Raw genomic sequence first — 56952 nt, 5'->3', positions numbered from 1 at the left:
GCTTCTGCAGGATGGCCCCGGCCTGCAGGCTCCGGTCCACGGTGTAGCTCAGCGAGGACCCGGTGAGGGTGCGCAGCTCAATGGCAAAGTCGCCTTCCGAGAGCTGCGGGATGAACTCCCCGCCCAGGGTGCGGAACAACAGGATGGAGCCCACGAACAGCGCCACCGCGGAGGTGAGCACTACGGCTTTACGCCTCAATGCCCATTCCAGCAGCGGGCGGTAGCGGGCTTCGAGCCAGCGCATCATGCGGTCGGAAAAGTTGGGCTTCACTTCCGTCGAGCGGCTCAGGGCCAGCGCCGACATCATGGGCACGTAGGTCAGGCTCAGGATAAACGCGCCGATGATGGCAAAGGCCACGGTCTGGGCCATGGGCCGGAACATCTTGCCCTCGATGCCGACCAACGCTAGCAGGGGCAGGTACACGATGAGGATGATGATTTCGCCAAACGCCGCCGAGGAGCGGATTTTGCTGGCCGCGTGGTAGGTTTCCTCGTTCATCTGGTCGGTGCTAAGACGGTTGCCCGGCACCCGCAGCTGCCCGCCGTGCAGGCGGTGCACGATGGCTTCGACGATGATGACGGCGCCGTCCACTACCAGGCCGAAGTCGATGGCCCCGAGCGAGAGCAGGTTGCCCGACACGCCGAACAGGCGCATCATGGCGATGGCAAAGAGCATGGCCAGCGGAATGACCGAGGCCACGACCAGGCCGGCGCGCCAGTTGCCCAGAAACAGGATGAGCACGAAGAGCACAATCAGGGCGCCCTCAATCAGGTTGGTTTTCACCGTGCCAATGGCGCGGCCCACCAGCTCGGAGCGGTCCAGGTACACGTCGATGGCCACGCCCTCGGGCAGGGACTTCTCCACCGTCAGCATGCGGGTTTTCACATCCTTGATGACGTCGTTGGCGTTGGCCCCCTTGAGCATGAGCACGATGCCGCCGGTCACTTCGCCCTCTCCGTTACGAGTCATGGCGCCGTAGCGCACGGCCGAGCCCAGGCGCACGTCGGCCACGTCGCGCACGAGCACGGGCAGGCCGCCTTCAGTATTGCGCACAACGATGTTGCCCAGGTCAGCGGCGTTTTCGGCCAGGCCCTCGGTGCGAATGAAATAGGCGGTGGGCTTCTGGTCGAGGTAGGCGCCGCCGGCGTTCTGGTTGTTGCGCGACACGGCCTGGTACACCTGCTCGGTGGTGACGCCCAGCGAGCGCAGGCGGGTGGGGTCGAGCCGGATTTCGAACTGCTTGAGCTGGCCGCCGAAGCTGGCCACGTCGGCCACGCCGGGCGTGCCTAGCAGCTGGCGCCGCACGATCCAGTCCTGAATGGTGCGCAGCTCGCGGGCGTCGTACTTCTTCTCGAAGCCGGGCTTGGCGCGCACCAGGTACTGGTACACCTCGCCCAGGCCGGTGCTGACCGGGGCCATTTCCGGCCGGCCGATGCTCTCTGGTATTTGACTCTCGGCTTCGCGCAGGCGCTCGGCCACCTGCTGGCGGGCCCAGTAGATGTCCACGCCGTCCTCGAAGACGATGGTCACGACCGAGAGGCCGAAGCGGGAGAAGGAGCGCACTTCCTCGCGGTTGGGGATGGTGGCCAGGCTCTGCTCGACGGGGAACGACACGAGGCGCTCGATGTCACTGGCCGCTAGCGAGGGAGCCACCGTGTAGACGACAATCTGGTTGGTGGTGATGTCGGGTACCGCGTCAATCGGCAGCCGGCTCAGGGAATAGCCGCCCCAGGCCACCAGGGCCAGGGTCAGGATTCCGATAATGAGCTTGTTGTGAATGGAAAAATGAATCAGCCGGTCAAACATCCGTTGCTGTGGGGGTTAGGTCTAACACTTTCGAAAAAGACCCTGCGACCCGGCGGTTCCGGCTGCTAAAGCGGGAACGGCGGGGATGGAACGCACCCGGGAGCCAACGCCACGCGTTGACAAGCTCCGACGGGTCAACTCCGCTCGGGAGTTGGCCGCCCGGAGAGGGTGGTCAGCAGGAAAAAGAGGAAAGGGTTAGGCCTGGGGCGGCTGCCACACGGCCCCGAAGTCCCGGGTCGGAACGCCCACAATCAGCCGGCCGTGTTGGGGGCTGCTGCCCCACTCGGTCACCTGGGGGTACATGGCCAGGGCGCCACTGGTTAGCGTTACCACTACCCCGCCGCAGCAGTGGCACTGGCAGAGCGGCGAGCACCAGTCGCCCAGCGCGTCCGTGCTGCAGTCCGAATGCGTGGCCGCGGCCACCGTCGATTGGGCCTGGTCCTGGCACACGGTCACCTCGTCCGTGCAAGTCATGCAGGAGAGCAACGCGAAGTAGCAGGCAAAAAACAGGCTGAGCAGGCGCATGATGCGGCGAAGGTAACAATTCCCGGGGGCCGGAGCTGCTTTTACCGCTAATCGCCGGCGAAGGTTCCCTCTCCAGCCCATTAGTTGGATTGGCTAACCTTCGGGTGAAGCTCCAGGCCCGCACTCCCCGTTTGCTGAAAGACAACCAGGGCATTCTCCCAGTGCGGAGTACCGAAAGCCCGCAGCAGCGGGACCAGCGCCGGGGTCAGGGCAAAGTGCAGCCGGGGACTGGTGCAGGCCAGCGTGGGGTTGTCGGGGTTGCGCAACACCAGGCCCGTGGCCACCAGCGGCCGCAGCACCTGTTCGCGCATGAGCAGGAACGAGTGCTCGGTGGATGCTTCGCGCCAGCCGTATGCCGTGCGCATGAAGTCGCGAATGCCGCGGGCCATGCCCTTGCGTTCGTCGCTGGCTGCGGTCCACGGCGTGTCCGGGCCTACCCCGGCCAGGGCCAGCAGGGTCAGCCCGGCCAGCTTGCTGCGCAGCGGCGCGGGCAGGTCCAGGGCCGTCAGGATGCGCTGGGCGTCGGTGATGCGGGCGTGATAGATTTCCATGGCCGGGCCGGCAAGAGGCATGAACTGCTAGCGCCGGAAGCTACATCCGAGAAAGTACGTGGTGGGCGTGTCTTTGGTCAGGGCCAGGTTGATGCCCGTGTCCAGCTGCAGGTTCTCGCCCAGGCGCAGCACGGGCCCGCCGTTGAGCGTGGCGCTCCAAGCGCGGCCCCGGGTGTCCCAGGCGGTGGCAATTTCCACGAAGCCCCCCAGGGTCTTGTACAAATCGTGGCCCACCGTTAGCGTGGGCGCCAGCTCCAGGAAGTGCTCCCGGGCTTCGCTGTCGCGGTTGAAAGTGGCCTGAAACTGCGTGCCCAGGGTAAAATCGTGGGGCAGCTGCACCGAGAACGGCGTAACGATGCCGCCCTCCCAGGCGCCGTTGCCGCAGCTGCGGCCCGTGGGCAGCTTCACGAAGGGCATCAGGGCAAAGGCCGTGGGGCCCCCGTCGTTGCCCCACAGGTTGCGCTTGAGCCGCACGGTCACGTCGCCGAAGCCCGCCCGCCGGGTGCCCGTGTCGCCCTCGCCCTCCGTCTGCACGGTGTAGGACTCGACCACTACCTGCAGGTCCACGTTGTGGGTGAGCCCCATTTTCAGGTTGGCGTGGTTGAACCCCAGCTCCTGTTGCGCAACCGCCTGCCCCGCTAAGCGGGAGCGGCCCAGGCGCAGCACGTCGGTTTCCAGCTGGAAGTGGCCCGCGTCCACCGAGTAGGCGCTTTCCGTGGCGTCGGGCCGGTCGGTGCTCAGCGGCCGCATCAGGGCCCCGGGCACGGGCTTGAACAAGGTGTAAACCCGTTTGCGGGCCCGCAGCGTGTCCACGCCGGCGGGGTCCGGGGCGGGCAGCCCGGTGGGGGCTTGCGCCAGCGCGGACAGGCCACCGGTCAGCAGCAGGCCCAGGGAGAGAAGTCGAAATGCACGCATAGAACACCGGAGCTAAAAGGCAAGGAGAGGGCGTCCCGGGACCAGGGCCCCGGCGAAACCAACCAGTAGCCAGGCGTTAGCCTAGCCGAAAAAAGTCTGCACGAGCAGGTACACGTTCAGGGCGATGATGATGCCCGACACGGTCCAGGCCGTAGCGTTGACCAGCAGGCCGTTGGCAAACACGCCCATCTTGGCCCGGCTGCTGGTGAAGAGCACCAGCGGCACCACGGCAAAACTGAGCTGCAAAGACAGAATCACCTGGCTGAGCACCAGCAGCTGGCCGGTACCCTTCTCGCCGTAAATGAGCGTTACAATCAGGGCCGGTACCACGGCAATGCTGCGGGTAACCAGGCGCCGCAGCCAGGGCTTGAGCCTGATGTTGAGGAAGCCTTCCATCACAATTTGCCCGGCCAGCGTGCCGGTGAGCGTGGAGTTCTGGCCCGCCGCCAGCAGGGCCACCGCGAAGAGCATGCTGGCCGCGCCTGCCCCGAGCACCGGCGTGAGCAACTTGTGGGCGTCGTTGATGTCGGCCACGTTGTACATGCCCGTCTTGTGGAAGGTCGCGGCGGCCGTGACCAGGATGGCGGCGTTCACGAAGAAGGCCAGAAACAAGGCCACCGTCGAGTCGATGGTGGCGAACTTGATGGCCATGCGCTTGCCGGGCTCGGTCTGCTCAATCTGGCGGGTTTGCACGATGCTGGAGTGCAGATACAGGTTGTGCGGCATCACGGTGGCCCCCAGTATGCCGATGGCGATGTAAAGCATCTGCGGGTTGGTCACCACTTCGGGGCGGGGCACCAGCCCGCCGAGCATGGCCATGTAGTCCGGGTTCGAGACGATGATTTCGTACACGAAGCAGCCAAAGATGATGACGATGAGGCCCGCCACGATGCTCTCAATAACCCGAAAGCCCTTGTTCTGGAAGTAGAGCACCACCAGCACGTCGAGCACCGTGAGCACCACGCCCCAGCTCAGGGGCAGACCGAAAAGCAGGTTCAGGGCAATGGCCGAGCCAATAACCTCGGCCAGGTCGCAGGCGGCGATGGCAATTTCGCAGAGCACCCAGAGCACCATGGCTACGGGCTTGGAGTAGTGGTCGCGGCAAGCCTGGGCCAGGTCGCGGCCCGTGACGATGCCCAGCTTGGCCGCCAGGTGCTGCAGCAGCATGGCGAACAGGTTGGAAATTAAAATCACAGACAGCAGGGTGTAGCCGTAGCGCGAGCCGCCGGCCAGGTCGGTGGCCCAGTTGCCGGGGTCCATGTAGCCCACGGCCACCATCAAACCGGGCCCCCAGAAGGCAAACAGCTTGCGCCAGAACGAGGCGCTGGCCGGCGGCACCTTGATGGAAGCGTACACTTCGCGCAGCGAAGGCGCGTTGCGCGGCTTGCGCCAGCCGGGCTCGGCGGCGACCGGGGCCGGCGTTACCGGCAGCGGCGCCGGGGGCATGAGTAAAGTTTCCATAGCAGGAGGGATAGGGTGAGCCGGCAAGGTACAATATTTAGGCTGCCCTAAATATTTATTTAAGGTAGCCTAAATACTCATTTTGCTGCTCAATGGTTTGCCTACTCGCTAAGAAATGGTTTGCGTCAGGATAGCCCCTGCGAAACCGTCCAGTTGGTATTTTGCCGGAAAGCTGGTTTCCGGCAAAACAGCACGGCTTTTAAGTATGTAGTTGACGTTTGCTGCCTGCTTGTGGCCGAGTCTGTTGTCTCATCGCGTCCCGACGACAGGGCCGAACGCCAGCGAAACCAGAGCCCCTGGCATGGTACCCACTCTTTATGAGCTCATCCTCGCTGAGTTTGGCCTTGGTTAAAAGTTTGGTACAAAAGTTAAACGAGTGGGGGCTTCTGTGCGGGCTAGACGCAACCGGCAACGTGTTGCTCCCTTAATCGCCTGTCGGAACTAAGTTTTGGACCGAACGGTTCTTAATCGTAACTTGCCGGCCCAAAGTCAGTCCAGCCCGCTTTGCTCACCTCACCAGCTAATGTCACGTCCCCAGGAATTTGATACCACGGAAGCGCTGCACCAGGCCATGCGGGCGTTCTGGCGCAAGGGCTACGAGGCGACTTCCCTGACCGATTTGCTGGCCGCCACGGGCCTGAGCAAAAGCAGCCTCTACGCCACCTTTGGGGGCAAGCGCGACTTGTTCCTTGCGGCTTTTGACGCCTACCGGCAGGCCCGGGCCCGCGACGCACACCGGGTGCTGCAGCAGCAGCCCGCCCGCCGGGCCATCGAGACCTTTTTCCACTCGCTGTTTGCCGACGTCAATTCAAACGAACCCTTGCTGGGCTGCATGAGCATCAACCAAGCGGTGGAACTGGCCCCGCACGACCCCGCGGTGCGGCAACGAGTGGTCGAGGACTTGCAGCAGATGGAGGAAGTATTGACCCAAGCGATTGAACGTGGCCAGCAGGATGGCTCGGTGGCCAGCCCGCGCCCGGCCCGGGAGCTGGCCCGGCTCCTGGTGTTGGCTTTCCCCGGCTTGCAGGTCATGGCCCGGGCGGGTTATCGCCGCCAGCAGCTGGACGACGCGCAGCAGCTCCTCTTTACCTGTCTGGACAGGTAGCTCTTTTTTTTTGCCTTTTACTGGACCAAACAGTCCTGAATTTTTCACTTTACCCCACTTCTCATGCAGCTTCAACTGGTTCGCCACTCAACGCTTCGCCTGGACTACGCCGGCGTTAAATTTCTCATTGACCCCATGTTCGCCGACCAGGGCGTCTTCCCCGGGCTGCCCGGCACCCCCAACAGCCACCTGAGCAACCCCACCGTTGGCTTGCCCGGCCCGGTGCAGGACTACACGCAGGTCGACGCCGTGGTGGTCACCCACACCCACTTCGACCACTGGGACGAGGCCGCCAGTGCCCAGTTGCCCAAGCACCTGCCCGTCTTCACCCAGCACGCCCAGGACCAGGCGCTGATTCGCTCGCAGGGCTTCACCGATGTGCGCCTGATTCAGGGCGCTACTTTCAACGGCGTTTCGCTGACCCAGACGCCGGGCCAGCACGGCAGCGACGCCGTCATGGCGGTTGCGGGGGAAATGCTCGGGCAGGTTTCCGGCGTGGTGTTTACGCATCCCGAGGAGAAGACGCTCTACATCGCCGGCGACACGGTCTGGAACCAGGACGTGGCCAACAACCTGCGGCAGTACCAGCCCGAGGTGGTGGTGCTCAACGCGGGCGACAACCAAATCACCGGACTCGGCTCCATCGTCATGAATCAGGAGGATGTCTACGCAGTGCACCAGGCGCTGCCCCGGGCCACGCTCGTCTCCACCCACATGGAAGCCACCAACCACGCCACGCTCTCGCGCCAGCAGTTGCGCGCCTTCGCCGCCGAAAAGGGCATGACCAACCAGGTGTTGGTACCTGCGGACGGAGAAGCCTATTTCTTCTAATGCCGGTCGTATAGTTCGGGAATCAAATCCTGACGACTGACTGCTCTAACGGGCAACAACAAAGCGTTTCCATCGCAAGAAGGAAACGCTTTGTTGGCTTTGGTTAGGAACCCCTTAATTGTCCCGGTTAGCCTTTGTACTAAACTTTTGACCAAGGCCGAGTTTGTGGCATTGACTGTATAGGTAATCAGCCTTCCCTAGCTCCTTGGTTTCCATTGTTGAGGAAAACGGGACGCTCCACCGTGCCAAGACGGCATGCCGGACAACGAGCGTCCGCCCCACTCAGCTACCATGAGATACCAGTTCCGTTCTCTGAACAGTTGGGCAACATACAAGCTCCTTCCCTGTCCTACTAGCGCAAGCCTTGCATCTTCAGAAACAAGCCACCCGGATTTTTGGTAGCCTTGATTTTATCAGTCTTCAGCTTGTAGATAAAGGCAAACAAGGCATCCACGTGCTTGGGCGACTGCAGAATCTCCTGCACCAGCTTGGGTTCGGCAATACCTAGGGTTTCGAGGTGCTTGCGGGCCAGTTGCATCTTGGCGTCGTCGGCCTCCAGCTCGAAGGGGATAGGCAGTTGCTGAGGTACCTGGGTGTTGACGTAGAACTTGATGCTTTGGAAGGAGCGACCCTTTTTCAGGAGCTCGTACTTGATGCGCAAGTCGGTGTGCTCGTTTATCTGCGTCGTGGCCACGTCGAGCACGTACTTCTGCAAGGAGGAAATCTGGGCGTACTGCTCGGGCTCTTTACCAGCTGGGTCCTTGAGCTTGAGCATGCCCTTGAACTCATCCAGGGAGTAGGTCTTAGTCTCCCCGATGTCCTTCCACTGCGAGGCCAGCTGGTAGATGCGCTTGGCGTACTTGCTGCTCAGGCTAAAGGCAGCCTGCAGGCGGTAAGACGTGAAGTTGCTCTTCAGGTCAATGAGGAAAGGCCGCATGCGCTCGGATATCTCCAGCTCAATGGTGCCCTCGCCCTTGCGGTACAGCGCCGAGGCCAGCAGACTCACCTGCAGCAGGGTTTTGCCGGTCTCGATGTGATAGACCCGGCTGTTGAGGTTCTCAGTGGATTCGAGCAGCTGCTTGTAGTTCCAGGTGCGCCCGGTCATCTCCATCAGCTCCTGGACCCGGATTTCGTAGATGGTGCCGGCCTTGTCCTGCTTGGTGAGCTTAGAGAGGAGCGAGAAGACGATGTCCATCTCGCAGGCACTCATCTCGTAGCGGGCCGTCGTCAGCGCGTTATGCTGCCGAATTTCTATCGGGACGGTGGATTCGGGCGCGGCCATACGCAGCTACTGGGGTGATACCAAGCAAACATACGGCTTAAATCGGAAACTAATAGAGCCAAATCCTGAATCTATGAGCAGCCGGAATGCCTGTGGTGGTGCTGACTTATAAAAGCTATTAGTTAGACTTATGAAACCTATTAGTTAGCTGGTCGCGAGTTTTCGGCGAGGCTTATAAAAGCTATTAGTTAGACTTATAAAAGCTATTAGTTCGCAGCCGGTCAGAAGGGAGCTTCAGGAGCGTTGTTTCACCAGTGACTTATAAAATCTATTAGTTCGCCAGCATAGGGTGTAATGATAGCCATGGATTCCACCTCTATTAGTTAGCTTATCAAAGCTATTAATTTGGCTTATGAAACCTATTACCCCGCTTATGAAACCTATTACCCCGCTTATGAAACCTATTAGTTGGCTTATGAAACCTATTACTAAAGCCGCTTAAGATACTGAGGTACAAAAAGTTGCGAGCCCTGCAAATACCTTAAATACTTAAAATACTCACAAGCTTGTTGAAGCTAGAGTACAAAAGCTTATAAAGTGGTGGTTTAGGGCGATACCCGAACGAAAACAACAAAAAAGGGAGTCTAAACAAGCACAAAATGGGATTGCACTTTTTAAAGAATTTTTTACCTTTTTCTACTATTTAGAACATTCCTGTATACCTCAAAGGTAACCTATAAACCATGCGGAAAGCTCAATCAGGGCTCATTAATAGATTTTATAAGTCTCGTAGGAAGCTCACAACAGCTTCTTCAGCGACTCTTGGCATGACCCCGTGGGCATCGCTAGGCAAGGTAGTAGCATCTATGGCACCCCCTGCACTTATAAAACCTATTCTTTAGCCGACCCATCGGATTACAGTTCGGCTTACCCAGTACGTGAACTAATAGGTTTTATAAGCCGCAATGCAGCATGGTACTTCTGGAACAGATTACTAAGCAGTCCCGCCTGTACTTACTACTGACCCAACAGCCTGCCAGTAAAGGGTAGAAATGGTATGCGTTTGCAGCCTCCTATGTTGGTTTTACTCACTCTTCTCCGTCAGATGGAAACTCCTAGGTTCAACTTCGGCTTACCCTTTCTATCCTTTCGCTCTGTGCAACCAAGTTTACTAACTGTGTTAAAAGAAGTCTCTGCGAGCTGCGTCAGCTGTTTGATGAGTTGTTTTTGGGGCAGAACAGCTGATTCTTGTGCTTCGTAAACCTAGACAAGCAAATCCGCACCGGACGGTCGAGCAGAGTCGGCAGCTTACAATAGTTATCCTTTCGCTGCTAACCCACTGAACTCGGAAAAGCAGTAGCAGTCTATTGGGACCGGGCCTGGGCCCAACCTAACCACCTGGCGTGCTCATACACAGTTTGCCCAGACGCCGTTTAACCCACATAGAACCACTTTTCATAAGCTAGAATTAAATGAAGGTGTTCACGGCATGAATACATCAAAACGATTAGTTGCTGCCTGCGCCGCAGTCTTGTACTTTAGCTGCCTGACCGCCATCCCAATCTTTCGCTCTCCATTGCCTTCTCCTTCCGCCCGGAGAAGGCGACGAGGCAAAGTAGCCTTCTACCCGTGACCTATTCTGATTTTGCTGCCCGCTGGCTGCGCAGCGGCGGCGCCGAGCGCGCGAATTACCAAGCCTTCCTGCACGAGCTTTGCGCCCTGCTTGGCGTCGAGCCACCACAGCCCTCCGGCGAGCTAGCTTCCCAGGATGCCTATGTGTACGAGCGGGCTGTCACGTTTCAGGATGGGGCCAAAAAAAGCACCGGCCGTCTCGACCTTTACAAGCGCGGCTGCTTCGTGCTCGAAACCAAGCAGGGCACCAACTCACCCGACGACCAGCAACGGGCCGATGCCGCCGACGCGGCCGCACTTGGCCAGGCACCCCAGGAGCGTCGCCGCCGGGGGCACGCCGTCCGCGGCACCCGCAAGTGGGACCTGATGATGACCGAGGCCCGCAACCAGGCCCTGCGCTATGTGCAGGCCCTGCCCGCACAGGAGCCGCGCCCGCCCTTCGTCATCGTGGCCGACGTGGGCCACTGCTTCGACCTTTACGCCAATTTCGCCGGTACCGCCGAAGGCTTCACGCAGTTCTTGGACCTGCTCACCGGCATTCCCGGCTACAAGCCCACGCTACCCGCCGGCGGCGGCACCGAGGCCTTCCGCATCCCGCTCACCGCCCTCGAAGACGAAGTAGTGCGCCAGCGCCTGGCTCTGCTCTTCACCGACCCGCAGCAGCTCGACCCCAGCCGCCGCGCGGCCCAGGTCACCCGTCAGCTCGCTGCTCACTTGGCCGAGTTGAGCAAGCAGCTCGAAGCCGCTGGCCATGCCTCCGAGGCCGTGGCCCAGTTCCTGATGCGCTGCCTGTTTACTATGTTTGCTGAGGACGTAGAACTGATTCCCCGCGCCAGCTTCACCGGCTTGCTGCAGCAGTATGCCAGCACTCCGGAATTGCGCCAGCTGCTGCCCGACGCCTTGCAAAGCCTCTGGCATACGATGGACACCGGTGGCTTCTCCGGCGACCTGCGGGCCCGCCTGCGCCGCTTTAACGGCCAACTCTTTCACGAGGCCACCACGCTGCCCCTCACCGAGCCCCAGATTCACCTGCTTCTGCGTGCCGCTGCCGCCGACTGGACTGAAGTGGAACCCGCCATCTTCGGCACCCTGCTCGAACGCGCCCTCGACCCCAAAGAGCGGCACAGCCTCGGGGCGCACTACACCCCGCGCCGCTACGTGGAGCGCCTGGTGCTGCCCACCGTGCTGGAGCCCCTGCGCCGCGAGTGGGCCGCCGCTCAGGCCGCCAGCGCCCGCCGCCTCGACGAAACTGCCGGCCCGGCTGGGGAGCGAGCCGCCCGCCAAGACTTGCTGCGCTTCCTCACCCGCCTCACCACGGTCAAGATTCTCGACCCAGCCTGCGGCTCCGGCAACTTTCTCTACGTCACGCTGGAACACCTCAAGCGGCTGGAAGGGGAGGTAATTACGGCCATCAACCGCTTCGGCCAGTCGGGCCTGCTCGATTTGGGTGGGGCCACCACCGTCTCCCCCCGCCAGCTGCTGGGCTTGGAGCTGAACCCGCGGGCCGCCGCCATTGCCGACGTGGTGCTGCGCATCGGCTACCTGCAGTGGCACCTGCGCACCCACGGCCTCACCCAGCTGGCCGAGCCCCTACTCGATAGCTACCAGAATATCCGCCAGCAGGATGCCGTACTGAGCTACGAACCCGACTTTACCCAGGCCGGGCCTGCCGCATGGCCCCAGGCTGATTTCATCATCGGCAACCCTCCGTTTGTCGGCGATAAAGCCATGCGCCGCGCGCTGGGCGACGCCTACGTGGATACGCTGCGCAAAGTGTACAAGGGCAAAGTGGACGAGTCCGCCGACTTGGTGATGTACTGGTGGGAGCGGGCCGCTGAGACAGTGCGGCAGGGTCAGGCCGAGTCCTTCGGCTTCATCACCACCAACTCCATTACCCAAACCTTTAACCGCCGCCTCATCCAGCGCCACCTCGATGCGGCTCCGCCGCTATCGCTGACGTTCGCCATTGCCGACCACCCGTGGGTGGATAGTGCCAACGGCGCGGCCGTGCGCATCGCCATGAGCGTAGGCCGGGCCGGCACCCAGGTGGGCAAGCTGGCCACCCTGGTGCGCGAGTCGGTCACCGACGAAGACGATGCCCACACCGTGGAGCTGGTGGAAAGCGAGGGCATTATCAACGCCGACTTTACGGTGGGGGCCGACGTGGCTGGGGTCAAAGCGCTGAAGGCGAATGAAGGCGTTTCCAGCAACGGCATGATGCTGGCCGGTGCGGGCTTTATCGTGACTGAGGCGCAGGCCCACACTTTGGGCCTGGGCACGGTGGCTGGCCTTGCAACCCGCATCCGGCCCTACCGCAACGGCAAAGACCTGACCGCCCGGCCGCGTGGCGTGTACCTTATTGACTTGTTTGGCCTGAACGAAGCCGATGTCATCCGCGACTATCCGGCCGTGTACCAGCACGTCTATACCCACGTTAAGCCCGACCGCGACCAAAACAACCGCAAAAAGCTCAAGGAAATCTGGTGGCAGTTCGGCGAAACCCGCAAAGGCTTACGTGCGGCCACACAAGGTCTGACTCGCTACATTGCCACACCAGAAACGGCCAAACACCGCATATTTCAATTTCTGGATGTCGATATAGCCCCAGACCACAAGCTTGTCAATATTGCTTTTGATGATGCGTACAATTTAGGGGTCTTGTCAAGCCGAATTCACGTTGAATGGGCAATGGCTAGTGGTAGCTGGCTTGGTGTCGGCAACGACTCCGTATACACGAGCTCCCGCTGCTTTCAACCGTTTCCCTTCCCCAAAGCCACAGTAGAACAGCAAGAGCGCATCCGGGCACTGGCCGAGGCGCTGGATGCGCACCGCAAGCGCCAGCAGGCCTTGCATCCCACGCTGGCCCTCACCGACCTCTACAACGTGGTCGAGAAGCTGCGCGCCGGCCAGCCCCTTACGGCCAAGGAAGAAACCGTACACCAGCACGGCCTGGCCGCCGTGGTGCTCAGTCTCCACCAGCAGCTCGATACCGCCGTGGCCGAAGCCTACGGCTGGCCTACTGACTTGTCTGCTCCCGAACTGCTCCAGCGACTGGTGCACCTCAACCACCAGCGCGCCCGCGAGGAGCAAGGGGGTCACGTCCGTTACCTCCGCCCCGCTTATCAGGCCCCCGAAACCGTGCAGGCCGGCCTTATCCTGCCTGCGCCCACTGCGGCGGCCAAAGGCAACAAAGCCACCAAGTTATCGGACGCCGCAGCGCTACCTGTGAACGGGGTAGGAGAGGCCTCCAACGCCTGGCCCCAGGACCTCGCCCAGCAGATGCAAGCCCTTCGCACGGCTATCCAGCTAGCCGAAATGCCCCTCACAGCCGCCCAGGTGGCCAAGCGCTTTCGCGGAGCAGGCCCAGCTCGCGTCCAGCCGCTACTCGATACCCTGGTCACTCTTGGCCTGGTTCGTCACCTTATCGAAGAAGACGCCTACGCTGCCTGATGCCGGGCCCTTCCTAACGCCCACGTAGCTGATGTGGTTTATCCGTGCGTATCCCTACAATTGCAAAACATCAACTAATAAGTTGAACTTTGCGTAATACTTCGTAGTTTTGAATATACCCAGCGCAGTTCCCCCGCTTCGTGAGGTCGCCGAATACCTCCGCGAGTTCAAGGACAAGCTCAAGTTCTTCGGTTTCATAATCGTCGACCGTGACAAAAACAGCTCAAAAACCTTACTCAAGCTCGGTATCAACGGCGACAATGTTCGCAGCTGCCTGCTTGAGTTGGAATCCACCGATTATTTCCAGGGTCCCACGCCTAATCAGCAGGCTGGAAACCCGCCCGTTTGGGTGTTCGGCCGCGAGCTTCGCGGCTACGAAATCTACATCAAAGTACATTTAGGACGCCCCAGCCGCTCGGTTATCTGTATTTCCTTTCATCTGGCCGAGCATTCCATCATTTATCCTCTGAAGCGCAAGCCTCACCCTTTGCCCCCAACCGATGATTCAGCCTAGAATCGAAAGCCCCCTCTCCGACGGCTACGCCATCCTGCGCTGGGAATCCGATGCCCAGGTTTTTCGCAAGGAGAGCTACGACTATACGTACCACTTTTACGAGTGCGAGGATACCGGCGAGCGTTTTGTTACTCCCGAGTTGGCTAATCTCAACACCGCCCAGGTCTACAACCAGTACCGGGAGAAGCATGCCATCCTATTTCCTGAGCAAATCCGCGCTATGCGCGAGCGGTACGACCTGACCGCCGCCCGTATGTCTTTATTCCTGGGTTTGGGCGCTAATCAGTACCGCCACTACGAAGACGGCGAAGTACCCAGTGCCTCCACGGCCAACCTGTTGCGCCTGGCCAGCAACCCGAGCACGTTCCGGGGAATGGTGGAAGAAAAGCGCGGCGAGTTACGCCCCAACGAATACCTGAAGCTGGTGAACCGCCTGCTGGAGCTAATCGACCAGGAAGGAGTATCGCACCGGGTTGGTGGCTTCATGATTCGTAGCACGCCACCCATCACCGTCGAAGAACCCGACCAGTACACCGGCTACGTTACGCCCGACGCGGAGAAGTTCGCCGAGTTGGTGCTGTTCTTCTTCAACTACCTCGACAACCTCTTCAAAGTGCGGCTGCTCAAGCTGCTCTTCTATTCCGACTTCTACCACTACCGCCTCACCGCCCGGGCCATCACCGGCCAGCGTTACCGCGCCGTGCAGCACGGCCCCGTTCCGCAGGAATACGGGCAGCGTTTGCAGGAAATGGTGCAGCGGGGTCAACTTACCGCGGGCTTCCACCCCAGCTTGGTGCAGTCCGACAACGGCGCGCCGGTACTGGCTTATAAAGCAGCTCGTAAACCCAACATGGATGTGTTCAGCGAGTCTGAACGTCACGTGCTGGCCGTCGTGCTGCAACGTCTGGGACGCAAGTCCCGCCGCGAAATTGAGGACCTCAGCCATGAAGAGAAAGCCTGGCAGGATAATGAGGCCCAGAAAAACATCATCAGCTACCAAACCTACGCCTACGACCTAAACGCCTTGCGTTTAGCGTAGGCGTTTTTTCATTACACGCTTAAACAATTCCTTGCTGACCAAACCCCTTATAAAACAATCCGGCTGCCACAGGTCAGTGGCAGCCGGCATGGTAGAAATGCAGTAAAAGAAGGTTGGCGCCCGAACTACTGGTGCCGGGATTGGTTCCCCGGCCGCGCACCCCTACCGTGAGATTATACGAGGCCACGAAGGTAACAGATGTTTGTTGCCCTGCAATAGTGCGCCCTTGTGTCTGGCCCGGTGCATCGCCCACCACTGAGTTTACCTGTGTGGGCCCCATTCTTGAAGCCCTTATCCATGGCCAAGAACTTGCATGTCGTGCCCCGCTCCACTGGCTGGGCCGTCAAAACCGCTGGCGCATCCCGCGCTGCCACCATTGTTTCCACCCAAGTCCAGGCCATTCAGGTGGCCCGGCAAATGGCCACTAGCCGCGGCAGCGAAATGCTGATTCACGGCCGCAATGGTCAAATCCGGGAAAAGAACAGCTACGGCAGCGACCCGGAATCCAGCAAAGGCTAACCCCATTTTTTGCACTGCCCGGCGTTACTAGGGTGTTGTTAAACAAATAGGGTAAAACCTCCGACTCGGCCCTACGCCGGTTTGCTTGGCGGCTGCCAGGTAGCAATCAGGTCCATGTCAAACGGGGCTTCGGCCAGCAGGGGGTGGTCGGAGAAGTCGTACTCGCCGTGCAGGTTCAGGTGGCGGTAGGAGAGCACGGCGAAGGGCGAGAGCGTGGCCAGCGTAGCCGCTTGCTGCTCGGGCGGCAGCCGGGCCAGGTGCTGGGAGAGGTGCAGGTAATTCCAGCAGATGATGGCGTTCATCAACAAGCGCTTGCAGGTCTCGGCCACCAGCTGCTCGGAGCGGGTGGCGGCGTGAAACTCCTGGTTGCGGCCGTGCCAGACGGCGTGGGCCAGCCGGTGGGCGCTCTCGCCCTTGTTGAGCTGCTTCTGGATGCGCTGGCGCAGTTCCACCTGGTCAACGTAGCGCAGCAGGAACTCGGTTTTAACCAGCCGGCCCAGCTCTTTCAGGGCCCGGTAGAGCGGGTGCTGGCGGGCGTAGGAGTTGAGGCGGCCGAACAGGCGGGAGGCCTCGCTGTGGCGCAGCTTCAGGGTGACGACCAGGCGCAGGACCTCGTCCCAGTGCCGGGCGATGCGCTCGGGGTCGAGGCGCGCGTCGGGCAGCAGGGTCTGCCCCAGTTGCCGGTGCGTGGCCACCGGCTCCCAGCTGTAGAGCTGCTGGTTGGTGAGCTGGCGGATGCGCGGCTCGTAGGCGATGCCCAGCATGCGAGTCACGGCGAAGATGACTTCGGTGTAGCCGTGCGTGTCGGTGCTGTGCACGTCGGTGGGCCGCACGGCGTGGCGCAGCAGCCCCTCCAGCAGGTGCGTGGCCTCGCGGTCGGCGGCGCTGAACACGGTCGAGTCGAAGACGAGCAGCGTTTCGTCCACGTAGGAGTAGGCCGTCAGGCCGCGGCGGTTGCCGAAGTACTTGAACGAGGCGCTGCCGGCGAGCGAGTCCACAGCCAGGTCGTACTTCTGCCCGTCGCTGCTGCTGTGCAGCACGTCGGGGGAGCGCCGAAAGGCCTCGCGCAGGCGCAGCTGGCGGGTAAAGGCCAGAATCAATTCGTTGGCCTGGCGCAGGTTGTCGAGCGAGAAATGGGTGCTGGCCAGGCGCTGCAGGGCCGCCTCGTCCACTTGGGGCGCGACTTGTGCCAGGCGGCGCAGGCCCAGGTTGCAGCCCAGCCCCACCAGGGCGGCCAGCAGCTGCGACAAGGGCGGAGGCGTGCGGGCGTGTTTGCTGGGCAGCGAGCCGAAGGCCGTGTCAAACTGCGTCAGGCGGGCTACGCTGGTGAGCACCTCGCGCAGGGGCACCACCCGGTGGCGGGGAAATAGATGAGCCGGCAGGCGCGGCTGCTCGGCCGGCAGCCGGGGCGTGGTCAGGCGGTAACGCCCGGCCGGGGTGCGGTGCGCGTGCGGGTTGTCAGCTCCGCTCAGGTGGGCGTTCGTGGCGGCAAACTGGGCCTGCAGCTGCGCCTGTAGGGTCGTTTGGACCGTGGCAAAGTCGCGCCAGGCACTCAGGCCCGCCTGCTCCAGCAAGGCCTCGTGCTGCTTGGCCCACTGCGCGGCCGGCAGCAGGTAGTGCTCAAACGCCCGGTACTGGTAACAGCACGTAAAGTTGAGTTGGCCGGACTTGATGGCCGTGGCCATCTCCAAAAAAAGGAGGGCTTTATAAAGGGAGGTGCGTAACCGACCTTGCGCATCGAGGACGTAGGCCCGTTGCGTGAGCGAGAGAAAGTCCAGCGGCACCTGCGCGCCCAGGTGCCCGTCGTGCTGCTGGTAGTAGTGCACGGCCCGCCACAGGTCGGCGCGGGTGGTCGCTTCGTCGACGACCAGCGCTTTGACCAGGGCCCCGAGCTTGGTTTGCAGGCGCAGCGACGCCCCGGCCAACGCCTCGTGAAACAGCGCCTCGCCCGCCTGCTGCTCGGTGGCTTGGCGTAATTGCTCCAGCTGCTGGTGGTCTTCGCTCAGCTGCGCGGCCGTGACCTGGTGGCGCTGCAGCAGCGCGTCGATACGGGCCAGCTTCTGTTCGGCCGGCACGTCGGGGGCATCGACCAGGGCACGAATCTGGGTCAGCGCCTGCAGGTGTCGGTAACCCCGGCCCGTGACCTGGCTGGTCAGCTGCTGCGTGGCGGCGCGCTGCTGATAAAGCGTCTCCTTCACCTGCTCGCGGCATTGATTCGCGGCGCTGGTCGTGGTGTGCAGCAGCGTGTCGACCAGGGCGTCGCCCAGTTCGTAGTACTGGTGCACCACGAAGCTGAGCAGGTAGAGGTAGCGCCGCTCGTCGCGGCGGTAGAGTTGCGCGGCCTGGGCCCGCAGCACGTACTCGGCGTAGTAGGTGATGGCTTGGTCCGAGAGGCGCAGGCGCTGCCAGAGCGGCTGCAGCTGCTCGAAGAGCCGCCGCAGGGACGCGAAGTGCGTCACCCGTTCGCGGATTTCCCCGGGGCGCAGGCCCTGGCGAATGCGCTTGAGAAAGGTGAGCGGGTAGCGCCGGTCCGCCTCCGCTTCGCGGGCGTCGGGGTCGTCGGCGGCCAGCAGCCGGTCCAGCAAGCGCTGCTCGCCGGGCTGCAGGTGCTGCTGCAAGCGGTGGAGCAGCCGTTTCTCGAACGCGAGCAGGGCCCGCGTGATGAGGTCGGCCAGCGTGTTGTAGGTGGGCAGCTCCAGCCGGTGCTCGTGCAGAAACAGCACCAGGTAATCGAAGACCGACGCCGGCTTCAGGTGCTGGCTGCTTAGGCGGACCGCCTCCTGGTACAGCCGGTCCGCCGCGGCCGCCTCGAACCGCGCAATACCCAGTTGCTCGCACAAGAGCTGCTGGTGGGCATAATAGCGGGCATCGGCGTAGCGAAGCGGGTCAAAGTCGGCGGGCCCCAGGCCCAGCTGCTGGGCCACGTACGCCACATCGGCCGCGTGGTAGCGGGTGGCCACGTAGAAGCGCTGGCTAATCTGGAAGTAGCCCAGCTGCAAGACAAACCCGACGCGGTTGCCCGGCGCCAGCATCCGGGCCAAGTGAACATCCGCCCAATCCGGGACGGCAAAGACCCGGGCCTGCTCGGCCGCTGGTACCAGCGGGGGCTGCTCGTAGAGCTCACGTTCCTTGCCCAGGTGAATCCGCAGGTGCGTGGCCATAAGCTACCCAAAAGGCGATGGTGTAAACGACCGTTATTTCTACCCACCAATGATAGCGTTAACGTCCATGTAAAGGCATCGAAAACCGGTACCTTTACGAAGCGCATTTACCTTATCGCTAACCTGCCCGTTTTGCCCATGCTATTTGGCTACGTCCGCGTCTCCACGAGCGCCCAATCGGCCGAGAGCCAGAAGAGCCTCATCGCCCGCTATCTGGTCGAGCACCGCTGGACCCTCGACGAGTGGATTGAAGTAGAAATGTCTTCCCGCCGCACCGCCGGGCAGCGCCGCCTGCCCGAGCTGCTGGCCAAGGTTGGCCTTGGTTAAAAGTTTGGTACAAAGGTTAAACGGGCGGGGCCGCAGGAGACTCCCAGTCGAAGGCAAAAAGGGCCTCCAAATCGAAGGGGAGTGAATCTTTTAGGGCGTCGTCCGAGAAATCGAACTCGCCGTTCAGATTGATGTGCTGCCAGCTCGCCCGTGAGCTGGCAGTACATCAATCTGCCACGGACTAGCGCTCGGCCGCCGGGGCATGAAGCAGCTACTGGTTGGGACAAAGGCAATTCCAACAGACGATTACGTTCTGCACCAGCCGTTTGCAAGGGCCTGCTTGCGTGGGTGGTCGCATGCCCGCCGTCGCCCGCTCATGGATACTCTCGCGGCCATACCCAGCCAGCGCGGCGAAGAGGCCCAAGACCGCCCGCCCGGCCGGGGTGGCCGTATCGATGCCTAGGTCCAGAGCGACGAAGCGGACCTGCCGGGCGTGCAGAGCGGCCACCACCTACATGATGTGGGTGCTGTTGCGGCCCAGCCGGTTCAGGCGGGCTAAAGTCACCGTGTCCCCGGCACGCAACGTGGCCAGCCGCTCGGTGAGCACCGGGCGCTGTGAGCGTGCCGCTGATTTTTTCCCAAATCAGGCGGTCTACGCCCGCGACCTTTAGTTGTCCATATCAAAATGTCACATCTGCGTACTTTGCCGCCATGTCCGATTTCCGTCTGCGCGTATTTGCCGCTGTGGCCCGGCACCTGAGCCTGACCAAGGCCGGCCAGGAGCTGTTTGTGAGCCAGCCGGCCGTTACCAAGCACATCCGGGAGCTGGAAGCACAGTACGGCCAGCGCCTGCTGGAGCGGCGCGGCAACCGCGTGACCCTCACCGAGGCCGGCCGCCTGCTGCACGCCCACGCCGATGCCGCCGCCGCCGCTCAGCAGCAGCTGGAGGACCAGCTGCTGGCCCTGCGCGACCCCGACGAGGCCGCCGGCCGCCTGCGCCTGGGGGCCAGCACCACGCTGGCCCAGTACGTGCTGCCGGGCCTGCTGCCCGCCTTCCAGGCCCGCTACCCGCAGGTGCAGCTCTCGTTTCTGAACGCCAACTCCGAGCGCATTGCCGAGGCCCTGCTGCGCGGCGAGCTGGACCTAGGCTTCGTGGAGGGCCGCACCAAGAGCCACGACCTGCACTACGAGCTGCTGCTGCCCGACGAGCTGGTGGCCGTGCGCCGCGCCACACCCGGCGGCCCGCCCGCCGCCCCGCTGCCCCTGGCCGAGGCGCTGGCCCACCCGCTGGTGCTGCGCGAGCGGGGCTCGGGCACGCTGGAAATCCTCGAATTTGCCCTGCGGGCGCAGCACATCAAGCTCAGCGCCCTGCCCGTGGCCATTTACCTGGACAATACGGAGGCCATCAAGCGCTACCTCGAAGCCGCGCCCACCGCCCTGGGCTTCGTGTCGCGCCGGGCCCTGGACCGCGAGCTGGCGGCCGGGCTGCTCGAAATCGTGCCCATTGCCGGGCTGCACTTGGCCCGGCAGTTCGAGGCGGTATCGGTGCAGGGACAGGTGCTGGCCCGGCCGGCGCAGCGCTTCCTGAGCTTCGTGCAGGGGCAGCTGAAGGGGGGCAAATAAAAAATGGTGATGCTGGATAACTATTCGGTATCCGCTGAAAGCACCACTTTATGAGCAGCTTACGTACCATTGCAGCGTAGTGCGGACCGGGTGGTTCGCCCATCTTCACCCGACTTACTTATACTCATGGAAAACACTCCGCAGCCCGCCCCAACCGATGCGCAACCCGCCGCCGAACCGGCCGCCCACGATGGCACCCCGCACTACGGCGACTTCGGCCACCCCGCCGACCCCACCGCGCCCCGCCACTACCAGGCCCCGACCAACGACGGCTCGAACGACAACCCCGACGAGTTCAGCGAATTTCGCGGCAAAAATGCCTCAGCCACCGAGCAATACTGCCTACCCGGTGCTATTGCTGACCCAAATTTGCAGCGCGGGCACGTCGAGCAAAACCAGCACCCCGAAGCCATTGCCGCAGCCGAGGGGGGCAGCGACGCCGAAGAGCGCGCCGCCTACGCCCTCGACGACCCGCGCTACGCTGGCGGCGACGTATTCGATTTGAAGGACGAGCAAACCGGCTTCTAAGCCCTCAGGCCAGTAGTTCATCCGTCCAGCGGCCGGCTCGTACACCACGAGCCGGCCGCTGGCGTTTCCAGCCCTCGCGGCGGCCGGCTTGGCCACGCAAAACGGACGCGCCACCCTGGCTCGGCCCGGGCAATCAATAACCTTTGGTTATGCAGGATAATACTATTGGATAATCCAATCGGTGGGCAACGCCGTATATTTGCCTCAGAAACAAACCCCTCCCGCTCATGGCCCTCCCAGTTCAGCCCACGCCGCTTCAAGCTTCCACCCCGCTGCCCGCCCCTGCCCCGGCCGGGGAAACCGCCGCCCCCGAATTCAACGAAACCACCGGCTTCTTCCGCCACCTGCACACGCCCCGGGTGGTGTTCGGGCAGGACTTCACCTTGAAGCAGGTGGTGTTCGTGCTGTTCTTCGTGTTCTGCCTCACGCCCTGGGCCTCGCCGCCCATTGCCCTGGCGCTGGGCCTGCTGCTGGCCCAAACCATCGGCAACCCCTTCACCACGCAAACCAAGCAGGCCACGGCCAAGCTGCTCCAGTTCTCGGTTATCGGGCTGGGCTTTGGCATGAATGCCCACGCGGCGGTGCAGGCCGGCAAGGAGGGCATCATTTTCACGGTGGTGTCCATCTTCGGCACGCTGCTGCTGGGCCTGGTGGTGGGCCGGTGGCTGGGGCTGGGCAAGCACGTGGTGCATTTGATTTCGTGCGGCACCGCTATTTGCGGCGGCTCGGCCATCGCGGCCATCGGACCGGTGCTGCGGGCCAAGGACGAGGAAATGTCGGTGGCGCTGGGCACGGTGTTCGTGCTCAATGCCGTGGCCCTATTCGCCTTCCCGCCCATCGGCCACGCCCTGGCCATGACGCAGAACCAGTTCGGCCTGTGGTGCGCCATTGCCATCCACGACACCTCTTCGGTGGTGGGGGCGGCGGCGGCCTACGGCAACCAGGCCCTGGAAGTGGCCACCACCGTGAAGCTGGCCCGCGCCCTCTGGATTATCCCAATTTCCATCGGCACGGCCATGCTATTCAAGCAGAAGGGCGTGAAGGTGAAAATTCCCTACTTCATCTTTGGTTTCATCGCCGCCATGCTGGTCAACACCTTTATTCCCGCCGCCAAGCCCCTGGGCCCGGTGATGGTGAACCTGGCCAAAATCGGCCTCACGGTGACGCTGTTCTTTATCGGCGCGGGCCTCTCGGCCAAGGTGGTGCGCTCGGTGGGAATAAAGCCCTACGTGCTGGGCATTCTGCTCTGGGTAGTGATTTCGACCGGCTCGCTCTACGTGATTCTGCACACGGTCTAGCCGCCTGAACGGGGCAGAGCGGCCGAATGGTAGCGCTTGCTTTGCCCGATTTAACTAATTGACTGTCTGCATTCCGCAAAACAAGTTGTTTTGCGCGCTGGCTGGCCATTGCCGCCTGTTTCACCTCTCTCCTTGGCCTCATGGAAACCACTCCCGACCCCTCGCCTCGGCTGCAGCCGGAAGACAAGCAGGCCTTCATCAAAATCGCTGGCCTGCTGACCTGGGTGATTGCCCTGATGGTGCTGGTAGTAGCCGTGACGGCCTACATCGTCGTCTTCAACCCCAAAACGCCCGACCTGCTGGCCGATGCCCCGGCCACGACGGCCGCCGCTGCGAGTGGGCCTGCGGCGGGCTTGCCTGACGTTGCCGGGGGGGCTGTGGGGAGCAAAACCAACTTCTTCCAGCCCGCCCGCTTCGTGCTCGACAGCGTGAAGCCCGACCCGGAGGGCCAGCTCATCCGCTACGGCCACGAGCTGATTGCCCACACCGCCCACTACCTCGGCCCGCAAGTGGCCAACCCGGCCCTGCGGCTGGCCGGCAGCAACCTGGCCTGCCAGAACTGCCACCTGCAGGCCGGCCAGAAGGCGTTTTCGGCCCCCTACGTGGGCATCTGGGGCATTTACCCCACCTACAAAGGGCGCGAGGATGCCATCAGCACCCTGGAGGACCGCATCAATGGGTGCATGACGCGCAGCCTCAACGGCCGGCCCCTGCCGGTGGACGGCAAGGAGATGAAGGCCATCATCACCTACATGAAATGGCTGGGCCGCCAGGTGCCAGTGGGGGAGAAGGTGAAGGGCCAGGGTTTTGTTAAGTTCACCATGCCCAACCGCGAGGCGAATCTCGGGCAGGGCAAAATCGTCTTCGCCCAGCAGTGCACCAGCTGCCACGGAGCCAATGGCCAGGGCCGCCTCAACGGCACGCTGGCCGCCGATGGCTACCAGTACCCGCCGCTGTGGGGGCCCGACAGCTACAACGACGGGGCCGGCATGCACCGCCTGCAAACGGCGGCCCGCTTTATCAAGGCCAACATGCCTTTCGGCGCCACGGCCGAGCACAGCATCCTCACCGATGACGCCGCCTACGACGTGGCGGCCTACATCAACTCGCTGCCCCGCCCGCGCATGGCCCACCTGGAAAAGGACTACCCCAACCTGAAAAAGAAGCCCGCCGACTGCCCTTACCCGCCTTACGCCGACCGGTTTACGCAGCACCAGCACCAGTTTGGTCCCTACGCGGCGATGGAAGCGGGCAAAAAGGGCGGCGAGTAGCCCCGCACCGATTTCCAGTTTCACCCCTTTCGTTTTCACCGCGCTGCTTCGGTGGTGCCCTTTCCCCAGTTGCCATGAAACACCTGCTGCTGACCGCCGCGCTGCTCGCCGGCCTCACCCTCTCGGCCCGCGCCCAGACGCCCGCCACCCGCAACGCCACCGCCATGCATGACCGCGAAGCTTTTCAAAAAGGTGCCTTCCAAGGGGCCACGGCCGACCAGGCCCAGTACCATGTCATCTACCAGCTCGACAGCGACGACCCCAAGCTCATCCAGCAGACGCTGCGTAACATCGGCAACGCGCTGGAGGACAGCCGGCTTAAAGGCAAGCTCACCGTGGAGCTGATTGCCTTCGGCGGGGGCACCACGCTCTACCGCAAGGACCAGCCCTACGAGGCCCAGCTCACGGCCCTCAAGCAGAAAGGCGTGATTCTGGCCCAGTGCCTGAACACGCTGAAGGAAAGGAAAATGAGCAAGGACGAGCTGCTGCCGCTGATTTCCTACGTGCCCAGCGGCAACGGCGAGCTTATTATCCGGCAGGCCCAGGGCTGGTCGCTGGTGCATCCGTAGCGCCGGGCTCTCCGCTGCTTTTGTGCTTTTCTCCGCTTTCCTTACCCAACCCCATGAAACCCCTTCCGCACCTGCTGCTGGCGCTGGCACTGGCCGCCCCGGCCGCCCTTTTCGCCCAGACCATGCCTATCCAAAAGCCCACGCCGCCCGAGCCGGCCCACCGCTTTGACCCGCCCTGGAACGCGCCGTTTCAGGCTGGAGTGCCCTTCACGGTGCCGGGCATCGACAACGCGCCCGACCTCTACGGCGACGTGGTGGACCCGCAGTTGGTGGTGTTTTTCGGGGGCAACCAGTTCATGGTGCTCGATGATTTGCTGAAGGAGTTCCGCAAGGCCCACCCCGAGTACGTGCGCATTTTCGTGGAAACGCTGCCGCCCGGCATCCTGGCTAAGCAGATTACGCAGGGCAGCCTGGTAGTAGGCAACCTGCGCATCGAGCTGAAGCCCGACGTGTACGCGGCCGGCAAAAACCGCATGGATATGACGCCGGAGTGGTTTGCCCGCACCACCAGCTACGCCCAGAACCGGCTGGCCATCCTCGTGCGCCAGGGCAACCCCAAGAAGGTGACCAGCCTGCGCGATTTGGGCCGGCCCGAGGTGCGCGTGAGCATGCCTAACCCCGAATGGGAAGGCATCGGCAAGCGCATCGAGGAATCGTACGAGAAGGCCGGGGGCGCGGCCTTGAAAACGGCCGTGATGACGACCAAAGTGAAAGCCGGCAGCACTTACCTGACCCAGATTCACCACCGCCAGTCGCCCCTGCGGGTGCTCTACGACCAGTCCGACGCGGCCCCGGTGTGGTACACGGAGGCCTTTTATCAGAAAATGCTGGGCCACCCGGTGGAAAGCGTGGCCATCCCGGCCAAGGAAAACATCATGGCCAACTACGTGGCCGGGGTGATGAAAGCCGCGCCCCACGCCAAGGCCGCCGAAGACTTTGTGGCCTTCCTTAACAGCCCAGACGGGCAGGCCGTGTACCAGAAATACGGCTTTTTGCCGCCCGTTAAGTAACGCGCTAATACCCATGAAAACATCCCCGCTTACCCGGCTCCGCCGCTTCGCTCTATTGCTCATGTCTCCTGCTCTGCTCGCGGCCGCGCCGGCCGCCGCCCAAACCCTGCACGTGTACGGCCCCGGCGGCCCGGCCACGGCCATGAAGGAATGCGCCGCCGCCTTCACCAAACAAACCGGCCTGGACGTGGCCGTCACGGCCGGCCCCGAGCCCAAGTGGCTGGCCCAGGCGCAGCAGGACGCCGACCTGGTGTACGGCGGGGCCGAGTACATGCTCACCCAAACGGCGCTGGCCCACCCCGGCTTTATCGACGAAGCCAGCCGCACCAGCCTCTACGCCCGGGAGTCGGCGGTGCTGGTGCGCCCCGGCAACCCGCTGCACATCAAGCGGCTCGAAGACCTGGCCCGGCCCGGCGTGCGCCTGCTCGACGTGAACGGGGCCGGCCAGATGGGCATGACCGAGGACATGGCCCGCAGCAGCGCCCTCATCAGCAACCTGCAGCACAACACCAAAACGTCGGTCAAAACCAGCGCCGAGGCCGTGGACCTCTGGCAGCAAAAGCCCCAGGACTACGACGCCTGGATAACCTATGCCTCCTGGCAGCCGCGCCTGCCCGGCTCGGCCCTCGTGCGCCTGCCCCGCGACCAGCGCGTGAGTCGGGGCACGCCCATTGCCCTCACCCAGCGCACCACGCAGGCCGCCGCGGCCCGGCAGTTCGTGGCCTTTCTGCAGTCGGCCGACGGGCACGCCATTTTCCGCCGCAACGGCTGGGAATAGGCCGGGCGTTGGCGGCCGGAAAGCAAACACGAAGAACGTCCTGCTTCGGCTGCGCTCAGCAGGACGGGCAAATGGCTCTTGGTTTTCACTATTCCACCTTGCTTTCCCGCATTCGCATGGCTATTCCTTCGCTTCCGATGCCGGTGCCTAGCACCCCGTTGCCCGCCGCCCCCCCGGCCGACCACGAAACGCCGCACTGGCTGTTTCGCTACGTATTCAGCCAGGACCCCAAGACCATTGCCAAACAGTACCTGCTTACGGGCATGGCCTGGGCTCTGGTGGCGGGCACGCTTTCCACGCTGTTTCGCTTGCAGCTGGGCTAACAAAGCAAGTTTGAAAATACGGGCCGCCGTACCTGCGGCAACCGCTTCTCCATCATCCAAACCCCATGACCCGTCTCGCTCAACTCCCCGGCCTGCTCGCCCTGACCGGCCTGCTGCTCACCGCCATCAACCCACCGGGTCACGGCCAGGAAGGCGGCAAAATGCTCAAAAAAGAAGGCAAAACCGACGACAAGTTGCTGCGCGAAAACCGCCGCATGATGCGCGACGGCCGCGTGAACCACGGCCAAAGCCTGAGCAAAGAGCCCAAGCTCGTTCGGGAGGAAGACCGGCTGGACCATCGCCAGGCCCCCGCCCCGCGCAAAACCCGGCGGGCGGGCGGTTCGCCGCGCTAGCCGATGGCCCAGTCTTCGTCCCACGCACCGCCCCTGGCCTACACTGAAGTAGCGGGCCAGAGCCTGCGCCGCATCGAGTCACTCAGCGACGGCGTGTTTTCCATCGCCATGACCCTGCTCGTGCTCAACCTGCGGGTGCCGGCCGCCGCCCTCGTGCGCACCGAGGCCGACGTGGGACCGGCCCTGCGGGCGCTGCTGCCCAGCATCGGGGGCTACGTGCTGGGGTTTCTCTCGCTGGGCATTTTCTGGGTGTGCCAGAGCACGCAGTTCACCTACCTGGCGCGCAGCGACCGCCGGCTGGCCTGGTGGCACATTGCCTTTCTGCTGGTGGTGGGGCTGCTGCCCTTTTCCACGGCGTTTCTCACCACCCATTTTCCCCTGCGCGGGGCCGTGCTGGTGTACTGGGCCAACCTGCTGCTGCTGGGCGGGGCGTTGCTGGGCAGCTACCGCTACGCCCAGCGCCACGGACTGCTGCGGCCCGAGCACGCGGCCGTGGGCCGGGCCCTGGTGCGCCGCCTGGGCCTGATGCAGGTGCAGTACGCGGCAGCGGCGGGCCTGTGCTTGCTCAGCGTGCCGGCCGGGGCGGGGCTGCTGCTGCTGGTGCAGCTTAACTACGCGTTGGGCCTGGTGGCCGACCGCTGGCTGGGCGACTGAAGAACCCATCGGGGCCAAATGGTGCCGCGTGGGTGGCCGTATACTCCCCCATTGCCTGTCCTATTTCCTTTCTGCTCCCTCCCATGAAAAAACACCCCCGCCTGTACCTGGGCCTGCTGGCCGGCGTGGTCGCCATCACCGCCAATACTCTGGGGCTGAAAGCGGCCCCGCTGATGGCCGTCAACGCCGAAAGCGGTGGCCTGCTCAAGCTTGTACTGCTGCATACCACGCCGGTGTTGCCGGCCGGGGGGCTGCCCGAGGGCTTCAAGCTGCTGTTTCATTACCTCACGGGGCTGGGCATGGTGGGGCTGTACGTGCTGGTGTTCGAACCCCGGCTGCCGGACAATGGCTGGGTAAAAGGCGGCCTGTTTTCGCTGCTGCCCTGGGTCCTCAACGGCTTCGTGGTGCTGCCGCTGCTGGGGCAGGGCTTGGCGGGCGGGCACGTGCTGACGGCCGGCGGCATGGCGTACTTTTTTGTTGCCAACGCGGTGTTCGGGCTGGTGCTGGGCGGGCTGTATGCGTACCTGCGCCAGCAGCAGGAGGCGGCAGGGGTCTAGCAGCGCTGGTTTCCGTAAGCGTTTGCTAGTTAAATTTCCGCTCTTCTCGGCGCGCATTTCCGTCCTGCCCCACTATTTAAGTCTGGTCATGAAAATCACCAAGTACATCCATTCCTGCCTGCTGTTTGAGCTGGATGGCCAACAAATTCTCTTCGACCCCGGCAAGTTTTCCTTCAACGAAGGCCTGGTGCAACCGGAGGTTTTTAAGGACGTCTCGGTCGTCCTCATTACCCACGACCACCCCGACCACCTTGATGTGGTGGCGCTAAAGAAAATCGTGGCCCTGCACCAGGCCGTCATCATTTCCAATCGTGAAGTGGCGGCCGAATTGAAAAAGCACGGCCTGGCCGTGCAAATCCACGAGGAAGGCCCCCTGGAGTTGGGCGCGTTTCAGCTGCACGCCCTGCCGGTGCAGCACGAGGCCATTCTCGACAGCCCCTTGCCACAGATGACAGCCTGGCTGGTGAATGGCAAGGTGCTGAACCCGGCCGACTCTTTTGCCCATAATCTGCTCCCCTTCGCGGGCGTGGAGCTGCTCATTCTGCCCATCACCGCGCCTTTTCTCACGGAGCTCGTGGTGGCCGATTTCGCCCTGAAAATGCGACCGCAGCAGATTCTGCCAGTGCACGACGGCTACATCAAGCCCTTCTTCGTGCAGCAGCGCTACGAGAACTACGGGCCGTACTTTGAGAAGCACGGCATCACGTTTCACCGGCTGGCCGAACCGGGCGCGGCCATTACCCTCACGTAGCCCACCCCCATGCCGCTTACCCCCACCAACCCCCTCACCCTGTCGGACCGGCTGGCCCTGCAACGGACCCGGCTGGCCAATGAGCGGACCTTGCTCACCTACGTGCGCACCAGCCTGGCACTGGTGGGCTTCGGGTTGGCGCTCCTTCAATTTCACCCCGAGCGGGGCGGCCGGTTGGGGTACTCCGCGCTGGCCGTGGCGGGATTGGTGCTGGCGGTAGGGCTGCTGCGCTTTCGGGCGCACCGCCGGGAGCTGGCGACCTGCCAGCTCCCGGCTGGCGGCGGTAGTTGAGCAACAAACACCCCCGGTGCTACCCGAGGCAAAAGCGTTTGCACCCATAAAAAAGGCCCCTGATGCGTCATGCACCAGGGGCCTTTTTGGTCAGCAGCCGGCTTACGGCTGCGTGAGCGTGACCGCGCCGGCCGGGTTCTTGTCGCCGAGCACCACCACGGCAAAGCGCCCCGCCAGCCGCAGCCGAATCTGGTAGTAGGCGTTGACTTCGACCGCGCCCTCGGCATCGGTTTTGAAGGCGATAACCGGCTCCGGGGCCACCAGCGCGGTTTTATTGTCCGATAAGTATAAGGTGTAGTTCGTGTTCGGGGCCAGCCGCTTGAGAGCCAGAATCAACTCGTCCACGTCTTCTACCGGCCGGATAACGGCCACGCCGCCTACCCCGGGTACCGGCTGCGTACCGACGGGTACCAGGCGCAGGTTAACGGGCGCGACTGGCACAAAGGCTTCCAGGTTGCCGGTGCCGGGACTGCCACCGCCGGCCTTCACCACGTAAATGATGGCGTTCGGGTCTTGGCCACTGGGAGTTTCGCTCAGCTTGGTATTGGTTTTGGTATCGATGCTCACCAGCGCGTCACCGTATTCCAGGCCTACGTACACCTTGCTGCCGTCGCCATTGGGCCACACGCCGTGCGGATTGGGGCCCACCGGAATGGTGGCCACCAACTGGCGTTGGCGGGTGTATACCTTCACCGCGTTTTCGCCGCCCACGGTTACGTAGGCGAAGTCGCCGGCCGCCGCGCCGCTGAAGCGGGTGCCACCGCCGGGGCCGGCCAGGTTCACGTGGTTGGTGCCAGGGCCGGTGTCAATCACGCCCTCCACGGCGTAGGTCTGGGCATTCACCACCGTCACCTTGCCCACGTCCTTGTGCGTAAGCCATACCTGCTGGCCGTCGGCCGTTACGGCCAGGTTAGGGGAAAACTTGCTCACCACCGGTACGCGCGCTATTACTTCGCGGGTTTTCACATCCACCACATCCAGCTCGGCCGTGAAGGAGTGGTCCACGAAGGCCACCTTGCCGTCAGGCCGGAACACCACCATGCCGGGGCCCGGCGCAGTCTTGATGTTTTTCACGGCCTGCATTTTCTCCACGTCAATCACCGTTACGTAGTCGGCCCCGCGTACCGTCACCCAAAACTGCTTGCCGTCGGGCGTGAAAAAGCCCTCGTGGGGATTACGGTCCACATACACGGTGTTCTTAATGGCGTTGGTGGCCAGGTCGATGAACACCACCGCGTTGGTAAGGGTAGCAATGACGCCCAGCGTCTTGCCGTCGGGCGAGACGCCCATGCCGTGCACGTTGGTTTCCCGGTCGTAGAGCGGGCTCAGGAACTGGGGCCGCCCTTTACCCAGGCGAATCACGCCCAGCAGCCGGTTGGTGTTCGGGTCATGCACCGACACCGTGTTCGACGACTGGTCGGACGTGTACACCCGGTCGCTGGCGCTGGGCGCTTGAGGGCCGGGGTCGGCCGGCACTACCATGTCGGGCTGGGCGTCCTCATCGTTATTTTTCGAGCAAGCCCCGAGCAGCAGGGTGGCCGCAAGGACCAAAGTGGAGAAGTTAGTAATGCGCATGGAAGAATAAAATGGAGTGGAAGGGACGCTAAAAAACGAAGGCTGGCTCGTCGTGAAACGAGCCAGCCTTCGGACCGTTGCGGGGCTACGGCCTAAAATTCAGTGCCTTAGCGCGGGGCCGGGGTCAGCAGCTGGCCGTTGGCCACGGGGCTGATTTGCACGACTTGCGTGGTGCTGCCGGTTTTGCCCGCCGCGTCGGTTACGGCGGCTTTGATGGTGACGCTGGTTTTGCCGCCCAGCTGCAGGGTGCCTCCCACGCTCCAGCCGAAGGTGGTGCGCACGAAGCCGCTCGGGTCCAGCTCGCTGCCGGCCGTGTTGAAGACCGGGGCTAGGTTGCCGCCGGCCGGAATCACGTTGCCGTTGGGCTGGAGCAGGGGCACGTCGAAGGTGACTTTCAGGCCCGGCACGTAGCGGTTCACGCCGGCGTTGGATTGCGTCTTGTCTTCAATCGTGCCGCGGTCAGCGGCGGGCTTGCCAAAGGCACCGTCCCCGTTTTCGGCCACGTTGATGCCGTTGCGCGACTTATCGAGCGCCGACACCTGGATGAAAAACAGCGCGCCGCTGGTGGGCGGGGCCGGCAGCACGCCCGCCGTCTGGATGCCGGGGCTGACGCTGCTGGGCGTGCGCGGGGCAATCATGGTCACCGTGGGGCCGTCGGGGTTGTCCACCGTGCCGTAGGTGATGAGTTTGGGGGCGGGCGTCAGGGCCTCACCGCTGAAGGCCCCGTTGGGTCCGGGGCCTACTTTCAGCAAGCGGGTGGCGGTGACCTTGCGGCCAGCGCGGTCCGTTACCGAAGTAGTCAGCGTGCAGCTGGTAGTACCGGCCGCCACCGACTCCAGCACGTGCCAGCTCACCCAGGTAGTCACGCCGGGGCCGGGCGTGTCGTCGGTGCCGGCGATGTTGAAGAGCGAGGCCAGGTTGGTACCCTTCGGGATGGTGCCGCCGTCGGGCTTAATCAGGTCCACGTCGAGGCTGGCCGCGAAGCCGGGCAGGTTCACGTTGGGCTGGCCTAGGGCGGCAGTGTTGCGGATGTTGAGGCTTTCCTTGGTGGGGATGGTGACCGTGTCCTTGGTCACGATTTCCAGGTTGATGGCGAAGCCCGTGCCGTTGTAGTCGGCCGTGGTGGCGTTGCCCTGCCGCCCGCCGAGCATGATGGTCGCGCCCTCCACCGGCGAGACGATGTTGAGCACCGGTGGCGCGCTGGTGTCGCCGATGGCTTCGTTGTCCTTCTTGCAGCCGCCGAGCAGCAGCGCACACGCCGCCACCGGCAGCAGAAACCGCTTGAGCGACTGCGCCCGCGAGCTGATGCCAGTGTGTTGATTGAAAATGGATTGCATGTTGTAGGGTTGTGGTTACAAGTGAATTCAGTTTAGATTAGCTCGGCATTGCAGCAGGAATGGTTGTCCCGGCGGCCATGAATGGCCTTTGGGTGGGCGTCCAAAGGCGGACTATTCGGCCACCAAAACGGGTTCGCTGTCAGCGGCTTTGGGCGCCACGATTACCCGCGAAAACGTTTTGCCGGATGTATTCAAATCCCCGCCCGCGATGCGCTGCACCGGCCCTAGCGCCTGGCCCATGGCCCCGCCTTTGGCGTCGGTGCGCACGGTGGTCAGGGCGTAGTCACGGGGGTAGGGTGCCTTGGTGCCGCTGGTCAGGAAGATGTCGTAGTCGGTGTTGGGCGTCAGGCCGCGCAGGGCGAAAGTGGCCAAATCCACCAGCCCTTCCGAGCGCAGCGTCATGGTGCCGGTGGCGGGGCCGGGCGTGGGCGGCTTCAGGGTGCGGACGATGGCGGGCTGGTCCACCAGCTGCCGGCCCAGGCCGGTGGCGCCGGCCGCGCCGGCCGGCACGGCGTTGGGCACGTACATCAGGGCCATCGGGGCCTGCCCGACTTTTATTTTGGCCAGCACTTTATTGCTCGCGGTGCTGATGGCCACGGCCGAGTCGCCGTTTTCCAGGCCCACGTACACCCGGCTGCCATCGCCCGAGGGCCAGATGCCGTGCGGCAGCGCCCCCACCGGAATGGTGGCCAGCTGCCGGAAGCCGGGGGCGCGGCTGTACACCTTCACCACGTCCTCGCCGCCCACCGTCACGTAGGCCAGCTTGCCGGCGGCCACGTCCACCGTGGCCACGTGGTTGGAGATGGGGCCGGTCGTCAGCACGCCGCTGATGGTGAGCGTCTTGGTATCCAGCACCGACACCTTGCCCACGTCCTTGTGCGTGAACCAGATTTGCTGGCCGTCCCGGGTAGGGAAGATATTGGGCGAGAAGGGGCTCACCACGGGGACCTTTTTGATGACTTTGTAGGTGGCCACGTCCACCACCGCCAGCTCGGGCGAAAAGCTGGAACACACGAAGGCGCGCTGGCCGTCGGGGCTGAAGGCAATCTGGCCGGGGCCGTTGGGCACGGGCACGCGGCGGGTTTCGCGCAGCGTGGCCACGTCGATGACGGAGAGGTAGTCCTCGCCGCGCACCGTTATCCAGGCCTCCTTGCCGTCGGGCCGGAACGTAGCTTCGTGCGGGGCGCGGCCCACGTACACGCTGCCCCGGATGGCATTCGTAGCCGTCTCGATGAAAGTGACGTTATTGGAGCCCACCGACACCACGGCCAGCAATTTGTGGTCGGGCGAAGCGCCCAGGCCGTGCACCAGCGCCTGCCCTTTGTAGAGCGCCGACAGCAAATCGGGCTGCGGCTTGCCCAGCACAATCTGGCCCAGCAGCTGGTTGTCGGCGGGGTCGATGACCGAAACGGTGTTGGAAATCTGGTCGGCGGTGTACACCCGGTCGCGGTGGCTCACGGCCTGGGCCGCAGCGGCGCTGGTAATAAGCAGCAGGCCGGGGAGAAGGGGAAATTTCATTTGGGATTGGGGAAAAGAACGTCATGCTGAGCATGTGGCGCATCAAGCCAGGAGCGCAGCCGTAGTCGAAGCATGACGATTCTGATGGATTGGGCGCTATTTGCCAGAACTCTGGCTCGCCACCGGATGCTGCTTCAGCCAGGCGGCCATCTGCTGAATCTCGACCTGCTGCTCGGCGATGATGCTTTGGGCGAGGCGGCGCAGGGCCGGGTCTTTGCCGTATAGCAGTTGCAGGCGGGCCATGTCCACGGCACCCTGGTGGTGGGGCAGCATCATGGCCGCGAAGCTGGCGTCGATGTCGTTGGGGTTGGCGCCGGTCATGCGGCGCATGCCCTCGTCCATCACCACCATCACCGAATCCATGCCGTGCTGGAAGGCGGCGACCGGGGTGCCCGGGGCGGCCATGCCGTGGTTCATGTGCATGCCGGCCATCCCGGCCATGCCCGGCATCGGTTTCGTGCCCGCCGGGTTATGTTGGGCGTGGGCTGTCAGGGCTCCGATGAAGGTGAGTGCTAGTAAAAAGAGGAAGGGTTTGGTCATGTCGTGCGCCGTTGCCACCTCATGAGCGGGGGGCTGGTGCGCTAACGGGCAACTCCAGAAGATGAACGCCCGACACGGGCCAACTGGACCTATTCCGGGGTGAACCGGCCTTTTGCGGCCCGGCCCGGCTCAGGCGAAGCGCTTGAGCAGCTGCTGCACCCCGGCGCTGTAGCTGCGCGAGGAGGTGACGTGCTGCCCGTTGGCCATGCGAAACAGGTACTCGCCGTGCGACCAATGCTTAAAATCCACGATGTGGGCCGGGTTGACGATGCACGAGCGGTGAATGCGCAGGAACACGGCCGGGTCGAGCCGCTCGGCCAGCTGGCCCAGGGCCGTGCGCAGCGGGTAGTGCCTGCCGGCCGCGTGCAGCAGCACGCCGTTGCCGGTGGCTTCGAAGTAGCACACCTCGGCGGCCGGCACGAAGAAGCTGCGCTCGGGCAGCTTCACCAGAAACTGGTCCTGATAGTCGGGCACAGGCGGGGCGGTCCAGCTGTGCAGCAGGGCCGCCAGCGCGGGGCCGGGGGCCGGGCTTTGGCGCAGCAGCAACTGCGGCGGCAGCCGGCCCACGCAGTCGGCAAACCGGTCGGGGTCCAGCGGTTTGAGCAGGTAATCGACGGCGTGCAGGGCGAAGGCCTGCACCGCGTACTGGTCGTAGGCCGTCACGAACACCACCAGCGGGAGCGGCTGGCCGGCCGCCTGCAGCCGCCGCAGCACCTGCACGCCATCAAGGTCAGGCAGCTGCACATCAAGGAAAACGACGTCGTATGCGCCGGTGTGCAGGGCGGTGAGGGCCTCGGTGCCGTTGGCGGCTTCGCCCGTTACGGCCAGCGCCGGAAAATCGGCCAACAGTTCGCGCAGCAGGCTGCGCGCCAGGGGCTCGTCGTCGACCAGCAGCGTGCGGATGGGGCTCATGCGGGCTCTGGGGTAACGCCGGCCACCGCCCGCCGGAACGGGATGGACAAGCGCAGGCAGTAGCCGCACGCCGGGGCCGACTCCACCGCCAGGGCATAGTCCGGGCCGTAGAGCGTGGCCAGCCGGCTTTCCAGGTTGCGCAGGCCGATGCCCCGCGCGGCGGTGTCGGCCGCGCCCCGGCCGTTGTCCTGCACTTGCAGCAGCAGCCGGTCGCCCTGTTTTTCGGCCCGCACGGCCAGCTCGCCGGCCCCGGCGCGGGGCGCCAGGCCGTGGCGCACGGCGTTTTCCACCACTGGCTGCAGTAGCAGGGCGGGCAGCAGCGCCCCTTCGGTATCGGGGGCAATATTGTAGCGCACGGCCAGCCGGTCAGGGAAGCGGGTTTGCTCGATTTCCAAGTAGAGCCGGGTGAGGCGCAGCTCCTGTTCCAGGGTCACTTCCTGCTCGTCGGTACCTTCCAGCACCAGCCGCAGAAACTGGCTGAGCTGGGCCAGCATGCGCCGGGCGGCCTTCACGTCCTGGCTCATCAGGGCCGAGACGGCGTTCATGGAATTGAAGAGAAAGTGCGGCTGGAGCTGCATTTTCAGGGCCTGCAGCTGGGCCTGCACCAGCTGGGTTTCGAGCTGGGCGGCCCGCACCCGGCCTTCGCGGTACCGCTCGCGGTACTGCACGGCGTAGGCGATGCAGAGCAGCATCCAGTAAATGGGCACCCAGCTGTTGGCGTTGGCCACGACCTCGGCGAGGGAAACCCGGCCCGGCACGGCCCCGCTGCCGTGCATCACGGCGGCGTACACGAGGCGGTAAGCAAGCGTGAGGACGTAGCTGGCCGCCGCGTGGGCCAGCAGGTGCCGCAGCCGGTGGCGGCTCTCGAGGAGGTTGAAGCGGGCCGCCAGGGCAAACACCACCGGCGTGAGCAGCCCCCAAATCAGGCCGTGCAGCAGGCGCCCGCCCAGGGCCTCGCGCCAGTCGGTGGGCGTACCGGCCGAGAGGTTCTGCACGAAAATCAGCAGCACCATGAACCCGCTGAACAGCAGCCACGCCAGGGCAATGGTGGCGCCGCTCACCAGGGGCGGGGTCTTCTGCGGCGTTTTCAAGGGCCCTGCGGTCGTGCTCATGCGCTTTAAAGGTAGCGAAACCCACCGCCACCGCGCCGTCCTGGCATTCAGAATGGCCTTTTTGGCGGGCCAATGGGCCTTCGGGCCGGTATTGGGCGAGCTCGATTACCCCGCCGGGGCTAAGCGCACGGGAAGTTTGTGAAAAAGGTTAGCCGTAGCAGGCGCGGGCCTCCCACCGAGAGTCAGACAATTCTCACTAGCCTGTTTAACCTTTGTACCAAACTTTTAACCAAGGCCAAGGTTGCTGCCGGCGATACGGTCATCGTCTCCGAGCTCTCCCGGCTGGGCCGCTCGCTGCGCGAAGTGCTGGGCCTGATTGAAGAGTTGATTCACCAGAAGCGGTGCCGGCTGATTCTGGTCAAGCAGGGCCTGGACCTGGACCCGCAGAATCACCGCGACATGACCCACAAAATCCTGCTCACCATTTTCGCCATGCTGGCCGAGCTGGAGCGGGACTTCGTTTCCGAGCGCACGAAGGAAGGCTTGCGGGCGCGGCGCGAGCAGGGCATCGTGCTGGGCAAGCCCAAGGGGGTGGTGCAGCCCTCCATGTACGACGCCGACCGCGAGCGGATTCTGCACCTGCACGCGCTGGGCGTACCGCTCACCACCATCGTGGACGTGCACCTGAAGTACGGCAAGTACCTCTCCCTGAAAAACTACCTAGCCAAACTGCAGCGGTAACCGAGCCAAAATGCCGCCCCCTAACCGGACGACTCGGAGGTTTTACCCTATTTGTTCAAAAACACCTAAATTACCTATATAATTATATTTTTTATATACTATGCGCCGTATGGGGTCTCTTTGGGAGCCAGCAGCCTATAGAAGAAAGCCTGCGGTCTGGTTGAGAAAAACGATTTCTCCAGCCAACCGCTGGCAGCTCAACAGCGCTAGCTTTCTTCTGCTTTTGCGAACCCAACTGATTCACGAAAAAACTGCGGCGATACGGCCGTATTTTTCTTGAAGAAGCGGCTGAAATAGTATTCATCCCCGAAGCCCAGCGCGAAGGCGATAGCCTTGACGGATTGACTGGTTAGGTACAGTTCGCGTTTGGCCTCCATAATGATTCGCTCCGTGATGAGTTGGCTGAGCGTCTTCTGATAATGGGACTTGACTAGGCGCGTTAGGCTTCGGGCGGGAACTCGTAACAGGTCGGCATACTCCCCGGCCGTGTGCAGGTGGCGGTAGTGCGTATTAATGGCATCTTGAAGTTGCTGCAGGAGCCAGGGCTCCCGGCCAGACGGGTTCTGCTCGGTGCCTAACGCGGGCTGTGCAGTACGAATACGGATAGCTTTCAGCAAAAAGAGCTTCAGATATAATACGATGGACTCTTGTTGTGCTACCTCTTGACGCCGTACTTCCTCTTGCATCACAGCTGCCAGGGCGGCAAATTCACGCACCGCCTCTGTTGTAACCGGGAAGAAGGGCGGCTCAAAAATTGTGTTGAACAAGATGCCATTGCTAGCTACCTCCTGCTGATGCCGGTAGATGCAGAAAAAGTCGGCATGAAAATCCAGGACCAGGCCCGCTACAGCGGTGCTGGCTTGGATAGTGTAAGGTTGGTAAGGGCCAAAACAACACAGCGTACTGCCAGCAAACAGGTAGGTGGCAAAGTTGGCGCGTATCTCGCCGCTGCCCTGCGTAAGCAGAATGAGGGAGTAATAATTATTGCGTTGTAAGTAATTAAACGGGGTGTCGTCGCTAAAGGAGTAGCTTCGAAACGCTAATTCACCCGTGTGCGGATGAGTTAGCAGGAGACAGTCAATCGCCATCGCGTGAGAAGAATAGCAGCTAGCCAACCGGACTAACTGCCCGCCAGCCCCTAAAGCGACCTATGCCCAGGCATAGGTCGCTTTAGGGGCTGGTAATTATTTGGCAGCCAAGATAGCTACTTGTTCAATGACAGGCGGCACGGCCAGCAAGTCGGCCGCATGGGCCATCAACGCAGCGGCAATAGGGCCGTTCAGATGCGCCTGCCGGCCTGCTTCATCCGGAAAGGTATCAAAGATACCGAAGGTGGCCGGCGCCAGCTGAATAGCATACCAGGTTATGGTAGCCGGCTCTTGCTGAGCCAGGGGCAGAGCGCCCGTCAAAAAATCAAGTACTGCCTGCTCTTTACCGGGCTTCGCTTCGAGCCGGACCAGCAATCCTACATTCTTCATGGAAGTGGGGGTTAGGTAAATTGATATAACAAAGGTGCTGCCTCTCTGAAAGGATTAACATGGACGGACGCAACTAGTGGCTGGACAAAAAGACCATGGCCGCTTCAAACCAGTATGTGAGCTCGTGTATCCTGGTTTAACTGGCCCCGAATGGTGCAGTGGCTGTTGCAGAACTCGGCACGATGCAAAACGTGAAGGGCTTGAGGCTTCGAGACAGGCTAGAAAAGAACATGAGCAGGCCGTTCATCTAGGCTCAGGAACTATTCTACGTAGTTGCTGAGCTGCCTTGAGAATTCTGTAACAGCCACTGCACCTCGCTGAGGCCCCCTCTGTTGGTGCTGCACTACGAGGGGTACCACTAGAGTAAGAACCGAAAACAACGCTAAGCAAATTCGTCCGGGCCAACACTAGCCTACCTGAATTTTGCGCCGGCGGAGTGTCTCGCGAAACGGCCGTTTTAGCGGCCCACCCGCCGCGGCCGATTCGCGCCCCGAAAAGCCCCCAAAGATTGTCTCATTTGCTGTTCTCACCAATCAACGACTCGCTATCTTCGCCCACATTGACTTCTTGAGAATAATGGCGATGATTTTCGGCTATGCCCGCGTGAGTACCTCCGATCAGCACCTGCACCTGCAGACCGATGCCTTGCAGGCCTATGGCTGCGTGGAGGTGGCCCAGGAAAAAGTGTCGTCCGTGAAAGAGCGCCCAGCCCTGCAGCACCTGCTGACCCGGCTGCGGCCCGGTGATACACTCGTGGTCTGGAAACTCGACCGGCTGGGCCGCTCGCTCAAAGACTTGGTCACCTTAGTGACCGGGTTTCAAGAGCAGGGGGTGCACTTCGTCAGCCTGCAGGACCATCTGGACACGACCACGGCCCAGGGCCGGCTCATGTTTAATATGTTTGCCTCGCTGGCCGAGTTTGAGCGCGACATCATCCGTGAACGCACCAAAGCGGGCCTGACAGCAGCCCGGGCCCGGGGACGACAGGGCGGGCGGCCCAAGGGACTGTCCAATGAAGCGCTCTCCAAAGCCCAGGCGGCCAAAACGCTCTACCTGCAGCAGGACAAGACGGTGGCGGAAATCGGCCAATTGCTGGGGGTAGGCCGGGCCACTATCTACCGCTACCTGGCTTACCTGGGCGTGGCAACCGGCGGAAAAGCGCAGGAAACGGCGTAGTTGCCGCATTGCCGGGTGCCTGCTCGTGGCGGCTGCCGTCAGAAAGTCTTCAGAATTGCCGGCTACCTTTCCGCTGTTCCTAACCCTGCTCTCCCGTGAAGCTGCTGATTGTAGAAGACGAGCCCGCTCTGCGTACCTCCTTGATGGAGTATCTGCGCCAGGACGGCTATGTAGTGGAGGCTGCGGCCAACTACGAGCAGGCCCACGAGAAAATCAAGCTCTACCAGTACGACTGCGTGCTGCTGGATTTGACGCTGCCCGACGGCAACGGGCTGGACGTGGTACGCACGCTCAAAGCCGACCGCTCCCCGGCCGGCGTACTCATTATCTCGGCCCGGGGCGCGCTCGACGACAAAGTACTGGGCTTGGAGCTAGGGGCCGATGACTACCTGGCCAAGCCGTTTCACCTCTCGGAACTGAGCGCCCGGCTGAAGGCCATCATCCGGCGGCGGCAATTTCAGGGGCAGCGTCACCTACTGTTTCAGGAGCTGACCGTGTTCCCCGACCAGGCCCAGGTGCTGGTCAACGGCGAACCGGTACTGCTCACGCGCAAGGAATTTGACCTGCTGCTGTATCTGCTCACCCATCCCGGCCGCGTGCTGACCAAGGAGTCCATTGCCGAGCACGTGTGGGGTGACGCGGCCGATGCGGCCGACTCCTTCGACTTTCTCTACACCCACCTCAAGAACCTGCGGCGTAAGCTGCAGGAGAAAGGAGCCGGGGACTACATCCGCTCCGTGTATGGGGTAGGCTATAAGTTCAGCGCAGAATGAAGCTGCTGGCCGCCACCAACCGCTACTACCTGCTGCTGGCCACCGTGCTCTTCACAGTAGGTAGTGTATTCCTTTACTACGGCGTGCGCTGGACGCTGCAAAGCGAAGTGGAGGAGCGCCTGTTTCAGCAGCGCGACTACCTGCGGGAGCAGGTGCAGGGCACCGGCCGCCTGCCTGGCACCCCGTTCGAGGGCCGCATGCAGCTCAGCACAAAGCCCCAGCCCGAGGGCCTGCGCGATACCCTGCTGCTGGAACCCCTGGAAAACGAGTTGGAGCCCTACCGGCAGCTCACCTTCCGGCTGCATCTTGATGGCCGGACCCAGTGGGTGTCGCTGAGTAAAGCCCTGCTGGAAACCTACGAAGTCCAGCGCCTGATTCTGCTGCTGCTGGTGGGCGTGCTGGGCACGCTGCTGCTGGGCGTGGTGCTGCTCAACCGCTGGCTGACCCGCCGTCTCTGGGCCCCATTTGAGCAGACCCTGCACCAGCTGCGCGGCTACGAGGTGCGCCAGCACCAAGTGCTGCAGCTGCCTGCTACCCGCATCGAGGAGTTTGCCCAGCTCAACCAGACCCTCACCCAGCTGAGCGAACGGGTCGCAGCCGATTACGCCACGCTCAAGGAGTTCACCGAAAACGCGGCCCACGAAACCCGCACCCCGCTGGCCATCATGCAGGCCAAGCTGGAGCAGCTGCTCCAATTGCCGGATCTACCCGCGCCGGCCGGCCCCCTGGTGGGCGACCTGTACGCGGCCGTGCAGCGGCTGGCCCGCCTGCACCAGGGGCTGACGCTGCTCAGCAAAATCGAGAACCAGCAGTTCGCCGCCGCCCAGCCGCTGCCGCTGGCGGAGTTGCTGCGCGAGAAGCTGGGCCAGCTGGAAGAGTTCATGCAGCAGAAAAATCTGCAGCTGGACGTACGAATCAGTGCCGAGCCGGTACTCCCCATGCACCCGGCCCTGGCCGATTCCTTGCTCAGCAACCTGCTGCACAACGCCATCCGGCACAACCAGCCGGACGGCTTGCTGCGGGTGCAGTTGAGCGCCACCGAGCTGATGATCACCAATGCCGGCCCGGCCCTGGCGGCGCAGCAGGAGCCCGCTCAGTTTTTCGAGCGGTTCCGCAAGCAGAATGCCGCGTCCGAGTCGCCCGGTCTGGGCTTGTCCATTGTGCAGAGCATCACGGCCTTCTATGGCTTTACCGTGACGTACGACTACGCCCCGGAGCCGCCACGGCATACGCTGCGCGTCCGGTTCGCTCCGGTGGCCGTCCGGCCCTGACAACTACAGAATGTGCACAGAATTGGCCCTTACGTTTGGGGCCTACCTGCTCCTGTCTGTATGTTCCGCTCTGTGCTGCTCCCCTGGCTATGCTGTCTGCTGCCCCTGTTTCCGGCCCGGGCCCAGACGGTACCATCCGTTTCGCTAACGTCCTCCGCTGGTGACTCCACCATACGTCGGGCGCTCTGGCAGCGGCCGGTGAGCCGGGCGGTGCTGGTGCCCACGCTGCTGCTCACGGCCGGGGCCCTGACCACCCACCGGGTGGAGCTGCTGGAATCGGACGAGGAAATGCGGGAGGAAATCCGCGAGCACATGGGCCGCCCCACCATGACGCTTGACAACCAGCTGCGTTACTTGCCGGGGGCGGTAACGCTCGGCTTAGGCCTGGCCGGGGTGCCGGGCCGTCACAAACCGGTGGACCAGCTGCTGCTTGCGGCGCTGGCTTTCACCATAAACGACGCGGCAACCAGCAACCTGAAGAAGCTCATGCAGGTGCAACGCCCCGACGGGTCCGACTTCCATTCCTTTCCCAGCCAGCACACCAGCCTGGCCTTCGCCTCGGCTACGTTCCTGCACAAGGAATATGGGGGGCGCAGCATCTGGTACAGCATCGGGGGCTACGGCGTGGCGGCGGCCACCGGGAGCATTCGCATGGCCAAGGACGTGCACTGGCTCTCCGACGTACTGGCCGGAGCCGGCGTGGGCATCCTCTCCACCGAGGCGGCCTACTGGCTGTATCCGCGCCTTATGAAGCCGATGCGCCGGGTGCTGGGCAGCCGGGCACTGGTGGTACCCAGCTACCAGCAGGGCGCCGTGGGGGCCACCGCGGTGGTCCGGCTGTGAGGCCGCCGCTCCTCCTTTTCCTGAATCCGGCCCCATTTCTTCCTGTGGCCCCACTTCCTGCAAGACAGCATATGCGCAAGCGACTTATCCATTACCCGTTGCTGCTCCTGTTGAGCGGCATAGTAGCTCACCCGATTTCTGCGCAGGTAGTGCCCCCGCAGACGATACTCCCGGATACCACGCACAAATTTGAGAACCCCAATGCCGTAGCGGCAATCAGCAAGAAGCCCTGGTACGCCGGCAAGCTGGTGAAAGCCACCCTCGTGCCGGCCATGCTCATTGGCTACGGGGCCTACACATTCAACGGGGGCGGCTTTTACACCAACCAGCAGGCCAACCGCGACATCCACCGGGTATTCCCCACCTTCCGCACCCGCGCCGACGACCTGCTCATCTTTGCCCCGTACCTGGAGCTGGGCGCCGTGCTGTTCTCCGGGGTGGAGTCGCACAACGACCGCCTCAACATGGGGCTGGTGGTGCTGAAAAGTGAGTTGATTATGCTCAGCACCACCTACGCGGTGAAGTTCCTGAGCCGCGAAACCCGGCCGGATGGGTCTGATAACCTGTCGTTCCCCTCGGGGCACACGGCGCAGGCGTTTCTGGCAGCCAGCATCGTGCACACCGAGTTCCGCGACAAAAGCCAGTGGTACGGCGTGGGGGCCTATACCCTGGCCACCAGCGTAGCCGCCCTGCGCATGATCAACAGTAAGCACTGGCAGAGTGACGTGATAGCCGGCGCCGGCTTCGGTATTCTGTCGGCGCATCTGGGCTACCTCACCCACCGCAACCGCTGGGGCCGCCAGCCGCGCACCGCTGCGGGCTGGCATGTTACCCCCGCCATGTGGCCCGGTGGCACTACGGGCTTGAGCGTGACGTGGCGGGCCCACCAATAAGCGAATGACTCTGCTCGACACACGTTGGTTGAACGACAATTTAGTATGGTGATGTCCACTGTTTTGGTTACCGGCTGTGCCGGCTTTATCGGCTCCCACTTGGCCGAGCGGCTGCTGGCCGATGGTTACCGCGTAGTGGGCTTCGATAACTTTGACGAGTTCTACGCCCGCACCGCCAAGGAATCCAACTTGACGGGGCTGCTGGCCCACCCGCAATTCCGTTTTTTTGAGCTGGACCTGCGCCAGGGCCCGGCGGCGCTAGCGGCTTTGCCGGCCGGCCCCTACGAGGCCGTAGTGCACCTGGCCGCCAAGGCCGGGGTGGGGCCGTCAGTGCGCGAGCCGGCGGCATACATGGAAACTAACTTGCTGGGCACCACGCACCTGCTGGACTGGATGCAACAGCGCGGCGTACCGAACCTGCTATTTGCCTCGTCGTCGTCGGTGTACGGCAACACGCCCTCGCGGCCGTTTCGGGAAGACGAGCCGCTACTGGCGCGCAGCATTTCGCCCTACGCTGCCTCCAAGCTGGCCGGCGAGGCATTGACCTACACCTATCACCACCTGTACGGCCTGAGTGTGCTCAACGCCCGGTTTTTTACTGTCTACGGCCCGCGCCAACGGCCCGATTTAGCGATTCACAAATTTACGCGGCTGCTGTTAGCCGGCCAACCCCTGCCCGTGTACGGCACTGGTCACACGGCCCGCGACTACACGTACGTAGCCGACACCGTGGATGGTATCATGCGGGGCCTGGCTTACTTGCACGCCCACCCCGGCACCTACACCACCGTGAACCTGGGCAACAGCCGCCCCGTGCCCCTGCTCGACTTGATTGCCGCCCTGGGCCGGGCCACCGGGGCCACGCCGCGCCTGGAATTCTTGCCCGTCCAAGCCGGTGACGTAGAGCTGACGTACGCCGACATCAGCAAAGCCCGTGACTTGCTGGGTTACCAGCCGCGCACGCCGCTGGCCGAGGGATTACAGCACTTTGTGCAGTGGCTACAGGCCAGCAACACCACCCAAAATGCGTAGCCTCAAAGCGGCCGCCAATCAACTCCCTGCTTCTTGGTGGCTGGGGTTGTTACTGTTGAGCCTGGCTATCGCCTTCGCCGTAGGTTTGAACGCCTGGGGCCTCCTAGAAAGCAGCGAGGCCCGCTATGCTGAAATCGGCCGCGAGATGCTGGCTTCCAGCGACTGGCTGCACCCGCGGCTGCTCGGCATCCAGCACTTCCACAAGCCCCCGCTCACCTACTGGCTCACGGCGGTGGGCTTGGCCATTACGGGCCCGACGGCGGCCGGGGTCCGGCTGCTGCCAGGGGTGGCAGTACTGCTGCAAATCCTACTGGTGTACAGCCTGGGGAAGCTATTTTTCGAAGGCGATGCGCGCCGCGCCCTCACAGCCGCCGTGGTGTACGGCACGCTACCCGTGGTGTGGGTGGCCGCCCTCAACGCCACTACTGATGTTTACCTGGCCACCTGGGAGCTGGCCGCTGCTTATGGCATCCTGCACCACTACCACCGCCACAGCCGCTGGGGGCTGTACCTGTTTTGGCTGGGGTTGGGGCTGGCATTTCTCACCAAAGGCCCGGTAGGTCTGGTGCTCCCGCTGATGGCCGTGGCTAGCTTCTACTTCCGGCAGGGCCAGGCGCGCCGCCGGTTCACCGTGCACCATGCGCTCGGCGCCGGGTTGTTTGTAGCGGTGGGGCTGAGTTGGTATCTGTTCTTGGTGGCCGAAAATCCGGCGTTCTTACACTATTTCCTAGTGGGGCATACCGTCGAGCGGTTTGCTAACTCCGAAGCGTTTGGGCGGGCCAAGCCTTGGTGGTTTTATGTGGTGCTGGCCCCCGTCACCAGTTTGCCGTGGTCGGCGCTACTGGTGGGGCGAGGGGCGCGCGTAGGCTGGGCGGCCTTGCCTCGACCATGGAAAAACGTGCTGCTGTTTTGGGTGCTGATACCGGTGCTGTTTTTCTCGTTGTCGCAGTCCAAGCTGCTGCTTTACGTGTTGCCCGTGTTTGCCGGCGTGGCCTTGCTCACGGCCTACCATCTGCACGCGTTGTCAGCGGCTGCCTTGGCCCGCTGGAGTACCTGTCTGCTAGCATTTTGGGGCGTAGTGCTGCTACTCATCGCGGCACCTTGGGTAGCTCACGTCGCGCATCTGACAGTACCGGTTAGTACCACCTGGGTCGCTGGGCTAGGCCTGCTAGGGGTAGCATTCTTGGGCCTGGATCACCAGCGGCTGGAACCGAAAGCCCGGCTATTAGGGGGCGCTGCCGTGTTCATGGCGGCGCTACTGCTGGCCGTGAAGCCGCTGCTGCAAGCCAATGAGCTGGCTTTCAACGGCACCCGGCCCCTAGCGGCGGCCCTGCAAAGCGCTGGCCTTGCCGGGCGTCCAGTGCTGGTGTATGACCAGCTAGTGCCCTCGCTGGCCTTTGCGTTGGAGCGGATACCGTTGTCGCTCTATGGTAATAATCAATCCCTACGACGCGAAACGCAGTTTGAGTCCGATTCCCACTGGCACACCACTTGGCTGAGCCTCAATGACTCGTCCCCGGCGGCGCTCGACTCGGTATTGCGGCAACACCCCGTGCTACTGGTAAAGGGTGAAGTCAACGAGGCACATCGGTGGATAGCGCAGCGGTTGACCCAGCGACTCGATGTAGGCCCCTGGCACGTGTACTACGAACAGTAAAGGCAGTGATTATAGCTGCCCGCACACATTTCGGTTTGCCATGCGTTTCACACGGCTAGTCGTAGCCTCCTTCGTTTCCTTGCTGGGCTTTCTTAAGCTGCTCTGGCAGCAGCACCGCCAGCTGCTGCTCGGGCTGCTGCTGGGCTTCGTGGGGCCCTGGTGCGTGTTTATCAAGGTGGCCCAGGAAGTATGGGAGGACCAGGGCTTCTTTGGCGACAAGGCTCTGCTGGAACTGCTGCACCGGACTGGCAGCCCCGGGCAGGACGCCGTGGCCCTGTGGATGGCCCGGGCCGGGGGCATGCTTTGGACGCCCCTCGTGGCGGCGGCCGTGCTGCTGGGCTTGCTGCTGGCCCGGCAGCGGCGGGCGGCCCTGTTTTTTCTGCTTGCGGTGGGCGGAGCCGGCGTGCTGAACCTGTTTGCCAAACTGCTGCTGGCGCGGGCACGCCCGGCACTTTGGGTGTCCATCGCCCCAGAAACCACCTACAGCTTTCCCAGCGGGCACGCCATGGGGGCGGCGGCGCTGGCCTTCACGCTCGGCGTGCTGCTCTGGCCCACCCGGGGCCGCTGGGTAGCCGTGGGCCTCGGCACGGGCTGGGCACTGCTCATGGGCTGGTCGCGCATGTATTTGGGCGTGCATTTCCCCTCCGATGTGCTGGCTGGCTGGGTGGGGGCCGTGGGCTGGGTGGGCGGCATGCACCTGCTCTTTGACCGGCACGCCCTGGATCTGGGCCAGCTGTGGCGCGATACCCGCACCTACTGGCTGGCCCGGCGGGGCTGAGCACGCACCCGGTCCTTATTTGATATGGTCGCCACCGGCCAGCTGATCCGCACGAGCACCCATCTACCGTGGTGGCAGGACGACTACAGAATTGCTTCAGAAAGGCCTCGTATTCTTGGGTCAGTTTCAACTTCACGCATTCTTCATACTTGGGTTTAGTACTACTCGTGCGAGCCAGAAAAGGCGGTGAAAACACGCCTGAGCCAGCGAACTAAGTCCAAGATCCTACTCTGCATCTATCCCGGCGGTAGCACTCTGCCCAGATAGTTGCCCCCAGCAGCCGTTGCCGTGACCGTACATTCCCCGCTTCCACCTCCCGTTTCCCTGGCCGCCACGCTTCGCCGGCGCTGCCTCTGGCTGCTGGCGCTGCCCCTGTTGCTGGCGGGCTGCGTAAGCACCAAATCGACCTACACCCGCGACCATGTGGCCCAACGACTGCGGGCCCGCGCCGGCTACGAGTTGGGGCTGGACCGCACGGCAGCGTCCCCGGGCCCGGCGCTGCCTAACCTGCAGGACGGCCTGAGCGAGGACGAAACCGTGAGCCTGGCCCTCACCCGCAACCCCGCTTTTCAGGCTGACCTGAGCACCCTGGCCCTGGCCCAGGCTGATTTGCAGGACGCCGGTCTGCTGGCCAATCCTGTGCTGACCGGCGTGACGGCCTACGGCACCTCGCCCGTGTTTCTGGCCCTGAACTTCGCTTCCGACCTGCTCTGGCAGCGCCCGGGCCGGGTGGGGGCCGCCCAGCTCGAAACCCAGCGCGTGGCCGAAAGCCTGGTGAACCGGGGCCTGCTCGTGAGCCGCGACGCCCAGGTAGCCTACACCGACATCACGCTGGCCGAGGAGCGGCTGCGCATTGCCCGTGAGGCCATTACCATGCGGGCCGAGGTAGCACGCATCGTGCGGGCCCGCTACCGGGTGGGCGAGGCCAGCGAGCTGGAAACCGTGGCCCCCAGCGCTGATAGCCTACGCGCTGTGGACGACTTCTACCGCGCCCGCCGCGACGCCCAGTTGGCCCGCCTGCGGCTTTTTACCTCCCTCGGGCTGGATTCGGTGAATGCCGACTCGGTGCGCTTCACGGCGGCTCCTACCTCTGCTACTACCGTGCCGCCGCTGCGTACGCTGCTGGACTCGGCTTACGCGGCCCGACCCGATTTGTGGGCGGCGCGCATCGGCATCGAGGGCATCGGCAAGCGGCTGAAATGGGAACGGAGCCGGGTGTTTTCGTTTGTGCTCTCGCTCAATGCCCGCCTCAACGACCCTAATCCCGTGCACCTGGGGCCGGGCGCGGCCATCGGCCTACCCATCTTCAACCGCAACCAGGGCCGCATCTCGCGGGTGAAAGCCGAACTGGAACAGGCCTCCTGGCAGTACCTGGCCCTGCGCCAGACCGTGAACCTGGACGTGCGCGAGGCCTACGCCCAGTACGAGCAGGCCACCCAGAGCGTCGCCCTGTGGGAGCGCAGCTACCTGCCCAGCCTGAGCGACGCGTTACGCCGCTCCACCAACGCCTTTATCAACGGCGACTTTCCCTACGTGCAGGTGGCTGAAACCACCCGCCAGCTGCTCGATGCCCGCCAGCGCGCCGCCGACGCCCGCGCCGACCAGCGCCGCGCCCTGGCCCGGCTGCGCTACGCCGTGGGGGGCCGCTTCTAACTTCTCCGACTTCTTCCTGCCATGTACTTCCCCCCGTTCACATCCTCTCTGTTGGCAGCCGCCCGCTGCCTGGTACTGACCAGCCTGCTCGGCGGCGCGGTGGCCTGCGGCAAAGCCGAAAAGCCCAAGGCCGTCAGCCCCGCCGAGGTCGAAAACCCGGTCAAGGAGTCAGACCTGACCACCGTAGTTATTACTGCCGACGCAGAAAAGCGGCTGGGCATCAAAACCGTGGCCATCACAACCGACAACGTGCAGGCCACGCGGGAAGTGGGCGGCGAGATTCAGGCTGTGCCGGGCCAGGCCGTGACCATTGTGGCCCCCGTGCAGGGCACGCTACGCGGCGGGGCCAGCCTCACAGCCGGCCAGCGCGTACGCCAGGGCCAGACGCTGTATAGCCTGGTGCCGCTGCCACCGGAGCGTGACCTGCTCACCCTCGACCAGGGCACCACCCAGGCCCGAACCCAGCTGCAGGTAGCCCAGGCCCGCCTGCAACGGGCTGAAGAATTGCTGGCCGACCGCGCCGGCAGCGTCCGGGCCCGCGATGATGCCCGCGCCGATGTGGCGTTGGCTCAGCGCGCCTTAGCCGACGCCCGCGCCCGGCAGGGGGCCATGAACGGCAATACCGGCGGCGGGCAGGCCCTACCCATCAAAGCGCCGTTGAGCGGGGTGGTGCAGCGCGTGAGCGTTGCGCCCGGCTCGGTGGTGACAGCCAACACGGTGCTGGTGGAACTGGCCGCACTCAACAAAGTATGGGTGCGCGTGCCGCTGTTCGTGGGCGATTTGCGCCGGGTAGGCAAGGAACAAGCCGTGACCGTACGGCCCCTGAACGGGGGCGCGGCCCGACAAGCCCGGGCGGTGGAAGCTCCCTTGCTCAGCGCTTCCGCCGGTACCGGCACGCCCGGTGCGGGTACGGCCGGCACGGGCACGGCCGACGTGTTCTACGAGTTGGACAACACCGACGAGGCCTTCCGCCCCGGCGAGCGGGTGGCCGTGGACGTGACGCTGGGCAGCGGCAACTCAGCCACGGGCGGCACCGCCACAACGGCCGCCCTGACCATTCCGGCCGCCGCGCTGCTCTACGACGCCTCGGGCGGGCAGTGGGTGTACGTGCGCACCAAACCCCTGCAGTACACCCGGCAGCGGGTAGAAGTGCAGCGGGCAGTGGGCAACCAAATTGTCATCTCCCGGGGCGTGCAGGCCGGCGCGGAAGTCGTGACGGACGGCGCGGCGGAATTATTCGGAACTGAATTTGGCGGCAGCCACTAACGCAGAACTTAGAACCGAGAGCTTAGAACTGAGAAGCAGTTCTGAGGATAAGGACAGCGTCACATCCGCAGCAGGCTAGAGCTGCTTTCGGCTGACTTCAAATCCCGCTCTAAGTTCTACGCTCTACTATCTAAGCTCTAAAAAATGAAGTGGATAATAGAATCGGCGCTGCGGCTGCGGCTGGTAGTGGTCATCTTGTTTGGGGTGTTGCTGGTGGCGGGCCTGCAGGTGGTGCGCAACACGCCCCTGGACGTATTTCCCGAGTTTGCTCCGCCCTACGTGGAGGTGCAGACCGAAGCGCCCGGCCTGAGCACGGCCGAGGTGGAAGCCCTGGTGAGCGTGCCGCTGGAAAATGCCCTGAACGGCACGCCCGACGTGAAGAAAATCCGCTCCAAGTCGGTGCTGGGCCTCTCGTCGGTGGTGCTGTACTTTCCGCAGGGCATTGACATCAACAATGCCCGGCAGGCGGTGCAGGAGCGGCTGGCGCGGGTGGCGCCCACGCTACCCGGCGTGGCCCGCCCCCCGGTGATGCTGTCCCCGCTGTCTTCGACCAGCCGGGTACTCAAGATTGGGGTATCGTCGGACAGCCTCACGCAGGTGGAAATGACCACGCTGGCCCGTTGGAGCATCCGCCCGCGGCTGATGGCGGTGCCCGGCGTGGCCAACGTGGCTATTTGGGGCCAGCGCGACCGGCAGCTGCAGGTGCTGGTGAACCCCGAGCAGCTGCGCACGCTGGGCCTGACGCTGGCCGAAGTGGAAAAGGCCGCGGCCGACGCCACCACGCTGGCCGGCGGCGGCTTCATCGACTCGCCCAACCAGCGTTTGGCCGTCTCGCAAAGCTCGGCTATTCAGTCGGCCGCCGATTTGGCCCAGATGCCCGTCACGTTTCGCAACGGCGTGAGTCTGAAGCTGGGCGAGGTGGCGCAGGTGGTCGAGGGCTTCCCCGCGCCCATCGGCGACGCCGTGATAAACGATGGACCCGGTCTGCTGCTCATCGTGGAAAAGCAGCCCGGCGCCAATACCCTGGACGTAACCCGCCAGGTGGAAGCGGCCCTGAACGCTATGCGGCCGGGCCTGAAGGGCCTGGAAATCGACTCGACCATCTTCCGGCCCGCGACGTTCATCGAGATGTCGCTGAGTAACCTTAACAAGTCGCTGCTGATTGGCTGCGTGCTGGTGGTGTTGGTGCTGCTGTTCTTCCTGTACGAGTGGCGCACGGCCCTGATCAGCGCCTTGGCGTTGCCCACGTCGCTGATTGCGGCGGCGCTGGCCCTGCGCTACTCCGGTAAAACCATCGACACGATGGTGCTGGCCGGTCTCATCATCGCCCTGGGCGAGGTGGTCGACGACGCCATCATCGACGTGGAAAACATCATGCGGCGGCTGCGACTGAACCACGAAGCGGGCTCGCCCAAAACCTCGTTTGCGGTGGTGTATGAGGCCTCAATGGAAGTGCGGTCAGCCGTGATCTACGGCTCCGTTATCGTGGCGCTGGTCTTGCTGCCCATCTTTTTGCTACCGGGCCTGTCGGGGGCGTTTTTCCAGCCGCTGGCCTTCGCCTACGTGCTGGCTATTCTGGCTTCGCTGTTCGTCGCGCTGACGCTAACGCCCGCGCTGGCCCTGCTACTGCTGCCTAAGGCAGCGGAGAAAAAGTCCAAGGACGCGCCGGTGGTGGCTTGGCTCAAGCGGCACTACGCCCGCATTCTGCCCGGTTTGCTGGCCCGGCCGAAGCGCGTGGCCTGGTCGCTGACCGGCGTGGCGGTGGTGTCGATGCTGCTGGTGCCGTTTTTCGGCCAGGAGTTCCTGCCCAACTTCAAAGAGTACGACTTTCTGATGCACTGGGTGGAGAAGCCCGGCACCTCGCTGCAGGCCATGTCGCGCATCACGGTGCGGGCCAGCAAGGAGCTGCGCGCCATTCCCGGCGTGCGCAACTTTGGGGCGCATATCGGCCGGGCCGAGGTGGCCGATGAGGTGGTGGGCCCCAACTTCACCGAGCTGTGGATTTCGGTGGACCCCAACGTGGACTACGAGGCTACAGTGGCCAAAATCCAGACCGTAGTCGACGGCTACCCCGGCCTGTACCGCGACCTGCTGACCTACCTGCGCGAGCGGATCAAGGAGGTGCTTACCGGCACCTCGGCCACCATCGTGGTGCGCATCTTCGGCCCCGACCTCGACCAGCTGTATACCAAGGCCAAGGAAGTGGGCAGTAAGCTGGAAGGCGTGGAAGGCGTGGTGGACCTGAAAGTGCAGCAGCAAACCCTGGTGCCCCAGATTCAGGTGAAGATTAAGCCCGAGGCGGCGGCGCGTTTCGGCCTGAGTCCGGGCATCGTGCTGCAGGCCATCAGCACGCTGGTGAAGGGCCGCAAGGTGGGCGAAATCTACCAGGAGCAGAAGATTTTCGACGTGGCCGTGTGGGGCCAGCCGGCCGTGCGCTCCGACTTCGGCGCGGTGCGCGAGTTGCTCGTGGGCCTGCCCGGCGGCGGGGCCGTGCCCCTCAAGGAAGTGGCCGACGTGCGCATCGTGCCCACCCCCAACGAAATCACCCGCGAAGCCTCTTCCCGCCGCATCGACGTGACGCTGAACGTGCGCGGCCGCGACCTGGGCAGCGTGGCCCGCGACGTGCAGGCACAGGTCGACGGCGTGGCTTTTAGTGCCGGCTACCACCCCGAAATCTTGGGCGAGTACGCCGAGCGGCAGGCTTCCCAAAACCGCATGGCGCTGCTGGTGTGCCTCTCGCTCATCGGCATCTTCCTGGTGCTCTACACCGACTTCGGCACCGTGCGGCTGGCCACGCTGGGTATTCTGAGCTTGTTTTTTGCCGTGTCGGGATGCCTGCTGGCAGCGTTTCTCACGGGCGGGGTGCTGTCGCTGGGCTCCATTGTGGGCTTTATCACCGTGCTTGGCGTCGCCGCCCGCAACAGCATCATGCTCGTGAGCCACTACCAGCACCTGGAACGCGAGGAGGGCATGCCTTTCGGCAAGGAACTGATTATTCGCGGCTCCCTGGAGCGGGTGTCACCCATCATCATGACGGCCCTGACTTCGGTACTTGCCCTGCTGCCCATCATCCTGGCCGGCAACGAGCCGGGCTCGGAAATCGAGCACCCCATGTCGGTGGTGATTCTGGGCGGCGTCATCACGTCCACGGTGCTGAACCTGCTGGGCATGCCGGCCCTGTACTGGGCCTTCGGGCGGAAGGCAGGTATCCCGTCTGACTCCGCGAACCAGCCAGAAAGCGTGGGCTGAAACCCTGGACGCTGCCCCGATGCCGGTAGAATTTCTTAGCAACGACCAAGCCGCCCGGTACGGGCGCTATCATGCCGACCCAAGCCTGGAGCAACTCAGCCGTTTCTTCTACCTGAGTGCCCCGGACCTGCAGTGGTTGTCGGGGCGTCGGCGCCCTTACAACAAACTGGGATGTGCCGTGCAGCTCTGCACGCTCCGTTTCCTGGGCACCTTTCTGCCTGACCCCACGCAGGTGCCGGCCAGTGTGGTCCACACGCTGGCTCAGCAACTCGGTTTGCCGGCGGAGTCGTTGGACGGCTACCTCATCCGCCCCAATACGTGGTATGACCACCAAGCCAGCCTGGTGGCGTACTCAGGGTACGTGCCCTTTGATGCCCGGCAAGCGTTTCGACTCACACGCTGGCTCTACGCGCAGGTAACCACCAGCACGGTGCGCCCGAGCGTTCTGTTTGATTTGACCACGGCGCATCTGGTTAATCTGCGCGTGGTGTTGCCAGGCGTTTCGCTCCTGACGCGCCTCATTGCGCGGGTGCGCGAACGGAGTGGCCAGCACATCTACCGCCACCTGCGGGCCCGCCTCAGTCCCGCGCAGCAGCTTGCCCTGGAAGCGTTGCTGCTGGTGCCCGCGGGGGAGCGGCTAACGCCCTTGGAAGTGTTGCGCACACCGCCCACCCGCGTGTCCGCTCCTGCCCTGGTGGTCGCCCTGCGGCGGGTGGAGCAGATTCGGGCCGTCGGTGTGGGGGATGTGTCCGTGCAGGATGTAGCCGAAGCCCGGCTGGTCCGTATGGCCCGACATGCCCAACTAACGTGGGCCCAGCCCTTGCTACGCATGAGCGAGGAACGTCGCCTGGCCACGCTGCTGGTGTTCGTGCAGGCCTTGGAACGCACGGCCACCGACGACGTGCTGGATTTGTTTGACGGGCTGATGACGTCGCTGGCCCTGCGCGGGGAAACCAAGCGTCGTCGTGAGCGGCTTCGCTCGCTCAAAGACCTGGACCATGCCGCCCTGCTGCTCCAGCAAGCTGTCTGCATCCTGCTCGACGAGGCGGTACCCGCCGAAGCAATACGGCCCCGGGCCCTGGCCGTCCTGGGCGAGGCCCGATTACGGGCGGCGGCAGACGCCGTGCAGGCGCTGGCCAGCCCGCAGGATGACCCGATGGCGCAAGCGCTGAGCGGCAGTTATGCCACGGTGCGTCGCTTCTTGCCCGCCTTGCTCGGCAGCGTCAAGTTCGAAGGTACTCCATCAGCCAAACCCCTACTGGATGCCTGGCACTTCCTGCAAGCGCAGGAAACGAGCGGCCGGGGCCGACCCAAATGGACTGCCGCCCCCCGCGCGGTGGTGCCCAAGGGGTGGGCGGGGCGGGTATTTCCTGCCAAAGGCGAGGTAAATCCACCCGCGTATACCTTATGCGTGCTCAACCGGCTGCATCAAGCTTTGCGCCGCCGGGAGGTATTTGTGGTGCGCAGTGAACGGTACGGCGACCCACGGGCCGAACTGCTTCGGGGCGAACAGTGGGAGGTGGCCCGCGATTCCGTGGCGCGGGCCCTAGAAAGGTCTACTGACCCAACCGTCGAAGTGGGTCGACTTCAGCAGCAGCTGCGGGATGCCTACCGCGAGGTGAGTGAAAATCTAGCGCAGAATACGGCCCTGGAGCTGCGGCAGGAGAACGGACAGCCATACGTGGTCGTCAGTCCCCTGGCGGCGCAGCAGGAGTCTGCGCGCTTACAGCACCTGCGGGAGCACCTGGCCAGCCAGTTGCCCCAAGTCGAACTGGCCGCGCTGCTCCTGGAAGTGGAGGCCTTTACCGGTTTTGCCAGCGCCTTCAGCCATGTGGCCGATGGGCAGACGGTCGCCACCGACCTGCCCCTGAGTATCTGCGCTGTTCTGCTGGCCCAGGCCTGCAACATCGGCCTGAAAACGGTGGCGCGGGCCGACGTACCGGCCTTGACGTTGCCGCGCTTGTCGTGGGTACAGCAAAATTACGTGCGGGTCGAAACGCTTACCGCCGCGAATGCCCGGCTCGTGGACGCACAAGCGGGGCTGCCGCTGGCCCAGGCCTGGGGCGGTGGGGAAGTGGCCTCGGCCGACGGGATGCGCTTCGTCGTGCCCGTGCGCACCCTGCACGCCGGCTGGAACCGCAAATACTACGGCTCGCAGCGTGGCGTGACCTACTACAACTTCACGGGCGACCAGTTCACCGGCTTTCACGGCATCGTCATTCCCGGTACGCTGCGCGACTCCCTCTTCATCCTGGCCGGGCTGTTGGAACAGCAAACCAGCCTGGACCCACGCGAAATCATGGCCGACACCCACGGCTACAGCGACGTGGTTTTCGGCCTGTTCGCGTTGCTGGGCTACCGCTTCAGTCCCCGGCTGGCCGACTTGGCCGACCAGCGTTTCTGGCGGCTGCAGAAAGACGACGACTACGGACCGCTGAACGCGTTGAGCCGCCACGTCGTGAATTCCCGTCTCCTTATCGAGCACTGGGACGATATGCTACGGCTGGCCGGCTCACTTAAAGTGGGCAAGGTCAAGGCCCCGGCCGTGATGCGCACCCTGCAACGGGCCGGGGCCTTATCGGGCCTGGGCCGGGCCGTGGCCGAGTTAGGGAGGGTGGAGAAAACGCGCTACCTACTGGCCTACGTTCATGATGAGGCCTACCGGCGGCGCATCCTGGTGCAACTCAACCGGGGTGAAGGGCGGCATGCGCTGGCCCGCGCCGTCTTTCACGGCAAGAAAGGCGAGCTGCGCCAACGGTACCGTGAGGGTATGGAGGACCAGTTAGGGGCCCTGGGTTTGGTGGTGAATGCGCTGGTGCTATGGAACACGCGTTATTTACAGCAAGCGCTGGTGCAACACCAAGAAACGGGTGGGGAAGTACTGGAGGAGGACATTGCCCGGCTTTCGCCGTTGTTGCATGAGCACGTCAACATGCTGGGACGCTACGATTTTACGTTGCCCGAAAGCCTTGCTACGGGGCAATTGCGGCCGTTGCGGGACCCGGCCGATTGGGAAGAACAACTCGCGCAAATTCCTTAGCGTTGGTTTCCGTTCTTACTCTTGTGCTACCCCTACGAGTCGCAACGCAGCCTGGCCGCCGGCGGAAGGCTCCAAGTAATCTCAGCTTCCTGCCGTTAGGAAGAACTCATGCACCGCGCCGGCCGCCAGTAGTAGCAGGCGTTGGAGTTCGGTCATGACGAAGGCAGGAGGCAGAAATATATCTTCATCCCCTCTCCTCCTCAGCGGACGCCAGCTGAGGAGGAGAGGTTACAGTAATTTATCCAAGCTCACCGGCAGGTCGCGCACGCGCTTGCCGGTGGCGTGAAACACGGCGTTGGCGACGGCGGCGGCCACGCCGAGGAAGCCAATCTCCCCGATGCCTTTGACACCCAGCGGATTCACGATGTCGTCCTCTTCCTCGACCAGCACCACATCGATGGTGTCAATGTCGGCCATGACGGGAATGTGGTACTCGGCGAGGTTGTGGTTCATATAGCGGCCGAAGCCGTGGTCCATGATGGATTCTTCCATCAGGGCCATGCCAATGCCCCAGACCACCGAGCCCAGCACCTGACTGCGGGCGGTTTTGGGGTTGAGGATGCGGCCGGCGGCCACGGCGTTTACCACGCGCGCTACGTGCACCGTGCCCAGGTCCTCGTCCACTCTTACCTCCACGAACACGGCGTTGTGTGAGTGCATGGAGTAGGGCTGCTGCTTGAGCATATTGGGCCCCGTGGTGGCTTCGGCTTCCACTTTTTCCTCGCCGCTGGCATCGAGAAGTTCGGCAATGCCAACGCGGCGGCTGATGTCCTCATTGAGCCGGATTACCCCGTCCACAAACTGCACGTCCTCAAAAGCGGCGCCTTGCAGCGGCGAATCGGCCAGTTGCTGCGCCAGCTTGAGCAGCTTGTTGCCCAGCGCCTGGCAGGCGGCCTGCACGGCGGTGCCCACGGAGGCGGCCGTCCAGGAGCCGCCCTGCACGGGCGCTTCGGGCAGTTCGGTGTCGCCGAGGCGGAAGGTGACGGCTTCCAGCGGCAAGCCCAGGGTTTGGGCCGCAATCTGAGTCATGATGGTGTAGGTGCCGGTGCCGATGTCGTTGCTGGCGCTGCTCACCATCAGGTGGCCGGCGGCGGTGAGTACGACTTCTCCGACCACCCCCTGCTGGCCGAAGCCCCGTTTGACATGGACCTGATTGCTACCTG

49 protein-coding genes and 1 pseudogene (1 of these 50 only partly in view) are annotated in these 56952 nt (G+C 63.5%); 33 read left to right on the top strand and 17 right to left on the bottom strand.

The window, feature by feature from the left end; genetic code table 11:
- The 5 genes from ACYVGU_RS20320 to ACYVGU_RS20300 form a co-directional block, all read right to left on the bottom strand.
- On the bottom strand, positions 1–1807 hold the beginning of the coding sequence (locus ACYVGU_RS20320) for a CusA/CzcA family heavy metal efflux RND transporter (protein WP_187317307.1). 2597 nt of this gene lie to the left of the window's left edge; only the first 1807 of its 4404 coding nucleotides appear in the window; the start codon lies at positions 1805–1807; its stop codon lies off the left edge, out of view.
- Positions 1808–2002: 195 nt separating this feature from the next.
- The gene (locus ACYVGU_RS20315) at positions 2003–2332 is read right to left on the bottom strand and encodes a DUF6660 family protein (protein ID WP_187317306.1); all 330 of its coding nucleotides are present in this window, start codon (positions 2330–2332) and stop codon (positions 2003–2005) included.
- Positions 2333–2412: 80 nt separating this feature from the next.
- The gene (locus ACYVGU_RS20310; protein WP_187317305.1) at positions 2413–2883 is read right to left on the bottom strand and encodes a hypothetical protein; all 471 of its coding nucleotides are present in this window, start codon (positions 2881–2883) and stop codon (positions 2413–2415) included.
- Positions 2884–2910: 27 nt separating this feature from the next.
- Positions 2911–3798, bottom strand: a complete 888-nt coding sequence (locus tag ACYVGU_RS20305; protein WP_187317304.1) for a transporter — start codon at positions 3796–3798, stop codon at positions 2911–2913.
- An 81-nt stretch (positions 3799–3879) separates the two neighbouring features.
- On the bottom strand, positions 3880–5244 hold the full coding sequence (locus ACYVGU_RS20300; RefSeq protein WP_222840661.1) for an Nramp family divalent metal transporter: 1365 nt from the start codon (positions 5242–5244) through the stop codon (positions 3880–3882).
- A 538-nt stretch (positions 5245–5782) separates the two neighbouring features.
- Here ACYVGU_RS20300 and ACYVGU_RS20295 point away from each other — a divergent pair.
- Both ACYVGU_RS20295 and ACYVGU_RS20290 read left to right on the top strand, forming a co-directional pair.
- A complete protein-coding gene (locus ACYVGU_RS20295; protein WP_187317302.1) occupies positions 5783–6364 on the top strand; it encodes a TetR/AcrR family transcriptional regulator in 582 nt (193 codons plus the stop codon).
- A gap of 63 nt (positions 6365–6427) precedes the next feature.
- Positions 6428–7195, top strand: a complete 768-nt coding sequence (locus tag ACYVGU_RS20290; protein WP_187317301.1) for an MBL fold metallo-hydrolase — start codon at positions 6428–6430, stop codon at positions 7193–7195.
- A 352-nt stretch (positions 7196–7547) separates the two neighbouring features.
- On the opposite strand, the gene ACYVGU_RS20285 is transcribed toward ACYVGU_RS20290, so the two are convergent.
- On the bottom strand, positions 7548–8477 hold the full coding sequence (locus ACYVGU_RS20285; protein ID WP_187317300.1) for a replication initiation protein: 930 nt from the start codon (positions 8475–8477) through the stop codon (positions 7548–7550).
- Between the two features lie 1569 nt (positions 8478–10046).
- Here ACYVGU_RS20285 and ACYVGU_RS20280 point away from each other — a divergent pair.
- The 4 genes from ACYVGU_RS20280 to ACYVGU_RS20265 all read left to right on the top strand — a co-directional run bounded on the left by ACYVGU_RS20280 (position 10047) and on the right by ACYVGU_RS20265 (position 15571).
- Positions 10047–13499, top strand: a complete 3453-nt coding sequence (locus ACYVGU_RS20280; protein ID WP_187317295.1) for a class I SAM-dependent DNA methyltransferase — start codon at positions 10047–10049, stop codon at positions 13497–13499.
- Between the two features lie 109 nt (positions 13500–13608).
- A complete protein-coding gene (locus ACYVGU_RS20275) occupies positions 13609–14013 on the top strand; it encodes a type II toxin-antitoxin system MqsR family toxin (protein WP_187317294.1) in 405 nt (134 codons plus the stop codon).
- Complete coding sequence (locus ACYVGU_RS20270; protein WP_187317293.1) at positions 14000–15052, top strand: type II TA system antitoxin MqsA family protein; 1053 nt, start codon at positions 14000–14002, stop codon at positions 15050–15052. The genes ACYVGU_RS20275 and ACYVGU_RS20270 overlap by 14 nt, the downstream gene beginning before the upstream one ends.
- A 297-nt stretch (positions 15053–15349) precedes the next feature.
- Positions 15350–15571 (top strand): DUF2188 domain-containing protein, encoded by a 222-nt coding sequence (locus ACYVGU_RS20265; RefSeq protein ID WP_187317292.1) that lies wholly within the window; start codon positions 15350–15352, stop codon positions 15569–15571.
- Between the two features lie 71 nt (positions 15572–15642).
- Here the strand turns inward: ACYVGU_RS20265 and ACYVGU_RS20260 are convergent, their stop codons facing one another.
- On the bottom strand, positions 15643–18732 hold the full coding sequence (locus ACYVGU_RS20260; RefSeq protein WP_460623587.1) for a Tn3 family transposase: 3090 nt from the start codon (positions 18730–18732) through the stop codon (positions 15643–15645).
- A gap of 138 nt (positions 18733–18870) precedes the next feature.
- Here ACYVGU_RS20260 and ACYVGU_RS20255 point away from each other — a divergent pair, with 138 nt between their 5' ends.
- Positions 18871–19059 carry a recombinase family protein gene (locus ACYVGU_RS20255; RefSeq protein ID WP_206986350.1) on the top strand — a complete coding sequence of 63 codons (189 nt, stop codon included), beginning with the start codon at positions 18871–18873 and terminating at the stop codon, positions 19057–19059.
- Positions 19060–19270: 211 nt separating this feature from the next.
- On the opposite strand, the pseudogene ACYVGU_RS20250 reads toward ACYVGU_RS20255, so the two are convergent.
- Positions 19271–19606, bottom strand: a pseudogene (locus ACYVGU_RS20250) (recombinase family protein).
- Between the two features lie 104 nt (positions 19607–19710).
- Here ACYVGU_RS20250 and ACYVGU_RS20245 point away from each other — a divergent pair.
- The 13 genes from ACYVGU_RS20245 to ACYVGU_RS20185 all read left to right on the top strand — a co-directional run bounded on the left by ACYVGU_RS20245 (position 19711) and on the right by ACYVGU_RS20185 (position 29005).
- Complete coding sequence (locus tag ACYVGU_RS20245; protein WP_022821614.1) at positions 19711–20622, top strand: LysR substrate-binding domain-containing protein; 912 nt, start codon at positions 19711–19713, stop codon at positions 20620–20622.
- Positions 20623–20748: 126 nt separating this feature from the next.
- On the top strand, positions 20749–21150 hold the full coding sequence (locus ACYVGU_RS20240; RefSeq protein WP_019949224.1) for a hypothetical protein: 402 nt from the start codon (positions 20749–20751) through the stop codon (positions 21148–21150).
- A 227-nt stretch (positions 21151–21377) separates the two neighbouring features.
- On the top strand, positions 21378–22448 hold the full coding sequence (locus ACYVGU_RS20235) for a YeiH family protein (protein WP_019949223.1): 1071 nt from the start codon (positions 21378–21380) through the stop codon (positions 22446–22448).
- 140 nt (positions 22449–22588) lie between these two features.
- Complete coding sequence (locus ACYVGU_RS20230) at positions 22589–23719, top strand: c-type cytochrome (RefSeq protein ID WP_019949222.1); 1131 nt, start codon at positions 22589–22591, stop codon at positions 23717–23719.
- 74 nt (positions 23720–23793) lie between these two features.
- On the top strand, positions 23794–24288 hold the full coding sequence (locus ACYVGU_RS20225; protein WP_019949221.1) for a DsrE family protein: 495 nt from the start codon (positions 23794–23796) through the stop codon (positions 24286–24288).
- A gap of 53 nt (positions 24289–24341) precedes the next feature.
- Positions 24342–25298, top strand: coding sequence for a molybdate ABC transporter substrate-binding protein (locus ACYVGU_RS20220; protein ID WP_019949220.1), 957 nt, complete (start codon positions 24342–24344; stop codon positions 25296–25298).
- A 61-nt stretch (positions 25299–25359) separates the two neighbouring features.
- A complete protein-coding gene (locus tag ACYVGU_RS20215) occupies positions 25360–26076 on the top strand; it encodes a substrate-binding domain-containing protein (RefSeq protein WP_019949219.1) in 717 nt (238 codons plus the stop codon).
- Positions 26077–26192: 116 nt separating this feature from the next.
- Positions 26193–26399: a hypothetical protein gene (locus ACYVGU_RS20210; protein ID WP_073112413.1), complete on the top strand. Its 207-nt coding sequence runs from the start codon at positions 26193–26195 to the stop codon at positions 26397–26399.
- A 65-nt stretch (positions 26400–26464) separates the two neighbouring features.
- Positions 26465–26752: a hypothetical protein gene (locus ACYVGU_RS20205; protein ID WP_019949217.1), complete on the top strand. Its 288-nt coding sequence runs from the start codon at positions 26465–26467 to the stop codon at positions 26750–26752.
- A 3-nt stretch (positions 26753–26755) separates the two neighbouring features.
- The gene (locus ACYVGU_RS20200; protein ID WP_019949216.1) at positions 26756–27406 is read left to right on the top strand and encodes a TMEM175 family protein; all 651 of its coding nucleotides are present in this window, start codon (positions 26756–26758) and stop codon (positions 27404–27406) included.
- Between the two features lie 83 nt (positions 27407–27489).
- A complete protein-coding gene (locus ACYVGU_RS20195) occupies positions 27490–27963 on the top strand; it encodes a hypothetical protein (RefSeq protein WP_022821619.1) in 474 nt (157 codons plus the stop codon).
- An 88-nt stretch (positions 27964–28051) separates the two neighbouring features.
- Complete coding sequence (locus tag ACYVGU_RS20190) at positions 28052–28714, top strand: MBL fold metallo-hydrolase (protein WP_022821620.1); 663 nt, start codon at positions 28052–28054, stop codon at positions 28712–28714.
- Positions 28715–28723: 9 nt separating this feature from the next.
- Positions 28724–29005, top strand: coding sequence for a YidH family protein (locus ACYVGU_RS20185; protein ID WP_022821621.1), 282 nt, complete (start codon positions 28724–28726; stop codon positions 29003–29005).
- A gap of 102 nt (positions 29006–29107) precedes the next feature.
- On the opposite strand, the gene ACYVGU_RS20180 is transcribed toward ACYVGU_RS20185, so the two are convergent.
- The 6 genes from ACYVGU_RS20180 to ACYVGU_RS20155 form a co-directional block, all read right to left on the bottom strand.
- Complete coding sequence (locus ACYVGU_RS20180) at positions 29108–30580, bottom strand: YVTN family beta-propeller repeat protein (protein WP_022821622.1); 1473 nt, start codon at positions 30578–30580, stop codon at positions 29108–29110.
- A 107-nt stretch (positions 30581–30687) separates the two neighbouring features.
- Complete coding sequence (locus ACYVGU_RS20175; protein ID WP_022821623.1) at positions 30688–31917, bottom strand: hypothetical protein; 1230 nt, start codon at positions 31915–31917, stop codon at positions 30688–30690.
- Positions 31918–32028: 111 nt separating this feature from the next.
- Positions 32029–33435, bottom strand: coding sequence for a YncE family protein (locus ACYVGU_RS20170; protein WP_022821624.1), 1407 nt, complete (start codon positions 33433–33435; stop codon positions 32029–32031).
- Positions 33436–33531: 96 nt separating this feature from the next.
- On the bottom strand, positions 33532–33975 hold the full coding sequence (locus tag ACYVGU_RS20165) for a DUF305 domain-containing protein (RefSeq protein ID WP_051166806.1): 444 nt from the start codon (positions 33973–33975) through the stop codon (positions 33532–33534).
- A gap of 129 nt (positions 33976–34104) precedes the next feature.
- Positions 34105–34887 (bottom strand): LytR/AlgR family response regulator transcription factor, encoded by a 783-nt coding sequence (locus ACYVGU_RS20160; RefSeq protein ID WP_022821626.1) that lies wholly within the window; start codon positions 34885–34887, stop codon positions 34105–34107.
- Positions 34884–35999 (bottom strand): sensor histidine kinase, encoded by a 1116-nt coding sequence (locus ACYVGU_RS20155; RefSeq protein ID WP_022821627.1) that lies wholly within the window; start codon positions 35997–35999, stop codon positions 34884–34886. The genes ACYVGU_RS20160 and ACYVGU_RS20155 overlap by 4 nt, the downstream gene beginning before the upstream one ends.
- A gap of 138 nt (positions 36000–36137) precedes the next feature.
- Here ACYVGU_RS20155 and ACYVGU_RS20150 point away from each other — a divergent pair, with 138 nt between their 5' ends.
- Positions 36138–36680, top strand: coding sequence for a recombinase family protein (locus tag ACYVGU_RS20150; RefSeq protein ID WP_198978999.1), 543 nt, complete (start codon positions 36138–36140; stop codon positions 36678–36680).
- Positions 36681–36886: 206 nt separating this feature from the next.
- Here the strand turns inward: ACYVGU_RS20150 and ACYVGU_RS20145 are convergent, their stop codons facing one another.
- Both ACYVGU_RS20145 and ACYVGU_RS20140 read right to left on the bottom strand, forming a co-directional pair.
- A complete protein-coding gene (locus tag ACYVGU_RS20145) occupies positions 36887–37768 on the bottom strand; it encodes a helix-turn-helix domain-containing protein (protein ID WP_140467141.1) in 882 nt (293 codons plus the stop codon).
- Positions 37769–37864: 96 nt separating this feature from the next.
- Positions 37865–38158, bottom strand: coding sequence for a putative quinol monooxygenase (locus ACYVGU_RS20140; RefSeq protein WP_019949546.1), 294 nt, complete (start codon positions 38156–38158; stop codon positions 37865–37867).
- Positions 38159–38734: 576 nt separating this feature from the next.
- Here ACYVGU_RS20140 and ACYVGU_RS20135 point away from each other — a divergent pair.
- The 12 genes from ACYVGU_RS20135 (at position 38735) to ACYVGU_RS20080 (ending at position 55789) form a co-directional block, all read left to right on the top strand.
- Positions 38735–39334 carry a recombinase family protein gene (locus tag ACYVGU_RS20135; RefSeq protein ID WP_460623585.1) on the top strand — a complete coding sequence of 200 codons (600 nt, stop codon included), beginning with the start codon at positions 38735–38737 and terminating at the stop codon, positions 39332–39334.
- A gap of 95 nt (positions 39335–39429) precedes the next feature.
- Positions 39430–40107 (top strand): response regulator transcription factor, encoded by a 678-nt coding sequence (locus tag ACYVGU_RS20130; RefSeq protein ID WP_460623584.1) that lies wholly within the window; start codon positions 39430–39432, stop codon positions 40105–40107.
- Positions 40104–41378, top strand: a complete 1275-nt coding sequence (locus tag ACYVGU_RS20125; RefSeq protein ID WP_460623583.1) for a sensor histidine kinase — start codon at positions 40104–40106, stop codon at positions 41376–41378. The genes ACYVGU_RS20130 and ACYVGU_RS20125 overlap by 4 nt, the downstream gene beginning before the upstream one ends.
- A gap of 60 nt (positions 41379–41438) precedes the next feature.
- Positions 41439–42221 carry a phosphatase PAP2 family protein gene (locus ACYVGU_RS20120; RefSeq protein ID WP_460623582.1) on the top strand — a complete coding sequence of 261 codons (783 nt, stop codon included), beginning with the start codon at positions 41439–41441 and terminating at the stop codon, positions 42219–42221.
- A 71-nt stretch (positions 42222–42292) separates the two neighbouring features.
- Complete coding sequence (locus ACYVGU_RS20115; RefSeq protein ID WP_460623581.1) at positions 42293–43114, top strand: phosphatase PAP2 family protein; 822 nt, start codon at positions 42293–42295, stop codon at positions 43112–43114.
- Between the two features lie 51 nt (positions 43115–43165).
- Positions 43166–44146: a GDP-mannose 4,6-dehydratase gene (locus ACYVGU_RS20110; RefSeq protein WP_460623580.1), complete on the top strand. Its 981-nt coding sequence runs from the start codon at positions 43166–43168 to the stop codon at positions 44144–44146.
- A complete protein-coding gene (locus tag ACYVGU_RS20105) occupies positions 44139–45803 on the top strand; it encodes a glycosyltransferase family protein (protein WP_460623579.1) in 1665 nt (554 codons plus the stop codon). Before ACYVGU_RS20110 ends, ACYVGU_RS20105 begins: the two co-directional genes overlap by 8 nt.
- A gap of 40 nt (positions 45804–45843) precedes the next feature.
- Positions 45844–46581, top strand: coding sequence for a phosphatase PAP2 family protein (locus tag ACYVGU_RS20100; RefSeq protein WP_460623578.1), 738 nt, complete (start codon positions 45844–45846; stop codon positions 46579–46581).
- A gap of 288 nt (positions 46582–46869) precedes the next feature.
- Positions 46870–48234 carry a TolC family protein gene (locus tag ACYVGU_RS20095; RefSeq protein WP_460623577.1) on the top strand — a complete coding sequence of 455 codons (1365 nt, stop codon included), beginning with the start codon at positions 46870–46872 and terminating at the stop codon, positions 48232–48234.
- Between the two features lie 21 nt (positions 48235–48255).
- On the top strand, positions 48256–49500 hold the full coding sequence (locus ACYVGU_RS20090) for an efflux RND transporter periplasmic adaptor subunit (protein WP_460623575.1): 1245 nt from the start codon (positions 48256–48258) through the stop codon (positions 49498–49500).
- A gap of 144 nt (positions 49501–49644) precedes the next feature.
- A complete protein-coding gene (locus ACYVGU_RS20085; protein ID WP_460623573.1) occupies positions 49645–52749 on the top strand; it encodes an efflux RND transporter permease subunit in 3105 nt (1034 codons plus the stop codon).
- Between the two features lie 19 nt (positions 52750–52768).
- Positions 52769–55789 carry a Tn3 family transposase gene (locus ACYVGU_RS20080; RefSeq protein ID WP_460623572.1) on the top strand — a complete coding sequence of 1007 codons (3021 nt, stop codon included), beginning with the start codon at positions 52769–52771 and terminating at the stop codon, positions 55787–55789.
- Between the two features lie 228 nt (positions 55790–56017).
- On the opposite strand, the gene ACYVGU_RS20075 is transcribed toward ACYVGU_RS20080, so the two are convergent.
- Positions 56018–56952, bottom strand: a 935-nt coding sequence (locus ACYVGU_RS20075; protein ID WP_460623571.1) for a xanthine dehydrogenase family protein molybdopterin-binding subunit, incomplete at its 5' end; no start/stop codon positions are given.

The organism is Hymenobacter tenuis (genome assembly GCF_054780495.1).
Note: the sequence above shows the minus strand (reverse complement) of the source record. Positions and strands in the feature narration are given on the sequence as shown.

Excerpts from the sequence above, each read along its gene's own strand:
- ACYVGU_RS20225 (WP_019949221.1), top strand. The coding sequence starts at position 23,794 with ATGAAACACCTGCTGCTGACCGCCGCGCTGCTCGCCGGCCTCACCCTC.
- ACYVGU_RS20125 (WP_460623583.1), top strand. The coding sequence starts at position 40,104 with ATGAAGCTGCTGGCCGCCACCAACCGCTACTACCTGCTGCTGGCCACC.
- ACYVGU_RS20165 (WP_051166806.1), bottom strand. The coding sequence starts at position 33,975 with ATGACCAAACCCTTCCTCTTTTTACTAGCACTCACCTTCATCGGAGCC.
- ACYVGU_RS20195 (WP_022821619.1), top strand. The coding sequence starts at position 27,490 with ATGAAAAAACACCCCCGCCTGTACCTGGGCCTGCTGGCCGGCGTGGTC.
- ACYVGU_RS20230 (WP_019949222.1), top strand. The coding sequence starts at position 22,589 with ATGGAAACCACTCCCGACCCCTCGCCTCGGCTGCAGCCGGAAGACAAG.
- ACYVGU_RS20145 (WP_140467141.1), bottom strand. The coding sequence starts at position 37,768 with ATGGCGATTGACTGTCTCCTGCTAACTCATCCGCACACGGGTGAATTA.
- ACYVGU_RS20135 (WP_460623585.1), top strand. The coding sequence starts at position 38,735 with ATGGCGATGATTTTCGGCTATGCCCGCGTGAGTACCTCCGATCAGCAC.
- ACYVGU_RS20105 (WP_460623579.1), top strand. The coding sequence starts at position 44,139 with ATGCGTAGCCTCAAAGCGGCCGCCAATCAACTCCCTGCTTCTTGGTGG.
- ACYVGU_RS20185 (WP_022821621.1), top strand. The coding sequence starts at position 28,724 with ATGCCGCTTACCCCCACCAACCCCCTCACCCTGTCGGACCGGCTGGCC.
- ACYVGU_RS20215 (WP_019949219.1), top strand. The coding sequence starts at position 25,360 with ATGTCTCCTGCTCTGCTCGCGGCCGCGCCGGCCGCCGCCCAAACCCTG.
- ACYVGU_RS20190 (WP_022821620.1), top strand. The coding sequence starts at position 28,052 with ATGAAAATCACCAAGTACATCCATTCCTGCCTGCTGTTTGAGCTGGAT.
- ACYVGU_RS20220 (WP_019949220.1), top strand. The coding sequence starts at position 24,342 with ATGAAACCCCTTCCGCACCTGCTGCTGGCGCTGGCACTGGCCGCCCCG.
- ACYVGU_RS20155 (WP_022821627.1), bottom strand. The coding sequence starts at position 35,999 with ATGAGCACGACCGCAGGGCCCTTGAAAACGCCGCAGAAGACCCCGCCC.
- ACYVGU_RS20140 (WP_019949546.1), bottom strand. The coding sequence starts at position 38,158 with ATGAAGAATGTAGGATTGCTGGTCCGGCTCGAAGCGAAGCCCGGTAAA.
- ACYVGU_RS20260 (WP_460623587.1), bottom strand. The coding sequence starts at position 18,732 with ATGGCCACGCACCTGCGGATTCACCTGGGCAAGGAACGTGAGCTCTAC.
- ACYVGU_RS20295 (WP_187317302.1), top strand. The coding sequence starts at position 5,783 with ATGTCACGTCCCCAGGAATTTGATACCACGGAAGCGCTGCACCAGGCC.
- ACYVGU_RS20300 (WP_222840661.1), bottom strand. The coding sequence starts at position 5,244 with ATGCCCCCGGCGCCGCTGCCGGTAACGCCGGCCCCGGTCGCCGCCGAG.
- ACYVGU_RS20210 (WP_073112413.1), top strand. The coding sequence starts at position 26,193 with ATGGCTATTCCTTCGCTTCCGATGCCGGTGCCTAGCACCCCGTTGCCC.
- ACYVGU_RS20290 (WP_187317301.1), top strand. The coding sequence starts at position 6,428 with ATGCAGCTTCAACTGGTTCGCCACTCAACGCTTCGCCTGGACTACGCC.
- ACYVGU_RS20115 (WP_460623581.1), top strand. The coding sequence starts at position 42,293 with ATGCGCAAGCGACTTATCCATTACCCGTTGCTGCTCCTGTTGAGCGGC.
- ACYVGU_RS20085 (WP_460623573.1), top strand. The coding sequence starts at position 49,645 with ATGAAGTGGATAATAGAATCGGCGCTGCGGCTGCGGCTGGTAGTGGTC.
- ACYVGU_RS20090 (WP_460623575.1), top strand. The coding sequence starts at position 48,256 with ATGTACTTCCCCCCGTTCACATCCTCTCTGTTGGCAGCCGCCCGCTGC.
- ACYVGU_RS20245 (WP_022821614.1), top strand. The coding sequence starts at position 19,711 with ATGTCCGATTTCCGTCTGCGCGTATTTGCCGCTGTGGCCCGGCACCTG.
- ACYVGU_RS20200 (WP_019949216.1), top strand. The coding sequence starts at position 26,756 with ATGGCCCAGTCTTCGTCCCACGCACCGCCCCTGGCCTACACTGAAGTA.
- ACYVGU_RS20180 (WP_022821622.1), bottom strand. The coding sequence starts at position 30,580 with ATGCGCATTACTAACTTCTCCACTTTGGTCCTTGCGGCCACCCTGCTG.
- ACYVGU_RS20110 (WP_460623580.1), top strand. The coding sequence starts at position 43,166 with ATGTCCACTGTTTTGGTTACCGGCTGTGCCGGCTTTATCGGCTCCCAC.
- ACYVGU_RS20310 (WP_187317305.1), bottom strand. The coding sequence starts at position 2,883 with ATGGAAATCTATCACGCCCGCATCACCGACGCCCAGCGCATCCTGACG.
- ACYVGU_RS20120 (WP_460623582.1), top strand. The coding sequence starts at position 41,439 with ATGTTCCGCTCTGTGCTGCTCCCCTGGCTATGCTGTCTGCTGCCCCTG.
- ACYVGU_RS20160 (WP_022821626.1), bottom strand. The coding sequence starts at position 34,887 with ATGAGCCCCATCCGCACGCTGCTGGTCGACGACGAGCCCCTGGCGCGC.
- ACYVGU_RS20285 (WP_187317300.1), bottom strand. The coding sequence starts at position 8,477 with ATGGCCGCGCCCGAATCCACCGTCCCGATAGAAATTCGGCAGCATAAC.
- ACYVGU_RS20265 (WP_187317292.1), top strand. The coding sequence starts at position 15,350 with ATGGCCAAGAACTTGCATGTCGTGCCCCGCTCCACTGGCTGGGCCGTC.
- ACYVGU_RS20240 (WP_019949224.1), top strand. The coding sequence starts at position 20,749 with ATGGAAAACACTCCGCAGCCCGCCCCAACCGATGCGCAACCCGCCGCC.
- ACYVGU_RS20315 (WP_187317306.1), bottom strand. The coding sequence starts at position 2,332 with ATGCGCCTGCTCAGCCTGTTTTTTGCCTGCTACTTCGCGTTGCTCTCC.
- ACYVGU_RS20175 (WP_022821623.1), bottom strand. The coding sequence starts at position 31,917 with ATGCAATCCATTTTCAATCAACACACTGGCATCAGCTCGCGGGCGCAG.
- ACYVGU_RS20080 (WP_460623572.1), top strand. The coding sequence starts at position 52,769 with ATGCCGGTAGAATTTCTTAGCAACGACCAAGCCGCCCGGTACGGGCGC.
- ACYVGU_RS20255 (WP_206986350.1), top strand. The coding sequence starts at position 18,871 with ATGCTATTTGGCTACGTCCGCGTCTCCACGAGCGCCCAATCGGCCGAG.
- ACYVGU_RS20270 (WP_187317293.1), top strand. The coding sequence starts at position 14,000 with ATGATTCAGCCTAGAATCGAAAGCCCCCTCTCCGACGGCTACGCCATC.
- ACYVGU_RS20170 (WP_022821624.1), bottom strand. The coding sequence starts at position 33,435 with ATGAAATTTCCCCTTCTCCCCGGCCTGCTGCTTATTACCAGCGCCGCT.
- ACYVGU_RS20205 (WP_019949217.1), top strand. The coding sequence starts at position 26,465 with ATGACCCGTCTCGCTCAACTCCCCGGCCTGCTCGCCCTGACCGGCCTG.
- ACYVGU_RS20235 (WP_019949223.1), top strand. The coding sequence starts at position 21,378 with ATGGCCCTCCCAGTTCAGCCCACGCCGCTTCAAGCTTCCACCCCGCTG.
- ACYVGU_RS20100 (WP_460623578.1), top strand. The coding sequence starts at position 45,844 with ATGCGTTTCACACGGCTAGTCGTAGCCTCCTTCGTTTCCTTGCTGGGC.
- ACYVGU_RS20305 (WP_187317304.1), bottom strand. The coding sequence starts at position 3,798 with ATGCGTGCATTTCGACTTCTCTCCCTGGGCCTGCTGCTGACCGGTGGC.